The sequence below is a fragment of the Pseudarthrobacter sp. AG30 genome (assembly GCF_003116525.1).
Lineage (GTDB): Bacteria > Actinomycetota > Actinomycetes > Actinomycetales > Micrococcaceae > Arthrobacter.
This window is the reverse complement of the sequence record NZ_QEHL01000006.1, coordinates 74,337-131,322: the sequence shown is the minus strand read 5'-3', so window position 1 is coordinate 131,322 and position 56,986 is coordinate 74,337. Positions and strand designations below refer to the sequence as shown.

The 56,986-nt window shown below is 67.4% G+C and carries 56 protein-coding genes and 1 pseudogene (1 of these 57 running past the window's edge); 41 read left to right on the top strand and 16 right to left on the bottom strand.

From position 1 onward, the window contains the following. Positions 1-343, top strand: partial view of a DUF485 domain-containing protein gene (locus DC347_RS07440; RefSeq protein WP_018763439.1) — the 3' portion only. Its footprint begins 38 nt before the window's first position; the window shows 343 of its 381 coding nt (coding positions 39-381); its start codon lies off the left edge, out of view; the stop codon is at positions 341-343. Then, positions 340-1,956: a cation acetate symporter gene (locus DC347_RS07435; RefSeq protein ID WP_109044943.1), complete on the top strand. Its 1,617-nt coding sequence runs from the start codon at positions 340-342 to the stop codon at positions 1,954-1,956. The genes DC347_RS07440 and DC347_RS07435 overlap by 4 nt, the downstream gene beginning before the upstream one ends. 109 nt (positions 1,957-2,065) lie before the next feature. Here the strand turns inward: DC347_RS07435 and DC347_RS07430 are convergent, their stop codons facing one another. The 4 genes from DC347_RS07430 to DC347_RS07415 form a co-directional block, all read right to left on the bottom strand. Beyond that, entirely contained in the window at positions 2,066-2,710 is a 645-nt protein-coding gene (locus DC347_RS07430) for a hypothetical protein (protein ID WP_109044942.1), read from the bottom strand. A gap of 2 nt (positions 2,711-2,712) precedes the next feature. Next, positions 2,713-3,117 carry a DUF4383 domain-containing protein gene (locus tag DC347_RS07425; protein WP_109044941.1) on the bottom strand — a complete coding sequence of 135 codons (405 nt, stop codon included), beginning with the start codon at positions 3,115-3,117 and terminating at the stop codon, positions 2,713-2,715. Between the two features lie 171 nt (positions 3,118-3,288). Beyond that, positions 3,289-3,834: a hypothetical protein gene (locus DC347_RS07420; protein WP_240617723.1), complete on the bottom strand. Its 546-nt coding sequence runs from the start codon at positions 3,832-3,834 to the stop codon at positions 3,289-3,291. Positions 3,835-3,957: 123 nt separating this feature from the next. Beyond that, positions 3,958-4,431, bottom strand: coding sequence for an Lrp/AsnC family transcriptional regulator (locus DC347_RS07415; protein ID WP_026265061.1), 474 nt, complete (start codon positions 4,429-4,431; stop codon positions 3,958-3,960). A gap of 193 nt (positions 4,432-4,624) precedes the next feature. On the opposite strand from DC347_RS07415, the gene pdhA reads away from it, so the two are divergent. Genes pdhA through DC347_RS07400 form a run of 3 tightly spaced genes read left to right on the top strand, consistent with a single transcriptional unit; the run spans position 4,625 to position 8,240 of the window. Further along, the gene (gene pdhA / locus DC347_RS07410; protein ID WP_109044939.1) at positions 4,625-5,794 is read left to right on the top strand and encodes a pyruvate dehydrogenase (acetyl-transferring) E1 component subunit alpha; all 1,170 of its coding nucleotides are present in this window, start codon (positions 4,625-4,627) and stop codon (positions 5,792-5,794) included. Further along, entirely contained in the window at positions 5,794-6,804 is a 1,011-nt protein-coding gene (locus DC347_RS07405; protein ID WP_109044938.1) for an alpha-ketoacid dehydrogenase subunit beta, read from the top strand. The genes pdhA and DC347_RS07405 overlap by 1 nt, the downstream gene beginning before the upstream one ends. An 8-nt stretch (positions 6,805-6,812) precedes the next feature. Beyond that, positions 6,813-8,240, top strand: coding sequence for a dihydrolipoamide acetyltransferase family protein (locus DC347_RS07400; protein WP_240617722.1), 1,428 nt, complete (start codon positions 6,813-6,815; stop codon positions 8,238-8,240). Here DC347_RS07400 and DC347_RS07395 read toward each other — a convergent pair. Then, positions 8,237-8,917 carry a TetR/AcrR family transcriptional regulator gene (locus DC347_RS07395; RefSeq protein WP_018763448.1) on the bottom strand — a complete coding sequence of 227 codons (681 nt, stop codon included), beginning with the start codon at positions 8,915-8,917 and terminating at the stop codon, positions 8,237-8,239. The genes DC347_RS07400 and DC347_RS07395 overlap by 4 nt on opposite strands. Positions 8,918-9,062: 145 nt before the next feature. On the opposite strand from DC347_RS07395, the gene DC347_RS07390 reads away from it, so the two are divergent. Genes DC347_RS07390 through DC347_RS07360 form a run of 7 tightly spaced genes read left to right on the top strand, consistent with a single transcriptional unit; the run spans position 9,063 to position 17,039 of the window. Beyond that, the gene (locus tag DC347_RS07390) at positions 9,063-10,670 is read left to right on the top strand and encodes a carboxyl transferase domain-containing protein (RefSeq protein ID WP_109044936.1); all 1,608 of its coding nucleotides are present in this window, start codon (positions 9,063-9,065) and stop codon (positions 10,668-10,670) included. A gap of 7 nt (positions 10,671-10,677) precedes the next feature. Continuing rightward, on the top strand, positions 10,678-12,843 hold the full coding sequence (locus DC347_RS07385) for a biotin carboxylase N-terminal domain-containing protein (protein WP_109044935.1): 2,166 nt from the start codon (positions 10,678-10,680) through the stop codon (positions 12,841-12,843). A 2-nt stretch (positions 12,844-12,845) separates the two neighbouring features. Then, positions 12,846-14,009 (top strand): acyl-CoA dehydrogenase family protein, encoded by a 1,164-nt coding sequence (locus DC347_RS07380; protein ID WP_109044934.1) that lies wholly within the window; start codon positions 12,846-12,848, stop codon positions 14,007-14,009. Positions 14,010-14,057: 48 nt separating this feature from the next. Beyond that, positions 14,058-14,864 carry a CoA transferase subunit A gene (locus DC347_RS07375; protein ID WP_109044933.1) on the top strand — a complete coding sequence of 269 codons (807 nt, stop codon included), beginning with the start codon at positions 14,058-14,060 and terminating at the stop codon, positions 14,862-14,864. Positions 14,865-14,866: 2 nt separating this feature from the next. Next, the gene (locus DC347_RS07370) at positions 14,867-15,640 is read left to right on the top strand and encodes a CoA transferase subunit B (protein ID WP_109044932.1); all 774 of its coding nucleotides are present in this window, start codon (positions 14,867-14,869) and stop codon (positions 15,638-15,640) included. Beyond that, on the top strand, positions 15,637-16,203 hold the full coding sequence (locus DC347_RS07365; protein WP_240617721.1) for a MaoC family dehydratase: 567 nt from the start codon (positions 15,637-15,639) through the stop codon (positions 16,201-16,203). The genes DC347_RS07370 and DC347_RS07365 overlap by 4 nt, the downstream gene beginning before the upstream one ends. Next, entirely contained in the window at positions 16,200-17,039 is an 840-nt protein-coding gene (locus DC347_RS07360; RefSeq protein WP_109044931.1) for a CoA ester lyase, read from the top strand. The genes DC347_RS07365 and DC347_RS07360 overlap by 4 nt, the downstream gene beginning before the upstream one ends. Here DC347_RS07360 and DC347_RS07355 read toward each other — a convergent pair. Further along, positions 17,036-18,502 (bottom strand): lipase maturation factor family protein, encoded by a 1,467-nt coding sequence (locus DC347_RS07355; RefSeq protein WP_109044969.1) that lies wholly within the window; start codon positions 18,500-18,502, stop codon positions 17,036-17,038. The genes DC347_RS07360 and DC347_RS07355 overlap by 4 nt on opposite strands. Positions 18,503-18,575: 73 nt before the next feature. On the opposite strand from DC347_RS07355, the gene dxr reads away from it, so the two are divergent. The 8 genes from dxr to DC347_RS07315 all read left to right on the top strand — a co-directional run bounded on the left by dxr (position 18,576) and on the right by DC347_RS07315 (position 25,618). Further along, complete coding sequence (gene dxr, locus DC347_RS07350; RefSeq protein WP_109044930.1) at positions 18,576-19,760, top strand: 1-deoxy-D-xylulose-5-phosphate reductoisomerase; 1,185 nt, start codon at positions 18,576-18,578, stop codon at positions 19,758-19,760. Positions 19,761-19,777: 17 nt separating this feature from the next. Continuing rightward, positions 19,778-21,106 carry an RIP metalloprotease gene (locus tag DC347_RS07345; RefSeq protein ID WP_109044929.1) on the top strand — a complete coding sequence of 443 codons (1,329 nt, stop codon included), beginning with the start codon at positions 19,778-19,780 and terminating at the stop codon, positions 21,104-21,106. A gap of 79 nt (positions 21,107-21,185) precedes the next feature. Continuing rightward, complete coding sequence (locus DC347_RS07340; protein ID WP_109044928.1) at positions 21,186-21,923, top strand: MarR family transcriptional regulator; 738 nt, start codon at positions 21,186-21,188, stop codon at positions 21,921-21,923. Further along, positions 21,920-22,402, top strand: coding sequence for a hypothetical protein (locus DC347_RS07335; RefSeq protein ID WP_018763460.1), 483 nt, complete (start codon positions 21,920-21,922; stop codon positions 22,400-22,402). The genes DC347_RS07340 and DC347_RS07335 overlap by 4 nt, the downstream gene beginning before the upstream one ends. A gap of 71 nt (positions 22,403-22,473) precedes the next feature. Further along, positions 22,474-22,767 (top strand): YciI family protein, encoded by a 294-nt coding sequence (locus tag DC347_RS07330; RefSeq protein WP_018763461.1) that lies wholly within the window; start codon positions 22,474-22,476, stop codon positions 22,765-22,767. A gap of 34 nt (positions 22,768-22,801) precedes the next feature. Further along, positions 22,802-23,968, top strand: coding sequence for a flavodoxin-dependent (E)-4-hydroxy-3-methylbut-2-enyl-diphosphate synthase (ispG, locus tag DC347_RS07325; protein ID WP_018763462.1), 1,167 nt, complete (start codon positions 22,802-22,804; stop codon positions 23,966-23,968). Then, entirely contained in the window at positions 23,931-24,821 is an 891-nt protein-coding gene (locus DC347_RS07320) for a DUF4081 domain-containing GNAT family N-acetyltransferase (protein ID WP_109044927.1), read from the top strand. The genes ispG and DC347_RS07320 overlap by 38 nt, the downstream gene beginning before the upstream one ends. A gap of 38 nt (positions 24,822-24,859) precedes the next feature. Continuing rightward, positions 24,860-25,618 carry a hypothetical protein gene (locus tag DC347_RS07315; RefSeq protein ID WP_018763464.1) on the top strand — a complete coding sequence of 253 codons (759 nt, stop codon included), beginning with the start codon at positions 24,860-24,862 and terminating at the stop codon, positions 25,616-25,618. Here the strand turns inward: DC347_RS07315 and DC347_RS07310 are convergent. The 3 genes from DC347_RS07310 to DC347_RS07300 form a co-directional block, all read right to left on the bottom strand. Beyond that, entirely contained in the window at positions 25,611-26,177 is a 567-nt protein-coding gene (locus DC347_RS07310) for a TetR family transcriptional regulator (RefSeq protein WP_018763465.1), read from the bottom strand. The two genes, DC347_RS07315 and DC347_RS07310, sit on opposite strands and share 8 nt — an antisense overlap. Positions 26,178-26,272: 95 nt before the next feature. Continuing rightward, positions 26,273-27,016: an ABC transporter permease gene (locus tag DC347_RS07305; RefSeq protein ID WP_109044967.1), complete on the bottom strand. Its 744-nt coding sequence runs from the start codon at positions 27,014-27,016 to the stop codon at positions 26,273-26,275. Positions 27,017-27,027: 11 nt separating this feature from the next. Next, positions 27,028-27,843, bottom strand: a complete 816-nt coding sequence (locus tag DC347_RS07300) for an ABC transporter ATP-binding protein (RefSeq protein ID WP_109044925.1) — start codon at positions 27,841-27,843, stop codon at positions 27,028-27,030. A gap of 437 nt (positions 27,844-28,280) precedes the next feature. On the opposite strand from DC347_RS07300, the gene DC347_RS07295 reads away from it, so the two are divergent. The 3 genes from DC347_RS07295 to DC347_RS07285 are packed head-to-tail and all read left to right on the top strand — an operon-like array spanning position 28,281 to position 32,330. Continuing rightward, positions 28,281-30,092, top strand: coding sequence for a proline--tRNA ligase (locus DC347_RS07295; RefSeq protein WP_109044924.1), 1,812 nt, complete (start codon positions 28,281-28,283; stop codon positions 30,090-30,092). Next, on the top strand, positions 30,089-30,883 hold the full coding sequence (locus DC347_RS07290) for a TSUP family transporter (RefSeq protein WP_018763469.1): 795 nt from the start codon (positions 30,089-30,091) through the stop codon (positions 30,881-30,883). Before DC347_RS07295 ends, DC347_RS07290 begins: the two co-directional genes overlap by 4 nt. Before the next feature lie 55 nt (positions 30,884-30,938). Continuing rightward, on the top strand, positions 30,939-32,330 hold the full coding sequence (locus tag DC347_RS07285) for a pyridoxal-dependent decarboxylase (protein WP_109044923.1): 1,392 nt from the start codon (positions 30,939-30,941) through the stop codon (positions 32,328-32,330). 39 nt (positions 32,331-32,369) lie between these two features. Here the strand turns inward: DC347_RS07285 and DC347_RS07280 are convergent, their stop codons facing one another. The 3 genes from DC347_RS07280 to DC347_RS07270 form a co-directional block, all read right to left on the bottom strand. After that, on the bottom strand, positions 32,370-33,401 hold the full coding sequence (locus tag DC347_RS07280; protein ID WP_109044922.1) for an aminoglycoside phosphotransferase family protein: 1,032 nt from the start codon (positions 33,399-33,401) through the stop codon (positions 32,370-32,372). Positions 33,402-33,405: 4 nt separating this feature from the next. Next, positions 33,406-34,173: a VIT family protein gene (locus tag DC347_RS07275; protein ID WP_109044921.1), complete on the bottom strand. Its 768-nt coding sequence runs from the start codon at positions 34,171-34,173 to the stop codon at positions 33,406-33,408. Positions 34,174-34,270: 97 nt separating this feature from the next. Next, entirely contained in the window at positions 34,271-35,371 is a 1,101-nt protein-coding gene (locus DC347_RS07270; protein WP_109044920.1) for a DUF4439 domain-containing protein, read from the bottom strand. Between the two features lie 106 nt (positions 35,372-35,477). Between DC347_RS07270 and rimP the strand changes: the two genes are divergently transcribed. The 5 genes from rimP (at position 35,478) to rbfA (ending at position 41,387) form a co-directional block, all read left to right on the top strand. Next, positions 35,478-36,092 (top strand): ribosome maturation factor RimP, encoded by a 615-nt coding sequence (rimP, locus tag DC347_RS07265; protein ID WP_109044919.1) that lies wholly within the window; start codon positions 35,478-35,480, stop codon positions 36,090-36,092. Further along, the gene (gene nusA, locus DC347_RS07260; RefSeq protein ID WP_018763475.1) at positions 36,092-37,072 is read left to right on the top strand and encodes a transcription termination factor NusA; all 981 of its coding nucleotides are present in this window, start codon (positions 36,092-36,094) and stop codon (positions 37,070-37,072) included. Before rimP ends, nusA begins: the two co-directional genes overlap by 1 nt. 117 nt (positions 37,073-37,189) lie before the next feature. Next, positions 37,190-37,600: a YlxR family protein gene (locus DC347_RS07255; RefSeq protein ID WP_368665742.1), complete on the top strand. Its 411-nt coding sequence runs from the start codon at positions 37,190-37,192 to the stop codon at positions 37,598-37,600. Positions 37,601-37,752: 152 nt separating this feature from the next. Further along, positions 37,753-40,638: a translation initiation factor IF-2 gene (infB, locus tag DC347_RS07250; RefSeq protein WP_018763477.1), complete on the top strand. Its 2,886-nt coding sequence runs from the start codon at positions 37,753-37,755 to the stop codon at positions 40,636-40,638. Positions 40,639-40,886: 248 nt separating this feature from the next. Then, complete coding sequence (gene rbfA / locus DC347_RS07245; protein ID WP_109044918.1) at positions 40,887-41,387, top strand: 30S ribosome-binding factor RbfA; 501 nt, start codon at positions 40,887-40,889, stop codon at positions 41,385-41,387. Positions 41,388-41,503: 116 nt separating this feature from the next. On the opposite strand, the pseudogene DC347_RS21920 reads toward rbfA, so the two are convergent. Together DC347_RS21920 and DC347_RS21915 are read right to left on the bottom strand one after the other, a co-directional pair. Further along, a pseudogene (locus tag DC347_RS21920) lies at positions 41,504-42,112 on the bottom strand (ScyD/ScyE family protein); the annotation flags it as partial. 15 nt (positions 42,113-42,127) lie between these two features. Continuing rightward, positions 42,128-42,631, bottom strand: coding sequence for a hypothetical protein (locus DC347_RS21915; protein ID WP_240617719.1), 504 nt, complete (start codon positions 42,629-42,631; stop codon positions 42,128-42,130). Positions 42,632-42,804: 173 nt separating this feature from the next. Between DC347_RS21915 and DC347_RS07235 the strand changes: the two genes are divergently transcribed. Both DC347_RS07235 and trxA read left to right on the top strand, forming a co-directional pair. Beyond that, positions 42,805-43,287 (top strand): nucleoside deaminase, encoded by a 483-nt coding sequence (locus tag DC347_RS07235; protein WP_109044917.1) that lies wholly within the window; start codon positions 42,805-42,807, stop codon positions 43,285-43,287. A gap of 2 nt (positions 43,288-43,289) precedes the next feature. Continuing rightward, positions 43,290-43,727, top strand: a complete 438-nt coding sequence (gene trxA, locus DC347_RS07230) for a thioredoxin (RefSeq protein WP_109044916.1) — start codon at positions 43,290-43,292, stop codon at positions 43,725-43,727. A gap of 28 nt (positions 43,728-43,755) precedes the next feature. Here trxA and DC347_RS07225 read toward each other — a convergent pair whose 3' ends face one another. After that, positions 43,756-44,913, bottom strand: a complete 1,158-nt coding sequence (locus DC347_RS07225) for a pyridoxal phosphate-dependent aminotransferase (RefSeq protein ID WP_206073896.1) — start codon at positions 44,911-44,913, stop codon at positions 43,756-43,758. A 78-nt stretch (positions 44,914-44,991) separates the two neighbouring features. Between DC347_RS07225 and truB the strand changes: the two genes are divergently transcribed. The 10 genes from truB (at position 44,992) to DC347_RS07170 (ending at position 55,135) form a co-directional block, all read left to right on the top strand. Further along, the gene (gene truB / locus DC347_RS07220) at positions 44,992-45,927 is read left to right on the top strand and encodes a tRNA pseudouridine(55) synthase TruB (RefSeq protein ID WP_109044914.1); all 936 of its coding nucleotides are present in this window, start codon (positions 44,992-44,994) and stop codon (positions 45,925-45,927) included. A gap of 2 nt (positions 45,928-45,929) precedes the next feature. After that, a complete protein-coding gene (locus DC347_RS07215; protein ID WP_018763484.1) occupies positions 45,930-46,283 on the top strand; it encodes a hypothetical protein in 354 nt (117 codons plus the stop codon). 19 nt (positions 46,284-46,302) lie between these two features. Then, positions 46,303-46,752: a hypothetical protein gene (locus tag DC347_RS07210; protein WP_018763485.1), complete on the top strand. Its 450-nt coding sequence runs from the start codon at positions 46,303-46,305 to the stop codon at positions 46,750-46,752. A 78-nt stretch (positions 46,753-46,830) separates the two neighbouring features. After that, positions 46,831-47,814, top strand: a complete 984-nt coding sequence (locus DC347_RS07205) for a bifunctional riboflavin kinase/FAD synthetase (protein ID WP_018763486.1) — start codon at positions 46,831-46,833, stop codon at positions 47,812-47,814. A 36-nt stretch (positions 47,815-47,850) separates the two neighbouring features. Then, positions 47,851-48,705, top strand: coding sequence for a tryptophan 2,3-dioxygenase (gene kynA, locus DC347_RS07200; protein WP_109044913.1), 855 nt, complete (start codon positions 47,851-47,853; stop codon positions 48,703-48,705). Continuing rightward, positions 48,702-49,961, top strand: a complete 1,260-nt coding sequence (locus DC347_RS07195; RefSeq protein ID WP_109044912.1) for a kynureninase — start codon at positions 48,702-48,704, stop codon at positions 49,959-49,961. Before kynA ends, DC347_RS07195 begins: the two co-directional genes overlap by 4 nt. A gap of 212 nt (positions 49,962-50,173) precedes the next feature. Then, the gene (gene rpsO / locus DC347_RS07190; protein ID WP_018763489.1) at positions 50,174-50,443 is read left to right on the top strand and encodes a 30S ribosomal protein S15; all 270 of its coding nucleotides are present in this window, start codon (positions 50,174-50,176) and stop codon (positions 50,441-50,443) included. Between the two features lie 244 nt (positions 50,444-50,687). Further along, on the top strand, positions 50,688-52,946 hold the full coding sequence (locus tag DC347_RS07185) for a polyribonucleotide nucleotidyltransferase (protein WP_109044966.1): 2,259 nt from the start codon (positions 50,688-50,690) through the stop codon (positions 52,944-52,946). Between the two features lie 109 nt (positions 52,947-53,055). Continuing rightward, entirely contained in the window at positions 53,056-54,399 is a 1,344-nt protein-coding gene (locus DC347_RS07180) for a pitrilysin family protein (RefSeq protein ID WP_018763491.1), read from the top strand. A 217-nt stretch (positions 54,400-54,616) separates the two neighbouring features. Further along, positions 54,617-55,135, top strand: a complete 519-nt coding sequence (locus DC347_RS07170) for a DUF1579 family protein (RefSeq protein WP_109044910.1) — start codon at positions 54,617-54,619, stop codon at positions 55,133-55,135. Here DC347_RS07170 and DC347_RS07165 read toward each other — a convergent pair. Continuing rightward, positions 55,132-55,413 carry a hypothetical protein gene (locus tag DC347_RS07165; protein ID WP_109044909.1) on the bottom strand — a complete coding sequence of 94 codons (282 nt, stop codon included), beginning with the start codon at positions 55,411-55,413 and terminating at the stop codon, positions 55,132-55,134. The two genes, DC347_RS07170 and DC347_RS07165, sit on opposite strands and share 4 nt — an antisense overlap. 141 nt (positions 55,414-55,554) lie before the next feature. Here DC347_RS07165 and DC347_RS07160 point away from each other — a divergent pair, with 141 nt between their 5' ends. Continuing rightward, a complete protein-coding gene (locus DC347_RS07160; RefSeq protein ID WP_109044908.1) occupies positions 55,555-56,676 on the top strand; it encodes a LuxR family transcriptional regulator in 1,122 nt (373 codons plus the stop codon). Positions 56,677-56,986 lie beyond the last annotated feature (310 nt).

The window sequence follows — 56,986 nt, the reverse complement described above, 5'->3', positions numbered from 1 at the left end:
CGTGGACTTCGAGCAAGTCCAGTCGACCGGGCAGTTCCAGGAACTGCGCAGGCGTCACCGCAGCTTTGTCTTCCCCATGGCAGTGGCCTTCCTGCTGTGGTATTTCGCCTACGTCCTCCTGGCCGATTACGCGGTGGACTTCATGTCCACCAAGGTTTGGGGCAACATTAACGTCGGCCTGATCCTGGGGCTGCTCCAGTTCGTCTCGACCTTCGCCATCACCGGCTGGTACGTGCACTACTCCAACCGGAAACTGGACCCGATCGCCACCGAAATCAGGAATGAGATCGAGGGGCACGAATTCGACAAGGACGGACACCGAGTGGGCGGAGCCAACAAATGATCGCAATCCCAGCCGCCGTGGATGTTGCCGCGCTCAAAGACACCACCCTCTTGAACATGGGCATCTTCGGCCTGTTCGTGGCCGTGACCATGGTGATCGTGTTCCGTGCCAGCCGGAACAACAAGACCGCCGCCGACTACTACGCCGCCGGCCGGTCCTTCACCGGCTCGCAGAACGGCACCGCCATCGCCGGGGACTACCTGTCGGCGGCATCCTTCCTGGGCATCACCGGCGCCATCGCCATCAACGGCTATGACGGCTTCATGTACTCCATCGGCTTCCTCGTGGCGTGGCTCGTGGCGCTGCTCCTGGTGGCCGAACTGCTGCGGAACACCGGCAAATTCACCATGGCGGACGTCCTGTCCTTCCGGCTGAAGCAGCGCCCGGTCCGGATAGCGGCGGCCATCTCCACCCTTGCCGTCTGCTTCTTCTACCTGCTGGCCCAGATGGCCGGTGCGGGAAGCCTGATCTCCCTCCTGCTGGGCATCAGTGACTGGGGCGGACAGGCGCTGGTAATCATCGTCGTCGGCGCCCTCATGATCATGTACGTCCTGATCGGCGGCATGAAGGGCACCACGTGGGTGCAGATCATCAAAGCCATGCTGCTGATCGCCGGCGCCGCCGTCATGACGCTGTGGGTCCTGGCCATCTACGGCTTCAACCTCTCCGCCCTCCTGGGCGGCGCCGTGGAAACCGCCAACAACCCGGCCGTCCTGAACCCCGGCCTGCAGTACGGCAAGACGGAAACCTCGAAGCTGGACTTCATGTCCCTGGGCCTGGCCCTGGTCCTGGGCACGGCAGCCCTGCCGCACGTGCTGATGCGCTTCTACACCGTGCCCACGGCCAAGGAGGCCCGGAAGTCCGTGGTGTGGTCCATCTGGCTGATCGGCCTGTTCTACCTCTTCACCCTGGTGCTCGGCTACGGCGCCGCAGCCCTGGTGGGCGCGGACACCATCAAGAGCGCCCCCGGCGGCGTCAACGCGGCCGCCCCGCTGCTGGCCTTCCACCTGGGCGGCCCGCTGCTGCTCGGCTTCATCTCCGCGGTAGCGTTCGCCACCATCCTGGCCGTGGTGGCCGGGCTGACCATCACCGCCGCCGCTTCCTTCGCGCACGACATCTACGCCAACGTCATCGCCAAGGGCAAGGCCGACGCCGCCACGGAAGTCCGGGTGGCCCGGCGCACCGTGGTGGTGATCGGCATCCTGGCCATCCTGGGCGGCATCTTCGCCAACGGCCAGAACGTGGCCTTCCTGGTGGCCCTGGCCTTCGCCGTCGCCGCGTCCGCCAACCTGCCCACCATCATCTACTCGCTGTTCTGGCGGAAGTTCACCACCCAGGGCGCGGTGTGGAGCATGTACGGCGGCCTGGCGTCGGCGATCCTGCTCATCCTTTTCTCCCCGGTGGTTTCCGGTGCCAAGACCTCGATGATCCCGGGCGCCAACTTCGCCCTCTTCCCGCTCAGCAACCCCGGCATCGTGTCCATCCCGCTGGCGTTCCTGCTGGGCTGGCTGGGCACCACGCTGGACAAGCGGCGCGAGGACCCGGCCAAGCAGGCCGAAATGGAAGTGCGCTCGCTGACGGGCATCGGGGCTGAAAAGGCGGTTGACCACTAACTGACGCCGGGCAGCCCGGAACACGGAAGAGCCTCCATCCCGCTGGTGCGGTGTGGAGGCTCTTTTGTTGTGCAGCGGTGCAGCCGTGGGCGGCTTTCGCCGTTGCGTTTCATCGTTGATGGTGGCCGGCCGGGGCCAGGTTTCCGTGTTCTCCGTGCGGGACGGCGTACTGGCCCGCCGTCGACGCAGCGAGTCCCGGCGTCGCTATTCCCGCCACCAGCACGGCGCCGGCGAAGGCTGCCGCAAGCAGCCGTCCGGGCCGGACCGATCCCGCCGTACCGCTGCCTGCCCGCGGCCCGCCTTCCCGGCGTGCTTCCGTCCGCCCGAGCCAGCCAAGGGACGCAATGATCATCAGCGTCAGCAGCAGGGCGGAGAGCTGCGTGAGGTTGAGCCCGGACGTCCGCGGAGCGGCGAAGGCGATGGCCGCCACATGGACTGCTGCGGCGCCTCCCAAGGCATACCGCACCCGGCGGCCGCCCGCCGCAGGCTCCTTGGCCAGGAACACGATGGCTCCCGCCAGCAGGGCCGTGCCCCACAGCGCGGCTGCTGCACCGAAAAGCCCAAGAGGTTGCGCGGGCCCGGCTGCCGCGGCGAAGAAGCTGGACGCAATCGCCAGGTTGACCGATCCCGCGCCGAACCCGGCGAATCCGGTAACAAGCCGGACCGCCGCGACAGCGTCAGACGCCGGCCGGGCGGGGGCGGCAGCAGCCCCCGGAACCGCCGGGCCGGAAGCGGCGAAACCGGATGCCGCCATGGCTATGCCCGGGCAGCGGCCGGGGACTTGTCCAGGGACAAGCCAACGCCCAGGAGCAGGACGGCGCTGGCGAGGTGCAGGACGTTGTCGGCACCGTTCAGGGCGATAATGTTCAGCGGCGAGTCCAGCAGGAACAAGCCCACGATGCCCACCAGGAGGTAAACGGCCCCCACGCTGGCGTTGAGGGTGCGCGCGGTGTCCGTCCCGCGGAGCCCGGCGAACAGCAGGGCCGCGCCAATGGCCAGGTGGATGACGTTGTGGAGCGGGTTGACCTCGAAGATGATCAGGTTCGCGCCTTCGGTGGCGACGAATCCGACGCCGGACGTGACGGCAAAGCCGAGGAGGCCCACCAGCAGGTAGACGGCTCCGAAAACGGTGGCGACGAGACGGTTGGGTGAGTTGCGCATGGGTTGAATCCTTCCTGGGGCGGGGACAGTTCCCCGAACGCCGGGCCCGGACGGACCCTCGGAAGCAGTTCGCATCACTGCAGGAGAAGGATGGGTGAAAAGATCAGTACCCTTTGTACTGCGCGGCTGCCGGGGCCGCACCGGCACGCCCGCAATCGCGCGGCGGAGCGGTCAGGCAGCGGGCCGGAGCTTGATGTTGGTCATCTTGAGGTCGTTGGTGCCCTCGAAGCGGTAGGCGAGGTCGACCTTCTTGCCGTTACAGCTGATCTGGCCGGCCACGTCGGCTGATTTCAGGCCGTTTTCGGTGGCCACCTTGAGGTCGGTGTAGGCGGGCTTGCAGGAGTCATCCAGTTCCAGGCTTTTCACCCCGGCGATGAACGCCTCCTTGGAAAGCTGCTGCTGGAGCGCGGGGTCAAGGTAGTTGTCATATGCGGTGGTCACCTCGCCCGCGATCACCTTCTTGGTGAAATCGTCGGCGAGGCCCCTGGCCTGGTTGGTGGCACTGTTCACCACGTTCACCAGGATCACGACGCCGAGGATCACCAACAGCAGCACCCCGCCGATGCCGCCGAGCACGATCCACAGTTTCCGCCGGCTGCGCACCCGCGGACGTTCCCCGGGCAGGCCGAACGGGGCCGGCTGCGCAGGCATCGGGGGCAGTTGCTGCGGCGACGGGTCCGCGTGTCCGTGCCGGTACGAATCCTGGGGACTGCTCAAGGGGGAGCCTTTCGGGGACGGGTGCGGTGGCACCGGCGGATTGCCCGGGCCCATCCCGGCCCGGAGCGTAACTGGAACCAGCCTATAACCCCGGCCTCCGGCGTCGTGCCTCCCGTGGTGCAGCTACCCTCCCTCCGAGCCCCGTTCCAGGAGGGGCTGCACCCGGAAGGGGATCAGCTCGCCCATGGCCAGGGCCGTGTCCGCCCGCTCCACGCCGTCGCAGGCCAGGATCTTGCCGTTGATCCGGAACAGGTCCTCGGCGTCCTTGGCCACCACGCGCAGCAGCAGGTCTGCCGACCCCGTGAGCCCGTACCCCTCCAAAATCTCGGGGATCGCCGCGATCTCCTCCGCCAGCCGCCCAAGTTTCTGCTGCTGGACGTGCACGGAGATGAAGGCCATCAGCGGGTACCCCAGCGCCACTGGATTAATGCGCCGTTCGAAGGACAGGAAGACGTGCTTCTTTTCCAGCTGTGCCATCCGCGCCTGGACGGTGTTCCGGGACAGGCCGAGCTTTTGCGCCAGTGCCACCACGGTCCGGCGCGGGTCCTGCGACAGCGCCGACAGCAGGCGGGTGTCAGTGCCATCCAAAGCTTGCATAATGCGCAACGCTAGCACGGTGGCAGCACGGCGGACAGTGCATTCTGCTCAGAAACAGCCGTGGTGGTTGTACCCCCTGAGCATTGTGAGTAGGGTCACAGTATCTGGGGCAATGGCGCCCGGAAGGCCGGTGGCGGCTGGAGCCAAAAGCCCGAAAACCACAGGTCAACGACGTACGAAGGTTGCGGCAATCGTGTCTACAGACGAAACGGGCCATGGCGGTGCAATCACCCCCGACAACGCAGGGGAATCCACCGCGTCCGGGCAGGAACTCCTCCAGTTGATCACCCCGGAAGGCGAGCGGATCAGCCACCCGGAGTTTGATTTTTGGGTCAAGGACATCACCGACGAGCAGTTGTGTTCGCTGTTCGAGGACATGACGGTCATCCGGCGGATCGATGTTGAAGCCACCGCCCTGCAAAGGCAGGGAGAGCTGGCGCTCTGGCCGCCGCTGCTGGGGCAGGAGGCGTCCCAGATCGGTTCGGGACGGGCCATGCGGGCGGACGACTTCGTCTTCTCCAGCTACCGCGAGAACGGCGTGGCCTACTGCCGGGGAGTGGACCTGACAGACCTGCTCCGGGTCTGGCGCGGCAACGCCTCCGGCGGGTGGGACCCCTACAGCATCAACATGGCAACGCCGCAGATCATCATTGGCGCCCAAACCCTCCATGCCACCGGCTATGCCATGGGCATCCAGAACGACGGCGCCGATGCCGTGGCCGTTACCTACTTCGGCGACGGCGCCACCAGCGAAGGCGACGTCAACGAGGCCATGGTGTTCGCCGCCAGCTTCCAGGCCCCCGTGGTGTTCTTCTGCACCAACAACCACTGGGCCATCTCCGAGCCCGTACGGCTGCAGTCGCACATCCACCTTGCGGAGCGGGCCACAGGCTTCGGCATCCCCAGCCTGCGGGTGGACGGCAATGACGTCCTGGCTGTCATGGCGGGCACCCGGCTTGCACTGGACCGGGCGCGGCGCGGCGGCGGCCCCACCTTCATCGAAGCCGTCACCTACCGGATGGGACCGCACACCACCGCCGATGATCCCACCCGCTACCGGGACGCCAACGAACTGGAGGACTGGGCGGCAAAGGACCCCATCTCCCGGCTGGCATCGCTCCTGGACCGGAAGGGCCTCCTGACCGCGGAGCTGCAGGAGCAGGTCCGGCACAAGGCCGATTCCGTGGCAGCGGAAATGCGCCGCGGTTGCACCACCATGCCGGATCCCCAGCCGATGGACGTGTTCAAGCACGTCTACAGCACCCCCAACTCCTGGCTTGAACGCCAGCAGGACCACTACGCCCGCTACCTGGCTTCATTCGGCGACCCCGCAGGAGCAGTTTCAGAGGAAGGTGCACGCTGATGACCCAGTTGACCTTTGCCCGCGCCATAAACGCAGGCCTGCGGAAGTCGCTGGAAAGCGACTCCAAGGTAGTGCTCCTCGGCGAGGACATCGGTGCCCTCGGCGGCGTGTTCCGGGTAACCGACGGCCTGCAAAAAGACTTCGGCACGCACCGGGTGGTGGACACGCCGCTGGCCGAATCCGCCATCGTGGGGACCGCCGTCGGCCTGGCCTACCGCGGCTACCGCCCTGTGGTGGAGATCCAGTTCGACGGATTCATCTATCCGGCGTTCGACCAGATCGTCAGCCAGGTGGCCAAGCTGCATTACCGCACCCGCGGCGCGGTGAAGATGCCCATCACCATCAGGGTTCCCTTCGGCGGCGGGATCGGCTCGCCGGAGCACCACTCCGAGTCCCCGGAAGCGTACTTCACGCACACCTCCGGGCTGCGCGTGGTGGCCGTTTCCAACCCCCAGGACGCGTACACCGTGATCCAGCAGGCCATTTCCTGCGACGATCCCGTCCTGTATTTCGAACCCAAACGCCGCTACCACGACAAAGGCGAGGTGGATGAGTCGGCCGCTCTTTCCTCCGCCCTGCCCATGGACAGGGCCCGCGTGCTGACCGAGGGTACCGACGCCACCCTGGTGGCCTACGGACCCCTGGTCAAGACCGCACTGGACGCCGCCACGGCCGCAGCCGACGAGGGAATCTCCCTCGAAGTCATCGACCTGCGCTCGCTGGCCCCGGTGGACTACGACGCCGTGGTGGCCTCCGTGCGCAAGACCGGGCGCCTGGTGGTCACGCACGAAGCCGGACAGTCCGGCGGCCTCGGGGCGGAAGTGGCCGCCAGCATCACCGAGCGGTGCTTCTACCACCTCGAAGCTGCTCCGGTCCGGGTCACCGGGTTCGACATTCCGTACCCGTACTCCAAGCTGGAAATGCACCACCTGCCGGGCCTGGACCGTATCCTCGACGGCGTGGACCGCGCCTTGGGCCGCCCGAATTCCCTGAGCGGGCTGGAAGGATGAGCGCCACCATGATCAAGGAATTCCGTCTCCCTGACCTGGGCGAAGGGCTCACAGAGTCAGAAATCCTCAGCTGGAAAGTGGACGTTGGGGACACCGTCAGCCTGAACCAGGTCATTGCCGAGGTGGAGACAGCCAAAGCCGTGGTGGAGCTTCCCTCTCCGTATGCCGGGGTTATCAAGGAGCTCCACGAGCAGCCCGGGTCCGTGGTTGAGGTGGGCAAGCCCATTGTCTCGTTCGAGGTGCCGGACGACGCCGGAACGGCACCTTCGGGCCCGTCCGGCACGTTGACGGCGGAGCCGGGAGAGCGCGGCGGGGAAACGCAGAAACGGGAACTGAACCTGGTGGGCTACGGCGCCGTCGTCGAAGGCTCCGGCCGGCCGGCCCGCCGGCCCCGGAACTTCGCCGCCCCGGTGGTTGGCGCGGTCAAAACCGAGCCGGTCAAAATCGAGCCGCTCAAAACTGAGCCGGTTAAAACCGCGCCGGTCCAAACCGGGCCTGCGGTGGTCGAGCCTGCCGAAACCAGGCCTGCTGACACTGCAACCGCCGAGCGGCCACGGTCCACACCCCCGGTGCGCAAGCTGGCCAGGGACCTGGGGGTGGACCTGGCACGGGTTCCCGGCACCGGGCCTGGCGGGTTGATCACCAGGGAAGACGTCCGGGGATTTGCCGGACACAACGAAGAGGCTGTCCCGCCCCTGGCGGAGCCGGTGGCCCTCTCAGGCAGCCGGTTGGGGGAGCGGGAAACCCGGACTCCCATCAAGGGCGTCCGCAAATACACCGCGGCCGCCATGGTGCAGAGTGCCTTCACCGCCCCGCATGCCACCGAATTCCTCACAGTGGACGTGACGCCAAGCCTTGAACTGCTGGCCAGGCTCAAGAACAGCAGGGAGTTCGCCGGCTTCAAGCTCACCCCGCTGACGCTCGCGGCCAAGGCAGTCCTCGTCGCCCTCCGCAGGAATCCGGCGCTGAATTCGCACTGGGATGAGGAACACCAGGAAATCGTCACCTACAACTACGTCAACCTTGGCATCGCGGCGGCCACGCCCCGGGGACTCACCGTTCCCAACATCAAGGATGCGGACACCATGCAACTTCCGCAGCTCGCCCAGGCGTTGACGGCGCTCGCGGAAACGGCCCGCGCCGGCAAGACCACGCCTGCCGAGCTGTCCGGGGGCACCATTTCCATCACCAACATCGGCGTTTTCGGCATCGACGCCGGTACCCCCATCCTCAATCCCGGTGAAGCGGCCATCCTGGGGCTGGGCGCCGTCCGGGCCCTGCCGTGGGAATACCGGGGCGAGGTGGCCCTGCGCCAGGTGATCACCTTGAGCCTGTCCTTCGACCACCGGCTGGTGGACGGCGAACAAGGCTCCCGGTTCCTGGCCGACGTCGGCACCATCCTGGCCGAGCCGGGAATGGTGCTCACCATGGTCTAGCGGGAGGGCGGGGCGTCCCCTGCACTGTCCGCCAGCAGCGCTGCCAGTGCCATGCGCTCAAGCAGGGGGCGGGCCACGCCTGCCGCCATCCGCCGGCCATGGCTGCGGACGGAGTGCGGAGTGGAGTTGATGAGGCCGAAGGTGGCGTGCGCCCGCATGCGGAGTTCGGCAGCGTCCGTCCCGGGGTGGACCCCCGCGAGGACGTCCACCCATAACTCCACGTAGCTGCGCTGCAGGGAGCGCACCGCGGACTGGTCCTGCTCGGAGAGGTTGCTGAGGTCCCGGTCCTGGACGCGGATCACGTCGGGCTTGCCGAGCGCAAAGTCCACCTGGAACTCCACCAGCCGGCGCAGGGCGGCTGCCGGGTCGGCGCTGTCTTCCACCACCTGGCGTCCGCCGTCCAGCAGTTCCTGGCTCACGGTCACCAGGAGGTCGGCGAGGACTGCCTGCTTGCCCGGGAAATGGCGGTACACCGCGGGGCCGCTCACGCCCGCGGCCGCGCCAAGGTCTTCGAGCGACACCCGGTTGAACCCGTTCAGTGCGAACAGGGAAGCCGCCGCGGTGAGCAGGGCCTGCCGCCGGTTCTCCTTCGCCTTGCCGCGCTGCGTGGTGGGAGCCGGGTGCGGCGTGGTGCCTGGCTGCGCGGCGTTGCTGGACTGTGTTCCCGTGCTTGGCACTTTTCCTCCTCGGACCGACGCAGATTCTACCAATACCACTATGTGTTGGACATCACAGTTAATCGAGACTAACCTGAATTTCAGTTATTAGTCACTAACCGAGTTGGCCTGGAGCCGGCCCGGTCCAGACAGGAACGGATCGTCAATGGAGACCCTGGCCAGCAGGCTCGACCCCGCAAGCGAGTCCTTCCGCGCCAACCGGGAAGCGCAACTGGCTCTCGCCGACGACCTCCGGAAGAGGCTGGCGGACGCGGCCCTCGGCGGACCACAGAAATCGCGGGAGAGGCACGTGGCCCGGGGGAAGCTGCTGCCACGGGACCGGATCGACCAGTTGCTGGATGACGGGAGCCCGTTCCTGGAAATCGCGCCGCTGGCTGCCAACGGGATGTACGGCGACGACGCACCGGGCGCAGGAGTCATCGCCGGGATCGGACTGGTGCACGGGCGGCAGGTGCTGGTGATCTCCAACGATGCCACCGTCAAAGGCGGAACCTACTACCCGATGACGGTGAAGAAGCACCTGCGTGCCCAGGAGATAGCCCTCGAAAACGGGCTGCCCTGCATCTACCTGGTGGATTCGGGCGGGGCGTTCCTTCCCAAGCAGGATGAGGTCTTTCCGGACAAGGACCATTTTGGCCGCATCTTCTACAACCAGGCCAGGCTCTCCGCCGCGAAGATACCGCAGATCGCCGCCGTCATGGGGTCATGCACCGCCGGCGGTGCCTACGTCCCCGCCATGAGCGACGAGACAGTCATTGTCAGGAACCAAGGCACGATCTTCCTGGGTGGCCCGCCCCTGGTGAAGGCCGCCATCGGCGAGATCGTGACTGCGGAGGAACTCGGCGGTGGAGACGTGCACGCACGCATCTCCGGGGTGACCGACCACCTGGCCGAAAACGACGAGCACGCCCTGCAGATCATCCGGGACATCGTTGCCACCCTCCCGCCGCCCGCCGCGCCCGCCTGGCAGGTGGAGCCCGTCGTCGAACCCGCCGTCGACCCGGACGGAATCTACGGCGCCGTGCCCACGGACGTCAACGCCCCCTACGACGTCCACGAAGTCATCGCCCGGCTGGTGGACGGCAGCAGGTTCCACGAGTTCAAACGGGAATACGGCACCACCCTTGTCACGGGATTCGCCCGGATCTGCGGACACCCCGTGGGAATCGTGGCCAACAACGGCGTGCTTTTCAGCGAATCGTCGCTCAAGGGCGCCCATTTCATCGAACTCTGCGACCAGCGCGGCATCCCCCTGCTGTTCCTGCAGAACATCTCCGGCTTCATGGTGGGCAAGGACGCCGAGCAGGGCGGCATCGCCAAGAACGGCGCCAAGATGGTGACCGCCGTGGCCACTGCCCGCGTTCCCAAGCTGACGGTGGTGATCGGCGGCTCCTTTGGCGCCGGCAACTATTCGATGTGCGGCCGGGCCTATTCGCCGCGGTTCCTCTGGATGTGGCCCGCCGCCCGGATCTCCGTCATGGGCGGCAACCAGGCCGCCAGCGTCCTGGCCACCGTGAAACGCGACCAGTACGAGGCGGCCGGCGAAGAATGGCCGGCAAGCGACGAAGAGGCGTTCAAAGCACCCATCCGCCGCCAGTACGAGGACCAGGGCAGCCCCTACTACTCCACGGCCAGGCTCTGGGACGATGCCGTGATCGACCCCGCAGACACCCGCACCGTCCTGGGACTGGCGCTCGACGTCGTCTCCCGCACCCCCTTGCCGGAGACCTCCTTCGGCCTCTTCCGGATGTGAGCCCGCAATGACCATGCAAACCCGAACAGATCCAGCCCCCGGCGGCACGTCCACCCCACGCCTGTTCGGCACGGTCCTGGTGGCAAACCGCGGTGAAATCGCCTGCCGGGTCATCCGGACCCTGCGCCGCCTGGGCATCCGGTCGGTGGCCGTCTACAGCGATGCCGACGCCGGCGCCCGCCACGTCCGCGAAGCTGACGCGGCCGTGCGCATCGGCCCGGCAGCCGCCGTCGACAGCTACCTGAGCGCGGACGCCATCATCGGAGCATGCCGGCAATCCGGTGCCGAAGCCGTCCACCCTGGGTACGGCTTCCTCAGCGAGAACGTGGACTTCGCCCGCGCCTTGGAGAAGGCCGGCATCACCTTCATCGGCCCCGGCGTGGAGGCCCTGAACGTCATGGGAGACAAGATCCGGGCCAAGAACCACGTGGCCGGCTACGGCGTGCCCGTGGTTCCCGGCATCGCCGAGCCCGGCATGACCGACAGCGAACTGGTGGAGGCAGCCGGCGGGGTCGGCTTTCCGCTCCTGATCAAGCCCTCCGCCGGCGGCGGCGGCAAGGGGATGCACGCCGTCGAAAAACCGGAGGACCTGGCCGCCGCCCTGGCAACGGCCCGGCGCGTGGCCGCCGCCGCGTTCGGCGACGACACCCTGTTCCTGGAACGCCTGGTGACCACCCCACGGCACATCGAAGTGCAGGTGCTGGCGGACAGCCACGGCAACGTCATCCACCTGGGCGAGCGGGAATGCTCGCTGCAGCGGCGTCACCAGAAAGTCATCGAGGAAGCGCCGTCGCCGCTGCTGGAGGGCCTTCCGGACGGGGCGGCCATTCGGGCACGGATCGGCGAGGCGGCCTGCAATGCAGCCCGCAGCGTGAACTACCGGGGCGCCGGAACCGTGGAATTCCTGGTTTCCGACGACGCACCGGACGAGTTCTTCTTCATGGAGATGAACACCAGGCTGCAGGTGGAGCACCCGGTGACCGAAATGGTCACCGGCACCGACCTCGTGGAATGGCAGGTAAGGATCGCCGCCGGTGCCGAACTGACGCTCCGGCAGGCCGACGTCGAACTTTCCGGCCATGCCGTGGAAGCGCGCGTGTACGCCGAGGTGCCGGAGAAGAATTTCCTCCCCTCCACCGGGACCGTGCTGGTGCTGGACGAACTGCCATCCCCGGCCGGGGGCCGGGTCCGGGTGGACTCCTCCCTGCTGGAGGGTCTGGAACTCCCGGCCCACTATGACCCCATGATTTCCAAGGTCATCGCGTGGGGCGAAGACCGCGGTGCCGCGCTGGCAACCCTTGACGAGGCCCTGGCCCGCTACACCGCCTTGGGCATCGACACCAATGTGGAGTACCTGCGGCTCCTGCTGAACGACTCCGACGTCAAGGCCGGCCACCTGGACACCGGCCTGATCGAACGCAAGCTGCCCGGCATGGAATTCCGGAAGGCCGGTGACGCCGAACTGGTGGCCGCGGCGCTGTACGCGCTCTCCCTGGAGGACCACAACACTGCCCCGGGGAGCGGACCGTGGCGGGCCCACAACGGCTGGCGGCTCGGAACGCCGGCACCGCGCCGGATCAGCCTGGGAACGGCCGACGACGGCGTGGCCACGGTTGAGGTCACCGGAAGCCCGGCAAGGGCAGCCGCCGTCACGGCAGCCGTTGACGGGCGAAAGCAGGAGCGCGCCGGACTGTCCCTTGAGGACCCGCGGCGGGCCGTCCTCCGGCTCGGCGACGACACCCAAAACTACGCGGTGGGCGCAAGCCCCGGCCGGCCCACACGGCTCTTCCTGGGCAGTGATGGCTGGTCCTGCCGGCTTGAGGTCCTGACCCGGGAGGCACGGCTGGACCGGGTGCTGGCCGCCATTCAACGCGAAGAAGGCTCAGCGGACCCCGAGGTGCGCTCGCCAATGCCGGGAACCGTGGTGGCCGTCCCGGTCACCGACGGCGACGCGGTCCAGGCCGGGGAGGTCCTGGTGTCCGTGGAGGCCATGAAGATGGAGCACCACCTCGTTGCGCCGCTGGCCGGCACCGTGCACCTCAGCGCCCGCACCGGCGACCTCGTGAAGGCCGACCAGGTCCTGGCCACCGTGCACCCCCACCCTGCAGACGCGGAACCAGCGCCCGCAGATATCGACACAGACACAGCCACCAGCCAAGGCGAAGGAGCCTGACCATGACCGGATTCGAACTCAGCGAGGAATACCAGGACCTCAGCGACACCGTCCGCGACTTCGCGGACAACGTGGTGGCCCCTGTCTCCGCCAAACACGATGAGGAACACAGCTTCCCGTACGACGTGGTGAAACAGATGGCCGAAATGGGCCTGTTCGGGCTGCCCTTCCCGGAGGAATTCGGCGGCATGGGCGGCGACTACTTCGCGCTCGCCCTGGCCTTGGAACAACTCGGCCGCGTGGACCAGTCGGTGGCCATCACGCTGGAGGCCGGCGTTTCCCTGGGTGCCATGCCGGTGTACCGCTTCGGTACCGACGCCCAGAAGCAGGAATGGCTGCCCATGCTGGCGTCCGGCCAGGCGCTCGCAGGCTTCGGCCTCACCGAACCCGAGGCCGGCTCTGACGCCGGCGGTACCAAGACCCACGCCCGGCGGGAGGACGGTCACTGGGTGATCAACGGCAACAAGGAGTTCATCACCAACTCGGGAACCGACATCACCCGCCTGGTTACCGTCACCGCCGTCACCGGGCAGCAGGAACGCCCCGACGGCAGCCTGCGGAAGGAGATCTCCACCATCCTCGTGCCCACGGATACGCCGGGCTTCAAAGCCGAGAAGCCGTACAACAAGGTGGGCTGGAACGCCTCCGACACCCACCCGTTGACCCTCAAGGATGTCCGCGTACCGGAGGAAAACCTCCTCGGCGAGGAAGGGCGCGGGTACGCGAATTTCCTGTCCATCCTGGACGAAGGCCGGATCGCCATCGCCGCGCTGGCCACCGGCGCCGCCCAAGGCTGCGTGGACCTGTCGGTCAAATACGCCAGGGAACGCCGGGCATTTGGCCAGGAAATCGGCAAGTACCAGGCCATCTCCTTCAAGATCGCGCGGATGGAAGCGCGGGCCCACACGGCCCGCCTGGCCTACTATGATGCGGCCGCCAGGATGCTGGCCGGCAAGCCGTTCAAGACCCAGGCGGCCATCGCTAAGATGGTCGCAGGCGAGGCGGCCATGGACAACGCGCGGGATGCCACCCAGGTATTCGGCGGCTATGGCTTCATCAACGAGTTCACCGTGGCACGCCACTACCGCGACTCCAAGATCCTTGAAGTGGGGGAGGGCACCACGGAAGTCCAGCTGATGCTGATCGCCCGTGAACTGGGACTGTAAGCACCTGCGCCAGCAGTACGGATCGCAGCCGGCCGGAAAGGATCAATGATGATTGACAAGGTTGTAGCCAGCGCCGACGCCGCCGTGGCGGATATCCCGGACGGGGCTTCCCTGGCGGTCGGCGGCTTCGGGCTGTGCGGCATCCCGGTGGCCCTGATCGACGCCCTGCACCGCGCCGGCACTACTGGCCTGGAAACGGTCAGCAATAACTGCGGCGTGGATGACTGGGGCTTGGGGATCCTGCTCCGTGACGGCCGCATCCGCCGCACCATCAGCTCCTATGTGGGGGAGAACAAGGAGTTCGCCCGCCAGTACCTTGCCGGTGAGCTCGAGGTGGTGTTGACACCGCAGGGCACCCTGGCCGAGAAGCTGCGCGCCGGCGGCGCCGGCATCCCCGCGTTCTACACCAAGGCGGGGGTGGGGACCCAGGTGTCCGACGGCGGCCTGCCGCAGAAGTACGACGCCGACGGCGGCATCGCGATCGCCTCCGCGGCCAAGGAAGTGCGCTCCTTCGGGGGAGTGGACTACGTCCTGGAAGAATCCCTCACCCCCGACTACGGGCTGGTGCACGCCTGGAAGGGTGACCGGCACGGCAACCTGGTCTTCCATGCCACGGCCATGAACTTCAACCCGCTCTGCGCCATGGCCGGACGCATCACCATCGCCGAGGTGGAGGAACTCGTCGAACCCGGCGAACTGGACCCCGAACACATCCACACCCCCGGGATCTTCGTCCAGCGGGTGGTCCTGGCGGCCGGCGGGGAAAAGCGCATCGAAAAGCGGACGGTGGCCCTGGCGGGCCCGGCCGCGGCGGGCGGAAGCCCCGCCGGCAGTGACCAGCAGGCAGGAGCATGACCATGGATCCCAACAGCCCCGAGGCGCCCCGCCCGGAAGCGGTCCGTCCGGAATACCGGCGCGGCGGCGGGCACCAGCCCGGGCCCGGCGGAGCCGCCGCCGCAGCAGGCGGCAAAGGCTGGACGCGGAACGAACTGGCCGCCAGGGTTGCCCGGGAACTCCGCAACGGCCAGTACGTCAACCTGGGCATCGGCATGCCCACCCTGATTCCCAACTACATTCCGGCCGGGGTGGAAGTGGTGCTGCACTCGGAGAACGGGATCCTGGGCGTCGGCCCCTACCCGGCAGAGGATGCGGTGGATCCGGACCTGATCAATGCCGGCAAGGAGACCGTGACGGTCAACCGGGGTGCGGCGTTCTTCGACTCGGCGACGTCGTTTGGCATGATCCGCGGCGGCCACGTGGACCTCGCCGTCCTCGGCGCGATGGAAGTGGCCGCCAACGGAGACCTCGCCAACTGGATGGTCCCGGGAAAGATGGTCAAGGGAATGGGCGGCGCCATGGACCTGGTGTTTGGCGCCAAGCGCGTGATCGTGATGATGGAGCACGTGGACCGGAACGGCAATCCCAAGATTGTCAGGGAGTGCTCGCTCCCGCTGACCGGCAAAGGCTGCGTGGACCGGATCATCACCGACCTCGCCGTAATCGACGTCGTCCGGGACGGCGGCCCCTCCCGGCTGGTCCTGCGCGAGCTGGCCCCCAACGTTTCCGTCGAAGACGTGGTGGCCGCCACCGGCGCGGAACTGTACGAAGAAGACCAGGAACTCACCGTATGACCGGCACCGACCCCACTGATAGGTTCCCGGCCGGACCAGCGGCCCCAGGGGGCGGCCGGCGCGTCATCGAGCAGCGCGGGCTCTACTTCGACGAGCTGGAGGAGGGCGTGCTGTATGCCCACCGGCCTGGACGCACCGTGACGGAAACGGACAACGTCCTTTTCACCACCCTCACCATGAACACGCAGGCGCTGCACCTGGATGCTGCCTGGAGCGCGGGGCAGCCTTTTGGCCAGCGGCTGATGAACTCGATGTTCACCCTCGCCACCATGGTGGGGCAGTCCGTCACCCAGTTGACCCAGGGGACCATCATCGCCCAGCTCGGGCTGACCGATGTCTCCTTTCCGCACCCGCTCTACCACGGGGACACGCTCTACACAGAGACCGTGATCACCGGCAAACGGCTTTCGGCCTCCCGGCCGGGCCAGGGCATTGCCACCATGGAGCACACCGGGCGCAACCAGGACGGAGCCGTGGTGGCACGGGCCACGAGAAGCTGCCTGATGTGGACCCGGGCCGCCCACCAGGACCAGCCCGACGCACAGGGGAGAATGCCCGTATGACATTTGTGATGGGCCCGGCCCTGCTCTTTTGCCCCGCCGACCGCCCCGAGCGCTACCTGAAAGCCGCAGCGCGGGCGGACGCCGTGATCCTGGACCTCGAGGACGCCGTGGCGCCACCGGACAAGCAGCGGGCGCGCGGGGCAATCCTGGCCCAGGCGGGCGCTGCAGGAGACGATCCCGAACTTGACCCCAGCCGGACCATCGTCCGGGTCAACCCGGTCGGCACGGACGACTTCGCGAAGGACCTGCACTGCCTGGCGCACACGCCGTACCGCACGGTGATGCTCGCCAAGGCGGAATCGGCTGAACAGCTCAAGGCGCTGGAAGGCTACCAGGTCATTGCGCTGTGCGAAACGGCCCTGGGCGTGCTGAACGCCCCCGCCATTGCGGCTGCCCCCAACGTTGTGGCCCTGATGTGGGGAGCGGAGGACCTCGTGGCCACGTTGGGCGGCACCTCCAGCAGGAAGGACGACGGCGGCTACCGGGCGGTGGCCCTGCACGCCCGCTCCTCGGTGCTGCTGGCCGCCAGGGCCTTGGGCAAGGAAGCCATCGACGCCGTGTACACCAACATCCCCGACCTCGACGGGCTGGCGGACGAAACCGCCGACGCCGTGGCCTCCGGGTTCGGCTCCAAAGCGTGCATCCATCCCGGCCAGGCCGCCGTGGTCCGCAAAGCCTACGCTCCCTCCGAAGAGGAGGTGGCCGCGGCGCGTGAACTGCTGGACGCTGCCGCGGCGGCCGGGAGCGGGGTCTTCCAACACCACGGAAAGATGATCGACGGGCCAATCCTGAAGCACGCCGAAGGCATCCTGCGCCGTGCAGGCAGGGACGCCTAGCTGCCCTTCCGTCCCGTCGGCCGGCGCAGGGACGTGGGCGGAATGGGCTCGTACAGCAGCGTCCGCACCCAGCGGTTCCCGGTCTCCCGGAGCTCCTTCCGGGTGGCGAAGCGGTAATGGAAACTTCGCACGCGCACCAGGCGCGGCGCGGCGCCGTCGAACGGGTCATGCCGGAGCAGCCGCAACACCTGCCGGTCCGCCACGAGCAGTTTGCCCAGGAAGGCATAGAACCATTCCTCGTGCACGCTCCGCAGCGGCAGGAACCACATCAGCCAGTCCAGCCGCAGGTGGTACGGAGCCCACTGCCGGGGAATGCGGCTGACATCGCCGGGTTTGCCCTTGAAGCCGTACTCGCGCCAGTCCGACGCGTCCCCGGGGTTCCCGTCCAAGGTTCCTTCCACCACGATTTCGATGCGCTGCCTGGTCACCGTGCCGAAGGCGCCGTAGGCATTGACCAGCTGCCACCGGTTGAAGCTGGCATTCATGAGCTGCCGGCGGGAGAAGAGGTTCCGCAAAGGCCAGTAGCTAAGGACCAGCAGCAGGAGGGACGCCGCCAGCGTTATGGCCAGCCACCACAGGGGAGTGGCCGGTGCTGCGCCGGCGTGCCAGTCCGCCGGGACGGCCGGGATCACGGCGTGGGCCACGGGATCGCTGACCGCGGCAAACGCCAGGATGATCGCCATCCAGTTCAGCCATGCAAAGTTGCCGCTCGCCACCAGCCACAGCTGGGTGGCCACGACGACGGCCGCCGCCACGCCCGCCACCGGCTGCGGGGCGAACAGCAGGAACGGCACCACCAGCTGGGCGATGTGGTTGCCCACCACTTCGATCCGGTGCAGCGGCTTCGGCAGCAGGTGTGCCTGCCTGCTGAGGGGGCCCGGCATGGGCTGGGTTTCATGGTGGTAGTACAAGGCCGTCAGGTCCCGCCACTCGCGGCCGCCGCGGATCTTGATCATGCCTGCCCCGAATTCCAGCCGGAACACCAGCCACACCACCAGGATCAGGATGGTCCGCGGCGGTTCCGTCTGGTCCGATCCCAGGAAGGCCACGGTGAAACCGGCCTCCAGCAGCAGCATCTCCCAGCCGAACCCGTAGAAGGTCTGCCCCACGTTCACGATGGACATGTACAAAAGCCACAGGGCAAGGAACGCCAGCAATGGAACCCAGGGCGGTCCGGCCTGGGGGAGCCCGGCGACGAGCAGCGCCGAGACCGCCAGGCCTGCGGCGCAGACACCGCGCAGCAGCCGGTCGGAATAACGCCAACGGAACAGCGTGGGCCGGGACAACCAGGAAAACGCGGCCAGGAAGTCCGGCACCGGAAGGAGGCCGCGCTCTCCGAGCAAGGCCGGGAACTGGTTCAGCGTGGACAGGAACGCAACGAAATACAACGCTGCGACGCCCCGTTGCAGCACCTGCCGGGCAAATTCATACTCCGGCGCATCGAACCAGGTGAGCCAGTCCACGGTTTCCACGTTACGCCCGGCCGCCCGGCGGTCAAGGCGCAGCAGGCCCGGCCGCGTGCGGGATACTTAACGGATGCAGCCACGCAGAATCGTCCTCCTCGGATCCACCGGTTCCATCGGCACCCAGGCGATCGACGTCGTCGACGGCGCCCCGCACCTGTTCGAGGTGGTGGCACTCAGTGCCGGTGGCGGCAACCTTGAACTGCTGGCCCGCCAGGCGGTCCACACCGGCGCCGCCGTGGTGGGCATCGCCGCCGGTTACCCCCGCCGGCTGGAATCCCTTATCCGGGAAGCAGCAGCCGCCGCCGGCCGTCCCGGATACCGCCCGGAAATCGTGGCCGGACCTGACGCCTCGGCCCGGATCGCCGCGGTGGAAGCGGACGTGGTCCTCAACGGCATCACCGGTTCCATTGGCCTGGCGCCCACCCTTGCGGCACTCCGCTCCGGGGCCACCCTGGCCCTGGCCAACAAGGAATCGCTGATCGTTGGCGGCAGCCTGGTCAAGGCTGCGGCCAAGGAAGGCCAGATTGTGCCCGTCGACTCGGAACACTCGGCGATCGCCCAGTGCCTGCGCGCAGGGACGGCAGCCGAGGTGGACCGGCTCATCCTGACCGCCTCGGGGGGGCCTTTCCGCGGCAGGAGCCGGGAGCAGCTGCATTCCGTCACGCCGCGCGAGGCGCTGGCGCACCCCACCTGGGACATGGGGGTCATGGTCACCACCAATTCGGCCACCCTGGTCAACAAGGGACTGGAAGTCATCGAAGCCCACCTGCTGTTCGATATCCCGCTCGACCGGATCGATGTGGTGGTGCACCCGCAGTCCGTCGTCCATTCCATGGTCCAGTTCGTTGACGGCTCCACCATTGCCCAGGCCTCCCCGCCGGACATGCGGCTTCCGATTGCCCTTGGCCTGGGCTGGCCGGCCCGGGTACCCATGGCCGCGCCCGCCTGCGACTGGACCCAGGCCGCCACCTGGACCTTTGAACCCCTGGATGCTGCAGCCTTCCCGGCCGTTGACCTTGCCAAGGACGCCGCCAAGCAAGGCAGCACCTTCCCTGCTGTTTTCAATGCGGCCAACGAAGAGGCCGTTACGGCGTTCCATGCGGGCCGGATCCGGTTCACCGACATCGTCGATACCGTGGACGGGGTGCTCAGCGAACACTCAGGTTCCTCCGGGCTGACAGTGGAGTCGGTGCTGGATGCTGAAAGCTGGGCACGCGCCCGCGCCCACGAACGTTTAGCAGTCAGCAGTCTCTAGGAAGCAGCAGCACCTCCATGACCCCTGTCCTACTTTTCATCCTCGGCGTCGTCTTCGTGGCCGTCGGCATTGCCGTGTCCATCGCCCTCCACGAGGTGGGGCACCTGGTGCCGGCCAAGCTCTTCAAGGTGCGCGTCACCAAGTACATGATCGGCTTCGGGCCCACCCTCTGGTCACGCCGCAAGGGTGAAACCGAGTACGGCGTGAAAGCCGTTCCGCTGGGCGGCTACGTCTCGATGATCGGCATGTACCCGCCCAACAAGGAGGACGGCTCGGTCCGGCCCTCCAGTACCGGGATGTTCCAGACGCTGGCTACGGAAGCCCGGTCACTAGCCCACGAAGAGGTAGGACCCGGCGACCACGACCGCGTCTTCTACCGGCTGCCGGTCTGGAAAAAAGTGATCGTGATGCTGGGCGGGCCGGCCATGAACATGGTCCTCGGGGTGGTGCTGACGGCCGTCCTCCTGATGGGATTTGGCATTGCCACCGCCACCACCACCATCTCCGACGTCTCCAAATGCCAAGTGGCCGCAGGGCAAACCGTCGATCCCGACTCTGCCGACTGCCAGCTGACCCCCGCGGCAGCGGCGGGACTCAAACCCAATGACACCATCACCTCCTTCGACGGCAAGGCCGTCACCAGCTGGGACCAGCTGACGGAGTGGATCCGCGCCTCTGCCGGCAAGGAAGTGGCCATCACCGTTCAGCGGGACGGCGCTGCCGTGTCAACCACGGTGACGCCGGTCCTGTCTTCCCGGCCCGTGATGGGCGCCGACGGGCGGCAGGCCACCGATGCTGCCGGCAACCTCCAGTACCAGGACGTCGGTTTCCTTGGCATCGGCGCGCAAACGGCGCTCGTGTCCCAGCCGGCGTCGTCCGTCCTGCCCATGGCCGGAGAGAACATCCGGCAGGTGGCCGGCGTGGTGTTCAACCTGCCCGCCCGTGTGGTGGGCGTAGCCAAGGCCGCTTTCAGCGAGGAACCCCGGGACCCCAACGGCCCCATCAGCGTGGTGGGCGTGGGCCGGGTGGCCGGCGAGGTTGCCGCCATGGAAGCTGTCCCGCTCCAGTCCCGGCTCGCCACCCTCGTGGGCCTGCTGGCTGGCCTGAACTTCGCACTGGCCGTATTCAACCTCATCCCGCTGCTGCCCCTTGACGGCGGCCATGTGGCCGGAGCCCTGTACGAAGGAGCGCGCCGCGCCGTAGCCAGGCTGCGCGGCCGGCCGGACCCGGGAGCGTTCGACATCGCGAAACTGCTGCCCGTGACCTACGTCGTGGCGGCCTTGTTGATGGGCATGAGCGCCCTGTTGATCTACGCGGACATCGTCAAGCCCGTCAATCTGTTCTGACATCAGCCGATTTAGGCTGACTTTGCTAAATCAGTCAGATTTGATTGATTGTTATGAATCACCCGCCTATGGTTGATCTATGTTCGTAATGACGATCGACCAGCGTGGCAGCACGGGTGACCTGGACCGGGTCCCGGGTTTCATTGAGCAGGTCGCGCGCCTCGAACCTGCCGGGGCCGGCAGGCCGGCTTTCGAGCGGTCGGTCGGCGACGAAGTCCAAGGGGTGGTGCGGGACGCTGATGCCGTCGTGGACATCGCCCTGTACGCGCTCCGCGAAGGGCACTGGTACGTCGGCATCGGCGTCGGAACCGTGACGCTGCCGGCGGGTGCCAGCCCGCGGGAAGGCACCGGAACCGCGTTCGTGGCTGCCCGGAAGGCCGTTGAGCGCGCCAAGGCCGCCGCTTCCCAAGTGCCGGTGTCAGTGGTGGCCGGCATCATGGCGGGGGAGGCGGGCGGGAATACCCCGGCCGGGGAAGGGGAGCGGACATGCGCCAAAGCCGAAGCGGTGCTCCGGCTGCTGGGCCGCCTGGTCCAAGAGCGGACGGAAGCCCAGTGGCGGGTGGTTGACGCGCTGCGGCACCTGGACGCCGGCGCGCCCGGAGCCGGCCGGCCTGGTCCGGCCCGGCACGGCAGCCAAAAGCAGGTGGCCAGGGAACTTGGAATATCGGAGCAGTCCGTGAGCCGTACCGTGCTTCGCTCCGGATGGCAGGAAGAATGGGCAGCACGGCCGGCCGCATCGCTGCTGCTTGATCTCGCCCAAGCACAGGTGGTCCCCGCCGTACAGGAAACCGGAGCCGGCGATGGAGGAGTCAAGTGACCGCAGTGTGGGTGGCCGTGGCCTTGGCGGTGGCAGGTTTCGTGGGATGGCCGGTGACGGCCTTGGTGTTCAAGCTCGCCAGGACCATTGACGACAAAGCCGATGCCGCCACGACGGCAACGGACGCCGGCTCCGCTGCCCAGGACCCGTCTGCCGACGTCACGGTGGACGGCGAGCTGACGGCGCAACCCGGGCCGGCGGCGTCGAACGGAACGGACGCAGCAGCGTCGGCTCCGGGCCAGCGCATCCTGCGCGGCGGCGCCATCATCGGCGTGCTGGAACGGCTCGGCGTATGCCTTGCCATCCTGGCCGGCCAGCCGGTCGCCATCGCCTACATCGTCGCGATCAAGGGCCTCGGCAGGTTCGCTGAACTCAAGGAGACCCCTGTGGCCGCGGAGCGCTTCATCATCGGAACCCTCACCTCCATGCTCTGGGCGGCAGGAACCGCAGCCGCCGCCAAAGTCCTTTTCCTGCAGTAAACGTCCACCGCGTCCTCGAACCGGGACAGCCCGGATGGGTACGAAGGCAGGCATGGCGATAGGGTAGCCGTATGACAGTTTTTGCCGTTGAGTACGTTTACGCCGCCAACTCCACCGAAACCCGCAACGAGGTCCGGCCCGCGCACCGCGAATGGACAGGCGGCCTGGCGCAGGACGGTGTCATCGTGGCCAGCGGACCCTACGGCGACGGGGCCGGTGCCCTCCTGATCTTCACGGCAACAGACGAAGCTGCCCTGAACTCGATCCTTAAGCAGGACCCGTTTGCCGCGGCCGGCGTCATCGCCGGGACCCGCATCACTGAATGGTCACCGGTCACCGGCATGCTTGCCGGGCTCGCCGCGTAACCGCATCCCTACCCTTTCAACCCAAGGAGTCCACGTGACCTCGGTCAGCCTGGGAATGCCGTCAGCACCGCCGCCCGTCCTGGCACCCCGCCGCAAGACGCGCCAGATCAAAGTCGGCTCGGTAGGCGTGGGATCTGATTTCCCCATCAGCGTGCAGTCCATGACCACCACGCCCACCACGGACATCAACGCCACCCTCCAGCAGATTGCTGAGCTGACGGCGTCCGGCTGCGACATCGTGCGCGTCGCGTGCCCGTCCGCAGACGATGCCGAGGCGCTGCCCATCATCGCCCGCAAGTCCCAGATCCCGGTGATCGCAGACATCCACTTCCAGCCCAAGTATGTCTTCGCCGCCATCGAGGCCGGTTGCGCGGCAGTGCGCGTGAACCCCGGGAACATCCGGAAGTTCGATGACCAGGTCAAGGAAATCGCGGCCGCCGCGAAGGACCACGGCACCTCGATCCGGATCGGCGTCAATGCAGGCTCCCTGGAACCGGGCATCCTCAAGAAGTACGGCAAGGCCACCCCCGAAGCGCTCGTCGAGTCCGCTGTCTGGGAAGCGTCCCTTTTCGAGGAACACGGCTTCCACGACTTCAAGATCTCGGTCAAGCACAACGACCCCGTGATCATGGTGGCCGCCTACGAAATGCTCGCCGAAAAGGGCGACTGGCCGCTGCACCTCGGCGTCACCGAGGCCGGCCCCGCGTTCCAGGGGACCATCAAGTCCGCCACCGCGTTCGGGGCCCTGCTGTCCCGGGGGATCGGTGACACCATCCGGGTGTCCCTGTCCGCCCCGCCGGTGGAGGAAATCAAGGTGGGCAACCAGATCCTCCAGTCCCTCAACCTTCGTCCCCGCAAGCTGGAAATCGTCTCCTGCCCCTCCTGCGGACGGGCCCAGGTGGACGTCTACACTTTGGCCGAGCAGGTCACCGCCGGGCTGGAAGGGATGGAGATCCCGCTGCGCGTCGCTGTCATGGGCTGCGTCGTGAACGGTCCGGGCGAGGCCCGCGAAGCGGACCTCGGCGTTGCGTCCGGAAACGGCAAGGGCCAGATCTTTGTGAAGGGCGAGGTCATCAAGACTGTCCCTGAGAGCCAGATTGTTGAGACACTGATCGAAGAGGCCATGCGTATCGCGGAAGAGATGGGGGAGGCCGATGGCGAAGATGCTGTCAAGGGTAGCCCCGTGGTTAGCGTCTCGTAGGGACGATCCCGACCCTGCGGGTATTTCCGTCCGAACGCTTGACGGCCAGGACACCGCGGCGCTGGCCAGTCTGGCGCAGCAGGATCCCGTTACCAACGTGTTCATCCTGGCGCATTTGCGCGCCACGGGCACCGCAGCACCCACCGCCGGAGGCGCCGGCGTTCTGGGCGTCTTCGACAACGGCGTCCTTTCCGGTGCCTGCTGGGCCGGGGCAAACCTGGTGCCGGTCCAGCTTGACCCCGCCCTTGCGCCGCTGGTAGCCGGGGCCGCGAACAGCTCCGGGCGCCGGTATGCGTCCGCCTTTGGCCCCGCAGAGGCAGTGCTGGCCCTTCATGCGGAACTCGCCCAACTGGGCCACCGTGCCCACGAAGTGCGGGCGGACCAGCCGCTGATGGTCATCGCGGAGCGGCCACGGGTCCAGCCCCACCCGGGTTTGGCCCAGGGCAACCTGGCCGACTTTGACCGTATCCTTCCGGCCTGCGCCGCCATGTTTGAGGAAGAAGTAGGGTACTCGCCATACTTGGGCGGCCGGGAGTTCTACAGCCGCCGGGTGGAAGGCCTCATCCGGCAGGGCCACTCATTGGTCCACCTGAACGAGGCACATGAAGTGGTTTTCAAGGCCGAACTGGGGGCCGTCACCGCGGACGTCACCCAGGTCCAGGGCGTGTGGATGAATCCCCGGTACCGCGGCCAGGGGCTGAGCTCCGGCTACATGTCCGCCGTGGTGGAAAGAGCGCAGAAGATCGCGCCCGTGACCAGCCTGTACGTCAACGGCTTCAACACCAAGGCCCGGTCCACGTACGAACGTGTCGGCTTCCGGCAGGTGGGTACGTTCGCTACAGTTCTTTTCTAGCGGCGTCCGCCGGAGGAGAACTGAAAATTGGGGGAAAAATGAAGAAGACCGTGCTGGGAACATTCGGGGCTTCTGCCCTCCTGGCCATGGCGGTATCCGGGTGCGGGGGACCGGCCACCCCGCAGGCCGCGGATTCCCCGACCGCAGCGCCAGCGGCGTCACAGACCACAGCCGCCCCAACTCCCACGGCAACGCCCACGCCTACCGCCAAGGCCTATACGTCCGAACAGCTTGCTGCCATCGTGGGGCAGGTCAGGGACTCGGCGGACCGCAGGCTGACAGTCCTGCCCGCCGTTGATATCACCAAGACGCTGGACCAGACCAAGACTATGCTCGCGTCGATCGACGTCAAGCCCGCGGAGTGCAAGGAACTCGCAGCTGCCAGCGCCGTGCCGAACGTCGATGGCGCCACCATGGCCATCGGCATGAGCACCGACGCCGGCACCGGCGCGGCGACCGCGCTATCGCTGATCGCCGGCCTGGACCAGAGCCTGCTGGGCAAGGTGGCCAGCTCCGCGGACCAGCTGGCCAAGTGCTCCTCCATGACCATGACGGCCTCGGGCATGGAGGTCTCGGTCACCGTGAAGGCCCTGCAGGGCGTGGGCTCTGTTCCCGGCGTCTTCGCATACCGTACGGACGCCACCTTGCCGGACGGCCGTACGCAGTCCACGGTCACGGCGCAGGCGGTGCAGCAGGGCGTGGTGCTCACTTCCGTCGCCTCCGGGGGCGCGAGCGAGGACGACGCCGTCCAACGGGCCGGTGCGCTCCTCGACTCGGCTGCTGCCCTGGTCAAATAGGGCCGGTGAGGTAGCGCTGCACCGTGGGTGCCACCAGCCGCACCACATCATCCGCGGGTGCTGACGCGAGCGGTTCCAGCCGCACCACGTAACGGACCATCATCAAACCCACGATCTGGCTTGCCACGAGGCTTCCGCGCAGCGCCACTTCCTGCGGCGGCCCGGGAACCGAAGCCGTGATCCTGGTGATCACCCGGCGTGCCACCGCCTCCCGAAGCTGCGACGTCCTGGCCGTGGACCCGATGGTTCCGCGCAGGAAGGCCAGGAGGCCGGCCTGGGCGGGGCTTTCCCAGAGCCGGAGGACCGTGCGGACCATCAACTCGGCCCGCTGGTCAGGGTCCGATTCCGCCATGCCCGCAAGGACCTGCTCCGGGTCGGCAGGCAGTTCCACGCTGAGGGCAAAGAGTTCGTCCTTGCCGTTGAAGAAATGGTGGATCATGGCCGGATCCACTCCCGCGGCGCGGGCCACCTGGCGCAGGCTGGTCCCGTCAAAGCCGTGTTCGGCGAAAAGCCTCCGGGCGGCGTCGAGGATGTGGTCGCGGGACGCGGTGGCGCCCACGCGGCGTCCGCGGCGCCCGCGGCGCCCGGAACCCGCCGGACGGCCAGCCGGATCCGCTGCCGGATTCCCTGCCTGATCCGCTGGTCCGGGAAAGGTCACGCTGTCCGCCGGCGGAGCGTCAACGCGGCAAGCACCAGCACGCCGAGCGAGATGCCGGCCATGGCCGCCGCGTCCTGCCACAACCGGCTGGTTGCCTCAGTATGGGCGGCGACCTCTTGGAGGGCGTCCACCGAGTACGTCAGGGGGAGCACGTTGGAGATGGCTTCCAGTACGTCATTCATCCGGTCCCGGGCAACGAACAGTCCACACAACAGGATCTGCGGCACCACCACCACCGGCATGAACTGGACGGCCTGGAATTCGGTCCTGGCAAAGGCCGAACAGAACAGGCCGAGCGCGACGCCCAGGACGGCGTTGATCACCGCGATCAGCACCACGTAGCCGGGGGCGCCGGCGATGTCCAGGCCAAAAATCCAGTAGGCCACCGCTGTGGCCACGAGTGACTGGAGTGCGGCCATCAGGGAGAAAGCCACGCCGTACCCGAACAACAGGTCCGCCTTGTGCACCGGCGTGGTGAGCAGCCGCTCCAAGGTCCCGGACGTGCGTTCCCGCAGCATGGTGATGGACGTGACCAGGAACATCACCACGAACGGAAAGATGGCCAGCATCATCAGGCCAACCCGGTCGAACGTCCGGGGAACACCCGGCGGCAGCACCTCATTCTCATAGAGGAAGTACACCGCCGTGAGCAGCAGCGCCGGCACCACCAGGATCAGGGCGATGCTGCGGTGGTCGTGGCGGAGCTGGCTGAGCACCCGGCGGGTGGTGGCGAGCATCATCAGGATGTCCATCAGTGCACCGTCCCCTCCGGGCGGGACGATGCCACGGCTTCCGGTTCATCGCCTGTCCCGGCGTGGTCCGCGTTCCGGATGATGGCCAGGAAGGCCTGTTCCAGGTTGCTGCTGTGCCCGCGCCTGCTGAGCTCGTCCGGAGTGAGCTGCGCGAGGAGCCGGCCCTCCCGCAACAGCAGCAGCGTGTCGCAGCGGCTGGCCTCCTCCATGACGTGGCTGGAGACCAGGAGGGTGGTCCCGGCCCGCGCCATGGCCCGAAACCGTTCCCACAGGTCGGCCCGGAGGACAGGGTCCAGGCCGACGGTGGGCTCGTCCAGCACCAAAAGGCGGGGGTGGGCCACCAGTGCGCAGGCCAGGGAGACGCGGTTGACCTGGCCGCCGGAGAGGTCGGCGGTCTTGCGGCGTGCCAGGGCTTGGAGGCCGACGGCGGCAACCGCCTCGGCCACGTCGGCTTTCCCTTTCCGGTGCATGGCACCGAAATAGCGGACGTTCGCTTCGACGGTCAGGTCCGGATAGACACTGGGGGACTGGGTGACGTACCCAACCTGCCGCCGCAAGGCGGCACTGCCCGCCGGCAGGCCCAGCACCTCGACGGTGCCGCCGGCTATGCGCTGCGCTCCCACGATGGTGCGCATGAGCGTGGTCTTGCCGCTTCCGGAGGGTCCCAGCAGACCGGTGATGCGTCCTGCTGGAATGCTGAAGTTCAGCCCGGCCAGCACGGTACGCCGTCCCAGTTTCACGGTCAGTGAGGACGCCGCGACGGCCGTGGTGTCCTGCCGGCGGACCTCCGCCAGGGGTGCATCCGGGTGGGCCATAACGCCTCCGTCGCTGCGCAGGGCTTCCCTTGACGGATCCGCCGGGGAATTCATCACCTGGTGAATTAAATGTAGGCCGGGGTGGTCGAGGGGGCAAGGGAATCCTCCGGCGCAGAAACACTTGTCAAACGTGTTCACCATCACATAGGTTCAATCTAGCTGCGCTGGAAGTGGGGTGGGCGGTCTCACCAGTCCTCACCAGTACTTAGGCGATAACGGCGTTGGGCCACGCCCGGATGCGATGACCAGCCTCACTGGGGGGCCAGGGGCTTTGTATTTTCCGGGCGTGGCCCTACTGTTTCCCGGCGCAGCGGGCTTCCCGGCCCGGGCGGGCTGCCCCTCCAGTCAGTGCCGCAGGGCGTGTGCCGGTAGATTAGTACCCAGACGAATTGTCCGGCCCTGCTGACCCAGCACTTCCCCAGAAACGGATACCACCCGTGGTCCTACGACTGTCCCAGCTTTTCCTGCGCACGCTGCGCGAAGACCCCGTCGATGCCGAGGTTGCCAGCCACAAACTGTTGGTCCGCGCCGGCTACATCCGCCGCGCGGCTCCCGGAATCTACACGTGGCTTCCGCTGGGGCTGAGCGTCCTGCGCAAGGTCGAGGAGATCATCCGCCAGGAAATGGCCGCCATCGGCGCCCAGGAAGTGCACTTCCCGGCACTCCTCCCGCGCGAACCGTACGAGGCCACCAACCGGTGGACCGAATACGGTGAGGGCCTGTTCCGGCTCCAGGACCGCAAAGGCGCCGACTACCTGCTGGCTCCCACGCACGAGGAAATGTTCACGCTCCTGGTCAAGGACCTGTATTCCTCCTACAAGGACCTCCCGCTGAGCCTGTACCAGATCCAGAACAAGTATCGCGATGAAGCACGCCCGCGTGCGGGCCTCCTGCGCGGCCGTGAGTTCATCATGAAGGACTCCTACTCCTTCGACGTCGACGACGCCGGCCTGGATGCCAGCTACGCAGCCCATCGGGGCGCCTACCTGAAGATCTTCGAACGCCTGGGCCTTGAGGTGGTTCCGGTGGCAGCCACCGCCGGTGCCATGGGCGGGTCCAAGAGCGAGGAATTCCTGTTCCCCACCGAAATCGGGGAGGACACTTTCGTCCGTTCCGCCGGCGGGTACGCAGCCAACGTTGAGGCCGTCACCACCGTGGTTCCCGACGAGATCGACTTCAGCAACGCCCCTGCCGCCGAAGTCCTGGACACCCCGGATACACCCACCATCGAGACGCTGGTGGCGGCTTCGAACCAGATTGCCCCGCGGGCAGAGGCCGACGGCGGCGCCTGGAGCGCCTCTGACACGCTGAAGAATGTGGTCCTCGCCGTGACGCTGCCCACCGGCGAGCGGCAGCTGGTGGTCATCGGCGTTCCCGGTGACCGCGCCGTGGACCTCAAGCGCGTGGAAGCCAACATTGGTGCGTTCCTGCCGATCGCGGGCGAGATCGGCCTCGAGCAGGCCGGCGAGGAAGACCTCAAGAAGCAGCCCCTGATCGTCAAGGGCTACCTGGGCCCCGGCCTGTCGCTCGACCAGCCGCTCCTGGGCACCGAGAGTGCCACCAAGCTGCTGTACCTGGTGGACCCGCGCGTGGTCAGCGGAACAACGTGGATTACCGGCGCCAACCAGGCAGGCAAGCACGTCTTCGGCCTGGTGGCCGGACGCGACTTCACCTGGGACGGCGTCATCGAGTGTACCGAAGTCCGCGCAGGGGACCCCTCACCTGACGGTTCCGGCCCCCTGGAGACGGCCCGCGGCATCGAGATGGGCCACATCTTCCAGCTCGGCCGCAAGTATGCCGAAGCCCTTGACCTCAAGGTCCTGGACCAGAATGGCAAGCAGGTGGTGGTCACCATGGGCTCCTATGGCGTCGGCGTCACCCGTGCCGTTGCCGCGCTTGCCGAAGCCAACCATGACGAGCGCGGCCTGGTCTGGCCCCGCACGGTGGCTCCGGCCGACGTCCACGTCGTGGCCGTGGGCCGCGGGGACGAAATCTTCCAGGCAGCGGAAAAGTTGTCCGCAGAACTCGAAGAGGCCGGCCTCTCCGTGATCTACGACGACCGCCCCAAAGTCTCGCCCGGCGTGAAGTTTGGCGATGCCGAGCTTGTGGGCGTGCCCACCATCCTGGCCGTAGGCCGCGGACTGGTGGACGGCGTGGTGGAGATCAAGGACCGCTGCAGCGGCGAGGCCGAGAACGTTGCAGTGGACAAGGCCGTCGACTACGTGGTCAACGCCGTCCGCAACCGGTGATCTCCGGCTTCGAGTCGATCCAGCTCACCACCATCATCCTGATCGTGGTAGCTGGGTTCGCGGCCGGCTGGGTTGATGCGGTAGTGGGCGGGGGAGGCCTCATCCAGCTTCCGGCGCTGCTGCTGGTTCCCGGCATCGCGCCGGTGCAGGCATTGGCCACCAACAAGATGGGCTCCATCTTCGGAACCGCCACGAGTGCAGCGACGTACTACCGGCGGGTGGGACCAGACCTTCGGACCGCCGTTCCCATGGCAGCCATTGCCTTGGCGGGCAGTTTTGGCGGCGCCAGCCTGGCCGCTTCCCTGCCCGCCGGGGTGTTCAAGCCGATCATCGTGGTGGCGCTGGTCGCCGTCGCGCTTTTCACCGCGCTGAAGCCCACTGTGGGCGACCTGACGGCGCTGCGGCACGACGGCCACAAGCACTACGTCGTCGCCTGCCTCATCGGTGCCGTGATCGGCTTCTACGACGGACTCATCGGTCCCGGGACGGGGTCCTTCCTGGTCATCGCCCTGGTGTCCGCCATGGGCTACGCGTTCCTGGAGGCCAGCGCCAAAGCCAAGATCGTGAACATGGCCACCAACGCCGGTGCGCTGCTGTTCTTCCTGCCGCACGGGTCCATCCTGTGGGGCCTCGGCCTGCTGCTCGGGGCAGCCAACATGGCCGGCGGCTACCTTGGCGCCCGCACCGCTGTGAACCAGGGCAGCAAGTTTGTCCGGGTGGTCTTCCTGGTGGTTGTCGCCGCGCTGATCGTCAAGCTCGGCTACGACGTCTGGGAGGACAACTTCGCCTGACCGGTGCGCAAAACTGCTCCTCGTGGCGGAACCCGCCCGGGCGTAGCATGCAGGTATGGCACCCGGGGATGACGAGTACGCACCGGCACTCGCGGCCGCGGCGAGGCACACCCAAGCCTGGCTGGCCAGCCTTCCAATCCGGCCTGTGGGGCCCAGCCTGCACGCGTCCGAGCTTGCCGCAGCCTTTGGCGGGCCGCTCCCGGACGCCGGCATGCCGGCAGCAGAGGTCATCGACCTGCTTGCCGCCGCGGCCGAACCCGGACTCATGGCCATGCCCTCGGGCCGGTTTTTCGGCTGGGTGATCGGCGGCACCCTTCCCGCTGCCCTTGCCTCGGACTGGCTGGTCAGCGCCTGGGACCAGAATGCCGGCCTGCGCTATGCCACTCCGGCCACGGCTGCCATAGAGGAAGCCGCCGGCACCTGGCTGCTGGACTTGTTGGGGTTGCCCGGCGCCGCGGACGTTGGGTTCGTCACCGGCGCCACCATGGCGAATTTCACTGGCATGGCTGCCGCCCGGTGGCGGCTGCTGACCGGCGCAGGCTGGGACTTGGACCGCGACGGGCTGTCCGGCGCACCCCGGATCCGCTGCTTCGTGGGCAAGGAGCGCCACGACACCGTGGACCTCGGCCTGCGGTACCTTGGGCTGGGACAGCCGACGGCGGTGGACGCCGACGGTCAAGGGCGCCTGGTCCCTGCCGCGCTGGATGCCGCCCTCGCGTCCGGCACGGGACCCGCCCTGGTGTGCCTCCAGGCCGGGAACCTGCACTCCGGCGCCTTCGACCCGTTTGCGGACGCCATCGCCGTCGCGCGCAAGCACGGGGCGTGGGTGCACATCGATGGTGCGTTCGGATTGTGGGCGGCTGCCGCGCCGGAACTGCGGCACCTCACCGCAGGCTTCGAGGAAGCAGACTCGTGGGGCACCGATGCCCACAAGACCCTGAACGTGCCCTATGACTGCGGCATTGCGATTGTCCGGGACGCCGCGGCGCTCCGGGCCGCCATGGGCCTGCACGCCAGTTACCTCGTGCACGACGCCGAAGGCCCGGGGGACCCGTTCGAGAAGGTCCCGGAGTTGTCGCGGCGCGCCCGCGGAGTGCCGGTCTGGGCAGCCCTGAAAAGCCTGGGCCGCGATGGGGTCGCAGCCCAGGTGGCCGGGCTGGCGGCTGCTGCCGCCGCGATCGCCGACGGCCTGGCAGCGCTGGACGGCGTGGAGGTCCTCAATGACGTCGGCTACACCCAGGTGTGCATCGCGTTCGGAGACGACGAGACCACCCGTGCGGTGACGGCCCGCATCATCGAGGACGGGAAAGTATGGATGTCCGGTTCGCGTTGGCAGGACCGCGACATCCTCCGCGTCTCCGTGAGCAACTGGCATACCGGCGGTGGGGACGTCGCCACCGCCGTGGAAGCTGTCCGCTCAGCCCTGGCCGCCGTGCGGACTTCGTGACCATTTCCGGTGCGGGACGTTCCGGCCGGCTGCCGGCTCCTATCCGCCCTGGCCCGGCTCCGGCAGGGCATGGGGGTGCGGCAAGCCCTCCAGGGTGCCCCCGGCCAGCGTGCTGGCAACCCAGAGCGACCGGGCCAGGTCGCCGTCGTGCCCGTGCGCGGCGTACCACAGCGCGTTGTCCACCTCCCTGGCGATGCCCCATTGCCGGGCCGCGTCCGGGTCGAGGCCGGCGGCCGTGCTGAAGTCGTGGCACCGCCGGAGCAGGCCGCGGCCGGCATCTTTTGCCGGCAGGTCCGCCAGGCGGTTCCACAGCAGGGGCGCGACGGCGAATTCCGGCTCGCCGATCATTGGCTGCGGGTCGATGGCCGCGTAACCGTCCCGCCCGTGTGGCCCATCCGGTGCCGCAGTCCCGGGACGGGCCAGGACATTCAGGAAATGCAGGTCTGTGTGGACCAGCAGGTCCCGGGCAGACCTCCGCCCGACCACGCCGCGGGTCTGGCACACTTCCAGGGCGGCTTCCAGCAGCCAGCGGGGAAAAGGCCGTCCAAGCTGCTCCCAATCCGCGGGAAAGTCGTCGCTCCACTGCTCCGCCCGCGCTGCAATGTGGCCGAACTCCAGCCACTGCGGGCGCTCATCCGGGACCAGCCCCAACTGCCGGACCAAGGCACCCCACAACGGGACGGCGTCGTCCACCGGCAGGGCAGCCAGCGACCGCCCGGCGTCAAGGCGTTCCAGGAGCATGGCGCATGACCCGGTGTCCGAGGCCAGCAGGGCCACGGCACCCAGCCCGTTCCAAAGCGCCAGCGCATGGCGCTCCACCATGGCCTCGTCGTGGGGAAAAGCGATCTTGAGCGCCGCAGGGCAGCCGTCCTCCTGCCGGACCGGGACCACCATGCCGCCGTGCCCGCTCCAGGGGAGGCTGGCGGGGGCCAGGTCGACCTCAAGGTGCCACTGCGCCAAGCGGTCCTCCAGCAGCCCGGTCAAGGCGCCGATCCAGGCCCGGCCGGCGCTGGTGCGTGCGTACCGGGACTCGAGGTCCGGAGGGATGGAGACTGCCTGCGCCCTGGTCACCGGATCAGACAACGCCCGAGGCGCCGAGCAGGTTGCCGATGAGGAACGTCGCAGCCAGCGCCAGGGCCCCGCCCACCACCACCCGGACGGCCGCCTTGGTTCTTGACCCCCCGCCAATCCATGCCCCCAGGGCTCCCGTCAACGCCAGGGCCACCAAAACCGACACGAACGTCAACGGGATCCGGAGCTCCGGCGGCGGAAGGAGAATAGCCAGCATGGGCAGGATGGCGCCGATGGTAAAGGCGAGCGCCGAGGCGAACGCCGCGTGCCAGGGACTGACGATATCCGTTTCGTCAATGTTCAGTTCCGCGGACAAGTGTGCTGCCAGGACATCATGGGCCGTAAGTTCCCGGGCCACCTTGGCTGCAGTCTCGGGGGTCAAGCCCTTGGCCTGGTAGATGGCGGCCAACTCGGCCAGTTCCGCGTCCGGTTCTTCCGCCAGTTCCCGGCGTTCCTTCTCGATGAGGGCCCGCTGGCTGTCACTTTGGCTGCTCACGGAAACGTACTCGCCCAACGCCATGGACACCGCACCGCCCACCACGCCGGCGACACCCGCCGTGAGGATGGGGCCGGACGCGGCGGTGGCACCTGCCACGCCCACCACGATCGCCGCCACGGAGACGATGCCGTCGTTGGCGCCCAGGACACCGGCACGCAGCCAGTTCAGCCGGTGGGCTGTATCGTCGCCGTGGGGTTCGGTCCCACGGTGGCGGTTCAGCTCCGGGGTTTCCGGGGTGGTGCCCCGGGCGTCGGCCGGTTCGTCCGCGTTCATGCCTTCAGCAAACCACCCCGGACGCTCCGGTGCCACCCCTCCGGCGTGGTCCCCTGCGAGCCGGCGCCTTCGGGAGTCAACGGGGCACAGTTTGCGGTCAGGATGGTGTGGGGGATGCCGTGGCGGATTCGCCGCCACGAAGCGCAGGCAGTTGCCCCACGTCCAGGATGAGGCCTGGAACCGGTCCCGGGTCTGCGCCCCACCGCGCGGCCCGGACCGCCGTGGACTCCAGCGCCCCCAGCGCCCAGGCCCGGTCCTGGCCCTGGGTCAGTGCCACGGCATCGCCGTAGGCCGCCAAGGTTGACGCTTCGATCCGGCCCAGCCCCGCCACAGGTGCGGCCAGGAAGCCGCCATCGAGGATATAGCCCGGCTGCTGCGGCACAGGTACTCCGCAGGCACGCCGGAAGCGTGCTTCCGCGGACGCGGCAAGGCCTTTGTGCTGGCCCAGGAATTCAGACGCAGGGCCCGCCTCCGCCGGTGCGAGGCGGGGGAGGGCCGCCTGGTAGGCATAGATGGCCTGCTGCTCGGCGACAGTTACGGCTGCCAAGGCCTGGCGCGCGCCGGCAGGAGCGCCGGACCCGGTGGACTCCGGCGCGGCCGCAGTGGCAGGTGGCGCCACGCACGGTGACGCGCTGGCGGCAGCCCCGGAAGCATCCGCATCGGGTAATGGTGCCGTGCCCTGCGGCGCCGGCAGCCCGGCCGCCGCAGCGAGCCTCCCGGCCGCGAGCAGCTGGGCTGTGCCGGTCCCGGCCAGGAGGCGGGCCAAGCCGCCGTCGGCCTCGCTCGCGTCCCTGATGCGGGCGCGGCCGCTCGCGGCGAGTGCCTGGACCACCTCTGCCGCCCCCTTGGCAGGGGTGGCAGAGGCTGGCGACGGGGACCCCGACCCCTGCGCGCCAGCTTCGGGGGAAGGGGACTGGAGGGCCCTGGCCTGGATGGTCAGCAACGTCACAACGGCGTCCACCGTGGTCGAATCCACGGCACCGTCGGCCGTCAGGCCCTGTCCCGCAGCCCGCAGTTCCAGGGCGTCCGTGAGCGCCGCCGCACGGGCCTGCTCCGAAAAGGAAGGAACCGCCGGCGCGGGCTTTTCCGCGGGAACCATGGCGAAACCGAGGCTCAGGACAACCAGCGCCGCCAAAGCGAGGGCGGCAACACGGAACGGACGCAGGCTCGGGTGGCTGTCATGGCGGCGGTCATTCACAACAGACCATGGTGTCACGCTGCGCGGGAACCCCGGTGCACCACTGGGCCGGTAAAATAGCTACGCTAGTAAACACACATCATCTATAGGGAGGGCGGCCGGCATCGTGAGCAATGCAGAAGCCACGGCTTCACCAGACCACACCGGTACGGGAAGCGGATCCGCACCGGCCCACAACCCGGAAGCCGCCCGGCTCCGGGCTCTTTTGGAGCCCGCCGTCCTGGCCAACCGGCTCTACCTTGAGGACGTGGCCATCAACATCGCCGGCTCGCACCGGGTGGTCAACGTCGTGGTGGACCTCCCGCAGGAGGAAACGGGCGGTGTCAGCCTGGACGTCATTGCCGACATCTCGAAGGTGCTCTCCGACGTCCTGGACAACGACCCCAGCGCCGACACGCGCCCGTACGACCTCGAGGTGTCCTCGCCCGGCGTCGGGCGTCCCCTGACCGAACCACGCCATTGGCACCGTGCCCGTGGCCGGATGGTCAAGGTCAACGTGGTCCAGGGTGAGAACGTCACCGGGCGCATCCAGTCGGTGGACGACGACGGCGTGACCCTGGTCCCCGAGGTCGCCGTCAAGAAGGGCATGAAGCCCCGGCAGGGCGAACCCGTAAAGCTTCCTTTCGACAGGATCCGCAACGGAAAAGTCGAGATCGAATTCAGCCACCTCTCCGGGGATGGTCTGGAACCTGAACACAATGGACCTTCCGAGGAGGCCTGATGGATATTGACATGAGCGCACTGAGGCTTTTGGAGCGTGAGCGTGAAATCCCGCTGGACCTCCTGATCCCCACCATCGAGCAGGCGCTCCTGGTGGCCTACCACAAGTCGCCCGGCGCCTTCGAAAAAGCGCGTGCCGAGCTGGACCGCAAGAGCGGCCACGTGACCATCTGGGCTGTCGAAATTGACGACGACGGCGCTCCGATCGGCGAATTTGAGCACACCCCCGAAGGGTTCGGCCGGATCGCTGCCAGCACTGCGCGCCAAATCATCCTGCAGCGGCTCCGCGACGTCGAGGATGACAACGTCCTGGGCGAGTTCAAGGGCCGCGAGGGCGAGCTGGTGTCCGGCACCATCCAGCAGGGCAACAACCCGCACATGATCCAGGTCAACCTCGGATCGCTGGAGGCGCTGCTGCCGCCGCCGGAGCAGGTCCCCGGGGAAAAGTACATCCACGGCAACCGCCTGCGCGCCCTGGTGATCGACGTCCACCGCGGCACCAAGGGTCCGTCGGTCACGCTGTCCCGCTCGCACCCGGGCCTGGTCCGGAAGCTTTTCGAACTCGAAGTGCCCGAGATTGCCGACCACTCGGTGGAAATCGTGGCACTGGCACGCGAGGCCGGACACCGGACCAAGATTGCCGTGAAGGCGAACACTCCCGGGATCAACGCCAAGGGCGCGTGCATCGGGGAAATGGGATCGCGGGTCCGGGCTGTCATGACCGAACTCAACGACGAAAAGATCGACATCGTCGACTTCAGCGAGAACCCGGCGACCTTCATCGCCAGCGCCCTCTCGCCGTCGCGCGTGAATTCCGTCACCATTACCGACGAAGCCACCCGGTCCGCCCGGGTGGTGGTCCCCGACTACCAGTTGTCCCTGGCCATCGGCAAGGAAGGCCAGAACGCCCGACTGGCGGCAAAGCTGACGGGCTGGCGGATCGACATCGTCTCCGACGCCGCGGCCCCCCGCGACAAATAACGTTCAAGGCAGGGTGGCTGCCGGACTCCGGCAGCCACCCTGTTTCGGGCAGAAGGGCCCAAAGGGGCTAGAATAAATAAGACCGCGCCTAACGGCCGGCAGCCGTGTGCCCTGTGCATGCCAGTTTTCCGGGACTCCGGAGGCGGGTATTCGAGGGCCAGCAGAATGAACGTCAGGACGATGACCGTGGCAGAAGTGCTTTCCACCGGGAGTCAGCCCGAACGTACCTGCATCGGATGCCGGAAGAAAGGCCTGCGGTCGCAGTTGCTCCGGCTCGTCGCCGAAGGCAGCGGGTCAACCGCTGTCCTGGTGGATGAACGACGCCGGATGTCTGGCCGGGGTGCATGGCTGCACCCCAGCCAATCGTGCCTGGCTCTGGCGATCAAGCGGCGAGCATTCGGACGTGCCCTTCCGGGCGCGACCGGAACAGCCGCCGTCGAACACTGGATCATGTCAGGTCCGAACGTTGACGCCGCCCCGGTGGCTGCAACACCAACCGTCCAACCTGAAAGCGGGTCAGAAATCTGATGGAAACCCGATGAGTTCCCAGCGATGAGTGCGTAACGATGACAACTTTGTTGCGCTCTGCAATGGGCCCCTTCGCATCAACAGCGGCTGGGGTCCGCAGTAAGAAGTAGACGGTTCGTGCCTGGCTCGGTGCGGACCGAGACAGGAGAAATGTGGCCAAGGTCCGCGTACATGAGCTCGCCAAAGAGCTCGGTATAACTTCCAAAGATGCAGTGACAAAACTGCAGGAACTGGGCGAATTCGTTCGCTCCGCCTCATCCACCATTGAGGCCCCCGTTGTGCGGAAACTGCGCAACGCCTTCCCCGACGCCGCTGCCAAGTCGGCAGCCCCTGCCGCGACGCCCGCAGCCGCCCCCAAGGCGCCCGCACCCGCAGCAGGATCACGTCCTTCAGCACCCGCACCCGGCCCGGCCGCGCCCAAGGCTCCGGCCCCCGCGGCACAAGCACCCGCAACGCCTGCCCAGGCTGCCCCGGCAGCTCCCGCAGCTGAAACCCCCGCGCCGGCCGCCCCCGCGGCTCCGTCCACGGGAGCCAAGCCCGGCGCCCGCCCTGCCCCGAAGGCAGAGACCCCGGCTCCCTCCACCCGTCCGGGTGGTTCCACTCCGGGTGCCTCCAGCCCCCGGCCCGGCGGTCCCCGCCCGGGCAACAACCCCTTCGCCACCTCACAGGGCATGCCCCGTGGCCGCGGCGGAGACGGTGAACGCGCTCCGCGTCCGGGCAACAACCCGTTCGCCACCTCACAGGGCATGCCCCGACCGGGCGGCGGCCGCGACGGCGACCGTCCCGGCGGTCCCCGTCCCGCAGCCGGTGCAGGCGGACCCCGTCCCGGTGGTCCGCGCCCCGCAGCCGGTGCCGGTGGACCCCGTCCCGCGGCAGGTGCCGGTGGACCCCGTCCCGGCGCCCCGCGCCCCGGCGGTCCCCGTCCCACTCCCGGCATGATGCCTAACCGCACCGAGCGTCCCGCACCCGCAGGTGCCGGCCGTCCCGGCGGCGGCCGCGGGCCCGGACGCCCCGGCGGCGCTCCCGGTACCGGTGGCCCCGGTGGCGGCGGCGGTGCTCCCGCCGGTGGCGGGTTCGGCAAGGGCGGCCGCGGCCGCGGTGGCACCCAGGGTGCCTTCGGCAAGGGCGGCGCAGGCCGTGGCAAGCAGCGCAAGTCCAAGCGCGCCAAGCGCCAGGAACTTGAGCAGATGAGTGCCCCGTCGCTGGGTGGCGTGAGCGTACCCCGCGGCGACGGCAACACTGTGATCCGGCTCCGCCGCGGCTCGTCCATCACGGACTTCGCCGACAAGATCGAGGCGAACCCCGCTGCACTGGTGACCGTACTGTTCCACCTTGGTGAAATGGCTACCGCCACCCAGTCCCTGGACGAAGACACCTTCGCCCTCCTCGGCGAGGAACTGGGCTACAAGCTCCAGGTCGTCTCCCCGGAAGACGAAGAACGCGAGCTGCTCTCCAGCTTCGACATCGACTTTGACGCCGAACTCGAAGCCGAAGGCGACGAGGAACTTGAGGCACGTCCTCCGGTAGTCACCGTCATGGGTCACGTCGACCACGGTAAGACCCGACTGCTCGATGCCATCCGCAAGTCCGACGTCATGGCGGGCGAACACGGTGGCATCACCCAGCACATCGGTGCCTACCAGGTCACGCACAACCACGAAGGCGACGACCGGAAGATCACCTTCATCGATACCCCGGGCCACGAGGCGTTCACCGCCATGCGTGCCCGAGGTGCCAAGGTCACCGACATCGCCATCCTGGTGGTCGCAGCGGACGACGGCGTCATGCCCCAGACCGTTGAGGCGCTCAACCACGCCCAGGCGGCCAACGTACCGATCGTCGTGGCAGTGAACAAGATCGACAAGGAAGGCGCCAACCCGGAAAAGGTCCGCGGCCAGCTGACCGAGTACGGACTGGTTCCCGAGGAATACGGTGGCGACACCATGTTCGTGGAAGTTTCTGCCCGCCAGAACCTCCACATCGACGAGCTGCTCGAGGCCGTCCTGCTCACCGCGGACGCTGCCCTGGACATGCGCGCCAACCCGAACAAGGACGCCCGCGGTATCGCGATCGAAGCCAACCTGGACAAGGGCCGCGGTGCGGTTGCCACCGTCCTGGTGCAGTCCGGCACCCTGCGCGTCGGCGACACCATCGTGGCAGGCACGGCCCACGGCCGCGTCCGTGCGATGTTCGACGACGACGGCAGCGCCCTGACCGAGGCAGGCCCGTCCCGCCCCGTGCAGGTGCTGGGTCTGTCCAACGTCCCGCGCGCCGGTGACACCTTCTTCGTGACCGCTGACGAGCGCACCGCCCGCCAGATCGCCGAGAAGCGTGAAGCCGCCGACCGCAACGCCGCCCTGGCCAAGCGCCGCAAGCGGATCAGCCTGGAAGACTTCGACCAGGCCGTCGCCGAAGGCAAGATCGACACCCTCAACCTCATCCTCAAGGGTGACGTGTCCGGTGCCGTGGAAGCCCTCGAAGACGCGCTGCTCAAGATCGACGTCGGCGAAGGCGTGCAGCTGCGCGTCATCCACCGCGGTGTGGGTGCCATCACCCAGAACGACGTCAACCTGGCAACGGTCGACTCCGCCGTCATCATCGGCTTCAACGTCAAGCCCGCCGAGCGGGTTGCCGAACTGGCAGACCGCGAAGGCGTGGACATGCGCTTCTACTCCGTCATCTACGCAGCAATCGATGACATCGAAGCAGCCCTCAAGGGCATGCTCAAGCCGGAGTACGAAGAAGTCCAGCTTGGCACCGCCGAGGTCCGCGAAGTGTTCCGCTCCTCCAAGTTCGGAAACATCGCCGGCTCGATCGTCCGCTCGGGCATCATCCGCCGCAACGCCAAGGCACGCGTCACCCGCGACGGCAAGATCATTGGTGACAACCTCACGGTCGAGTCGCTCAAGCGGTTCAAGGACGACGCCACCGAGGTCCGCACGGACTTCGAATGTGGTATCGGTCTTGGCTCGTACAACGACATCACCGAGGGCGACATCATCGAGACCTTCGAGATGCGCGAGAAGCCGCGCGTCTAACTCTTGTTAGTCCGTGGCCGGGGCCGTTGGATTTTTCCGGCGGCCCCGCCCCTTCGCTGGGCGGCTTGGGATCTTCGATCCCGCGCCGCCCAGCTTCGGCAGGCCCGATGCCACTCCCGGGCCGCCGGAAAAATCCAACGGGTGCGTCATCGGCTCGCTTGGGTGCGTGGCATCCAGACCCTGGGCGCGTTGGCTGTCGTTTGCGCCGCCGTCGTACGTCCCAAATTTTTCTTCTTTAGGAGTTGTTCATGGCTGATCCGGCACGTGCTGCAAAATTGGCGCAGCGGATTAAGGTTGTTGTTGCTGAGGCTCTGGGCCGGAAGGCCAAGGATCCCCGGCTTGAGGGCATTACTGTTACCGACGCCCGGGTGACCAATGATCTGCAGCACGCCACTGTTTACTACACGGTCTTCGGTGACGAGGCTGTCCAGGCCGACGCCGCCAAGGGGCTTGAAAAGGCCAAGGGTGTGCTGCGGCAGGAAGTCGGCCGGAACATCACCGTCCGGTTGACCCCCACCCTGGAGTTCGTGGCAGACCAGATCCCGGTCAACGCTTCGAACCTCGAGGAACTCCTGCGGGAAGCCCGCAAGCGTGACGCCGAAGTGGCCGCGCTGGCCGCCAATGCGCAGCACGCCGGTGACACCGACCCCTACAAGTCCGACGACGTCGACATCGACGAAGACGACTTCGACGAAGAGGACACCGACCTCAGCAGCGACGGCGACATCGACGAGGACAGCAACAAGTAGGACACCGGCCTCAGCAGCGACGGCGACGTCGACGAGGACAGCAACATGCAGGACGCCAGCAGGGCCCGGGAGCTGATCCCGGGCCCTGCTGCTTTTAACCCATCAGTGCTGCATCCCTAGTGCAGGTCAGCTTTGATGACCTTCCCGGACGGCGGCTGCGAGGGATCCCCGAGCGCGTCAGCCGTGGCGTAGAGCGTGTTGCCGCTGATGTCGACGTCCGCGGGCATGTTTACAGCCAGGAACTGGGAACGGCTGCCCTCACACGTGAACTTCAGGATCTCGCCGCCGAACAGGGACGCCACATACACATCACCATTGCCGGCGACCGCCAGGCCCGTGGGGCTGAGGATGTGGTCCGCCCAGAGGTCGGTGTCACCGTTCCACGGGTTGATCTTGAAAATCGCACCGCGGGCACCAAGCTCCGGTCCTTCCGGTCCGCCCGGCAGGGACGTCACATACAGCATCCCGTCCGGGCCGATCACCACATCCGTAGGCACGGGCTCGAAGGCGTACTTGTGCCCCACCACGCAGTCCGGAACCGTCATGGTGTTCCCCTCCATGTCCACAGGGATCTTCAAACCCGCCGGAATGGTGGCCGGCCGTGGCGGCAGGACGGCGATTGTATCGATGTCGCCGTTCTTCAGGTTCACCTTGAGCACGGCGTTCATCCCTGCGTCGGCCACATAGGCGGTGTCATCCTTGACCGCCAGGGCATAAGGGTGGGAGTCAACCGTGCCTTTTTACTTTGCCGGCGGGAACGCGGGCCAACCGGCCAGGCACTGATCGCTGACGTCACGGCCAAACCCGTAGCGCTGGTCTCCGTCCGGGTTGTGGCGCCGTTCGTAGTCGGCAAAATTGGCGATGGTGTCCACATCGCCCTTGGCGTCGATCGACTTGAGGTATCCGTGCAGCGCGGCGGGGTCTCCCTGGCCGGCGCCCACACTTTCAAGGTAATACGTGGTGCTGCCGTGGGTGTCCGAGCCGGCCACCTCCCAGCCCTGGGGCGTCTCGGTCGCCAGGTCCTTCGTGGCGCCGTCCCTGCTGATGCGGGTGAGTTTTCCGGCAAAGTCCTGGGACACCAGGACCGATTTTCCGGTCCCTGCAGCGACATGCAGGGGAGAGACGAGTCCATCTGCAAGGACATCGTAGTCATGTGTGCGGGTGGATGCAGAGGCGGGGCCAGCGGACGCCATGGCGGCGGCGGTGGCCGCGATACAGGCTAAGAGTGCGAGTCTTTTTTTCATTGGGATCTCCGGGTGCGGGGCCCTTGACGGGCTGGATAGGAAGCCTCCGAGGAGGCGAAATGTTCCCCCGCGCGCAAGCGTAGGCTCCTACCAGCGGGTAGTCGTTGGGGGAATCCCCCCTGCGTTGCCCCCTTTCTATCCCCCAACAGCGCCCACGTGGCTAGGATCGTGCTATGACCTCGGACGAGCACGGCATCCCCTCCACGTACCTCGAGCAGGCAGTGGACCTGGCAACGCGGAACGTCGGCCTGGGCGGGGGACCGTTCGCTGCCGTGGTGGTGACCCCCGACGGGAAAGCCCACGCCGGTGTCAACCGCGTCACCCGGGACAACGATCCCACCGCCCACGCGGAGGTCGTGGCCATCAGGGCAGCGGCGGCGGCAACGGCAAACTTCGACCTCACCGGATCCGTGCTCTACGCAAGCTGCGAGCCGTGCCCCATGTGCCTGGCCTCGGCCCTGTGGGCCAGGATCGGCCATGTCTACTTTGCCGCAGACCGGCACGGGGCGGCGGCTGCGGGCTTCGATGACGCCCTCTTCTACGACTACTTCAACGGCGCCCGGCCGGACCTGATGCCGGTCACCCGGGGTGACATCCCGACGTCGGACCTCCCCTTCCAGGCGTGGGGCGCCTTCGCCGGCAGGAAGGACTACTAGCCATGGAAACCGCACTCATCGCCTGCCCTGCCTGCGGAAAGACCAACCGGGTGCCGGTCCGGGCAGCCGGTCATCCGCGCTGCGGCAACTGCAAGGCTGACCTTCCGTGGATTGTGTCTGCCGGCGACGCGGACTTTGCCGAGGTCGCCGAGCAATCGGCAGTGCCGGTCCTGGTGGACTTCTGGGCCGCATGGTGCGGGCCCTGCCGGATGGTCAGCCCCGTCCTGGACAAGCTGGCGCGGGAGCGGCCGGGAAAGATCAAGCTGGTCAAGGTGGACGTGGACACGTCTCCCGGTTTGTCGCGGCGGTTCGATGTCCAAGCCATTCCGACACTGATGGTGATCGTGGACGGCAAGGTGGTGGCCCGCCAAGCCGGCGCCGCACCGGCGGACGTCCTGCGTTCCTGGCTGGACCGGGCACTCGCCGGCGCGCAAACCTGACGCCGGCCGCCAGGTCGTGCGGGCGCCGCTACCGGGACGCGGCAGGAAGCCGCGACACGCCCTCGAGGAGTTCCTGCTTCCGGCCGCACAACGCGATCCGCACCCAACCCTCGCCAATGGAGCCGAATGCGGTCCCCGGCGCCAACGCCACACCGGCGTCCGCCAGGAAGCGCCGCACCCAGGCCCGCACATCGCCGCCGGTCGCGTGGGACAGATCGGCCCACAGGTAGAACGCACCCTGCGCCGGGAGGAAACGGATCCCCTTGGCAGCCAGTACCGCTGAGGCGGCATCCCGGTTCTCCCGGTAATGCCGATGTGCGTGCCGGACGTAGTCCTGCGGCCCGGTCAGGGCGGCGAGCGCCGCATACTGCGGGGCGGACGCTACACAGGACACGATCGACTCCATGACGTTGTCCATTTTCTGCTTGAGGCCCGGCGGGCAGATGAGCGCGCCAATCCGCAGTCCGGTGAGGCCGTACGTCTTCGACAGCGTCAGGGAGGTGAACACGCGGGCCCCTTCCGGGGTGCCGGCGTCGAACCGTGCCGGGCTCACGTGCGGCACATCGTAGGTGAACGCCTCGTAGCACTCGTCGGAGATGACCCAGAGATCGTGCCGGCGGGCCAGGTCCATCAGGTCCCGGACCAGGTCCTCGCCCAGCACGGCCCCCAGCGGGTTTGACGGTGAGTTGAGCACCAGCACGCGGGTGCGGCCGGTGATGAGGGCCTCGACGTCGGCCACCCGGGGTTGGAAGTTGTGGTCCGGGTGCAGCGGGTACTGCACGGGCACGGCATTGAGCAGCCGGCTGGTCATGGCAAAGGTGGGATAGCCCGGGTTGGGGATCAGGATCTCGTCACCCGGGGAGAGCAGCAGGCTCATGGCCAAGTGCAGGCCCTGCTGCGCGCCGGACACCACGTAGACCTGGTCGGCCCCGACATCGACGCCCTGGTCCTGGCGGAACCTGGCCGCGAACGCCTCGCGGAGGGCCGGGATCCCCGCGTTGGGCGTGTAGTTGGTTTCATCGCGGTCCAGGCAGGCGATGCCGGCGTCCAGGACGTGGCGGGGGAGCGGGAAGCCGGGCTCGCCGATGCTCAGCACCAGCGCGTCCGGCGTGCGCCAGGCGGCCTCGGTGATCTCGCGGATCTGGTTGACGGGCACGTCGCGGACGTGGGCGGCAAGCTCGGGCATGCCAGCCATCCTAGCCGTCCATGTCCGCCCTCCGCCTGGCGTGCGGGCGCCCCAACCTGCGCCGATATACTGGGAGGCGTGCTTTCTGGACTGGTGATAGTGGACAAGCCGCAGGGATGGACCAGCCATGACGTGGTTGGCCGGATGCGGCGCCTCGCAGGTACCCGGAAAGTGGGGCATGCAGGCACCCTCGACCCCATGGCCACCGGCGTGCTGGTCCTCGGCATCAACAAGGCCACCCGCCTGCTGACCTACATTGTGGGCACCTCCAAGACCTACACGGCCACCATCCGGCTGGGCCAGTCCACCGTGACGGACGACGCCGAAGGGGAGGTCACCGCCACGGCCGGCACGTCCGGGGTGGGCGAGCAGGCAATTTACGACGGCGTCGCAGCCCTCACCGGCAGGATCGAGCAGGTGCCCAGCAGCGTCAGCGCCATCAAGGTCAACGGCGAACGCGCCTATGCACGGGTGCGCTCCGGCGAGGACGTCAAGCTGGCCGCCCGCCCCGTCACCATCCACCGGTTCGAGGTCCATGCCGTCAGGCGGGATCCGGACGCGGACGTTATCGACCTCGATGTCACGGTTGAATGCTCCTCCGGCACCTACATCCGTGCCCTCGCCCGGGACCTCGGCAACGCCCTCGGCACCGGCGGGCACCTCACCGCCCTCCGGAGGACCCAAGTGGGCCCCTACTCGCTGGACCAGGCGCGGACCCTTGAAGAGCTCGCCGAGGAACTCACCATCCTGGAAATGTCACAGGCCGCCCGGGCCCTGATGCCCAACCGTGAGCTGACCGCCGAGGAGACTACGGAAATCTCCTTCGGCCGGCGGATCGCTTCCGGAGCCTCCACAGGTACCGCGGGCGCTGCCACGGCGGAACACCCGGCCGCAGCCTTCGCCCCCGACGGCACCTTGGTGGCCCTCCTCGCCGACGCGGGCAGCTACGCCAAACCGGTGCTGGTCTTCGCCCCCGGCACCGGCCCGGCAGCGACCGCCGCCGCGGAGGCATAGGCGTGGATGCATATTTTTGGATCATCCTGGTGGTCGGCCTGGTGTCCACGGTGCTTTGCGTCGGTGCCGGAATCCTGAAGAAAGCGCCCAACGACGTCACCATCCTGTCCGTCGCCGCGGTCGAACTGGCCCTCGTGGTCTACCTGGTGGGTTCCATCGTGCGGGTCATTGCCGGCGAACGCATTGCAGGCGAAGCCTGGGAATTCTGGGGCTACATGGCCACCGCCATGCTCCTGCCCCCGGCAGCGGCGTACTGGTCCATCCTGGAACGGACCCGGTGGAGCAACTTTGTCCTGGCCGCCGTCGGCGTCACCGCACTGGTGATGGCCGCGCGGATGAACCAGATCTGGTACTGAAGTGGAAGAAGCAAAACAAATGAAAGACCAGCAGGCCCGCCCGGCCGAGGACGCACCCGCCCGCAACACCCGCAATACCGGGCCCGGCAGGCTGCTGATCGCGGTCTATGGGGTGTTCGCGATCTCCGCCACGGCCCGCGCCGGGTACCAGATCCTCACCAAATTCTCCGAGGCCCCGCTGGCCTACCTGCTCTCGGCCTTCGCCGCCCTGGTCTACGTAGTGGCCACCGTCTCCTTGGCCAAAGCAGGCAGCACCTGGTTCAAGGTCTCCGTAGCGGCCGTCCTGGTGGAACTGGCGGGTGTCCTGGTGGTGGGGACCCTGAGCGTCCTGGACTCCGTGCAGTTCCCGCACGAGACGGTCTGGTCGCTGTTCGGCCGCGGCTACGGCTTCATCCCGCTGCTGCTGCCCATCCTCGGGCTGGCGTGGCTGTACCGCCGCCGCCCGTCCCAGGCCAAGGCCGCGCAGTGAATCCGGGTAACCTTGAAGAGTTCCGCGGCCGGCCTGGCCCCGGGACACAGATTTTGCAGGCAGCTTAAGGCGAGGGTGATGGTCTACATCTGGAACGATCCGTCCGATGTCCCGGCGGACTTCGGCCCATCCGTTGTCACGTTCGGCAATTTCGATGGCGTTCACCGCGGCCACCAGCAGGTGCTCTCCCAGTTGATCCGCTCGGCCCGCCTCGCGCACGCCAAGGCCGTGGCCGTCACCTTCGACCCCCACCCTGCGCTGATCCACCGCCCCGAGGCCGCGCCGGAACTGATCATGGGCCTGGAGGACAAGCTTGAGGCCCTGGGCGAGCTCGGCCTGGACGCCGTCCTCGTGGTCAAGTACTCCCTGGACCTCGCCAGCCTGACGGCCGAGGAATTCGTGGAGCAGTACCTGGTGGACTGCCTGCACGCGAGCCACGTTGTCATCGGCCACGACGCCCGATTCGGCCGCGGCAACTCCGGTGACCTGGACACCATGAAGGCGCTGGGCAAAAAGTTCGGCTTCGATGTCCAGGTGATCAGCGAATTCGGCTCAGAGGGCTACCCGCTGCACGGCGACGAAGCCACCGACCGGCGCTGCTCGTCCACCTGGGTGCGCGAGGCGCTGCAGGAGGGCGACGTCGCCACCGCTGCCGCGGTGCTGGGCAGGGCCCACCGGATGCGCGGCGAAGTGGTCCACGGTGCCGCCCGCGGCAGGGCGCTCGGTTTCCCCACCGCAAACCTCGCCTCCAATGCCTCGGGACTGATCCCGGCCGACGGCATCTACGCAGGCTGGCTGGTGGACCAGGCCGGAACGCGCTGGCCGGCGGCGATTTCGGTGGGCTCCAATCCCACGTTCGACGGCGTCAGCCGGCAAGTCGAGGCACACGTCATCGACCGGCCCAAGGAAGCCGTGGAGGACTTCGATCTGTACGGCCAGACAGTGATCGTGGAATTCGTCGAACGGTTGCGGGGCATGGTGGCCTATCGTGGCCCTGAGGCCCTGGTGGAACAGATGCGGCTGGATGTGGCGCAGGCCCATCAACTCCTCGCCGCCCGCTGACAGCACTGCCGGGGCCCTGACAACGAAAGGCAGTGCGTGTCCGTCGAAAAGAACACCCGCAAGCTCGATGAAGGGATTGTCCGCGACTTCAGCTCGCGGATGAGCTACGCCTCCTACCTGCAGTTGCCCACGCTGCTTAGTGCCCAAAAGCCGGTCAGCGAGCCGGAACACCACGACGAGATGCTGTTCATCATCCAGCACCAGACCACCGAGTTGTGGCTGAAGCTGGTCCTGCACGAGCTGCGCAGCGCCGCCGCCTGGCTGCGGGCCGACGACCTCGGCTCGGCGCTGAAGGGCATTGCCCGGGTCAAGCACATCCAGAAGACCCTCACCGAACAATGGTCCGTACTGGCCACCCTGACCCCCACCGAGTATTCGCAGTTCCGCGGCTTCCTGGGGAATTCCTCGGGCTTCCAGTCCGCCCAATACCGGGCGGTCGAATTCGTGCTGGGAAACAAAAACCGCAAGATGCTGCCGGTCTTCGAATCCGATCCCGAGGCCCACGCCATGCTGGCGGAACTGCTTGCGGCCCCCAGCATCTACGACGAGTTCCTCGCCTACCTGTCCCGGCGCGGATTCGACGTGCCCGCTTCCGTCCTGGACCGGGACGTGACGCGCGCCCATGAGTTCACCCCGGACCTGGTCCCGCTCTTCAAGCACATCTACGAAAACGCGGCAGAGAACTGGGCCGCTTACGAGGCGTGCGAGGAACTGGTGGACCTGGAGGACAACTTCCAGCTCTGGCGGTTCAGGCACCTGCGCACCGTTCAGCGGACCATCGGCATGAAGACAGGCACGGGTGGTTCCAGCGGGGTCACCTTCCTGCAGAAGGCGCTGGAGCTGACATTTTTTCCGGAACTATTTGCCGTCAGGACGGAGATCGGACAATGAGCATCCACCAGGACGGCCCCACCGGCGTGACCACTGAGGCGCTGCACCGCCGGGCGGCGGAGCTGGACCGCCAAGACCCGCTGGCAACGTACCGGGACCATTTCATCGGAACGGACACCCCGCTGTCCTACCTTGACGGCAATTCCCTGGGCCGGCCCCTGAAACGGACCGCCGACGACGTCGCCGCCTTCGTCCGGAACGAATGGGGCGGCCGGCTCATCCGCGGCTGGGACGAACAGTGGCTCGCCATGCCGCAGGCCACCGGAGACCAGCTGGGCCGCGCCGTCCTGGGCGCGGCCCCGGGACAAACGATCATTGCCGATTCCACCACCGTGGTGCTCTACAAGCTGCTCCGCGCCGCGCTGGCCGCCGTGCCGGACCCGGACCGCAACGAGCTTGTGCTCGATACCGGGAACTTTCCCACGGACCGCTACCTGGTGGAGGGCATTGCCCTGGAAGAGGGGCTGACCCTCCGGTGGATCGACCCCGATCCGGCAGCCGGGGTGACCCTTGACCAGGTGCGCCAGGCCACCGGGCCGCGGACCGCCGTCGTGCTCCTCAGCCAGATCGCCTACCGTTCAGGGCACCTGGCTGACCTGCCCGGAATCACCGCGGCAGTGCACGACGCCGGCGCCTTGGTGGTGTGGGATCTTTGCCACTCCGCGGGGTCGGTAGAGATCGGCCTGGACGGCGCGGACGTGGACTTCGCCGCCGGCTGCACCTACAAGTACCTCAACGGCGGCCCGGGCTCACCTGCCTTCGCGTACGTCAACGCCCGCCACCTGCCGGCGCTCAACCAGCCCATCTGGGGTTGGATGGGCCGCAAGGACGCTTTTGAGATGGCCGCCGGCTATGAACCGGCGGCAGGTATCCGCGGCTTCCTCAGCGGCACTCCCGCCATCTTCGGCATGATCGCCATGCAAGGCACCCTGGACCTCATCGAGGAAGCCTCGATGGCTGCTATCCGGACGAAGTCAGTGGCACTGACCGCCTTCGCCATCGATGTCTTCGACGCCTGGCTCGCCCCGCTGGGTGCCGAACTGGCTTCGCCCAGGGACGCGGGGGAGCGGGGCGGCCACATCACCGTGGACCACCCGGACTTCAGCAAAGCCACCGTGGAAGCGCTCTGGGACGGCGACGTCATCCCGGACTTCCGCTCACCGCACGGGATCCGGGTTGGGTTGTCGCCGCTGAGCACCAGCTTCGCCGAGGTCCTCGACGGCATGGCCGCCATCCGGGACCGGCTGCAGGGCTGACGCCCGGCGCCGGAGCGGGCCGCGGGTCCGCCCGGACTGTTTCGACAAGGTTAGGCCCGGCCCGGTAAACTGGACGATGGATCCGGCTGCAGTCCGTGGCGGCTGGGTCCTGTCGTTGCGGCTTTCCCGGGTTTCCGGGACAGGACGTGCATGGCAGACCCGGCAGTGAACTTCTGACCTGGGCCCTCACGGCACATTCCCAAGGAGTTATTGTGGCACTTGACGCCGCTGTAAAGCAGTCCATCATCAAGGAATACGCAACCGCCGAAGGCGACACCGGTTCACCCGAGGTCCAGGTTGCCGTCCTGACCCAGCGGATCAAGGATCTGACTGAGCACATGAAGGAGCACAAGCACGACTACCACACCCAGCGCGGTCTGCTGGCCATGGTTGGTCGTCGCAAGCGTATGCTGAGCTACCTCAAGAAGACTGACATCGCCCGCTACCGTACGCTCATCGAGCGTCTCGGCCTGCGCCGCTAGTCTGGCTTTGGGGCGGCCCTTTCCCTCCGGAACGGGCCGCCTTCTTCAAATGAAAAACTAAACAGGAGGATCAACCGCATCACGCATTCGCGGTCCTCGGTAGTGATCCCCGGGAACGGCTTCGTTGACTGAAGCCAGCGGCCCGTGGGTCTCGATCGATGACCGGGTGCAAGGGCCAGTAGACAGATGCTGGGCTGGGTTGATGCGGCTGGACTTCCGTGAAACAGAAACGGAGGTGACTCTCTTGGAGGGTCCCGAAATCCAGTTCTCAGAGGCTGTCATTGACAATGGCCGCTTCGGCAAGCGTGTAATCCGCTTTGAAACCGGCCGCCTCGCCAAGCAGGCCGCCGGCGCAGCCATGGTGTACATCGACGACGACACCGCGCTGCTGTCCGCCACCACCGCAGGCAAGCACCCGCGTGAAGGCTTCGACTTCTTCCCGCTGACGGTCGACGTCGAAGAGCGCATGTACGCTGCCGGCCGCATCCCGGGCTCGTTCTTCCGCCGCGAAGGCCGCCCCTCCACCGAAGCCATCCTGGCCTGCCGCCTGATGGACCGCCCGCTGCGCCCCGCTTTCATCAAGGGCCTGCGCAACGAGGTCCAGATCGTCGTCACCGTCCTGGCCATCAACCCGGACGAGCTCTACGACGTTGTGGCCATCAATGCCTCCTCGATGTCCACGCAGCTGTCCGGCCTGCCGTTCTCCGGCCCGATCGGCGGCGTCCGCGTTGCCCTCGTTGCTGACGAGCACGGTTCGCAGTGGGTTGCGTTCCCCAAGCACTCCCAGCTGGAGAACTCGGTCTTCAACATGGTGGTTGCCGGCCGCGTTGCCGGCGACGACGTCGCCATCATGATGGTTGAAGCCGAAGCCACCGACAACTCCTGGAACCTCATCAAGGAACAGGGCGCCACCGCCCCCACCGAAGAGGTCGTGGCCGAAGGCCTCGAGGCCGCCAAGCCGTTCATCAAGGCTCTCTGCGACGCCCAGGCCGATCTCGCCGCGCGTGCCGCAAAGCCCACGGTCGAGTTCCCGGTCTTCCTGGACTACGAGGACGACGCTTACGCCGCCGTCGAATCCGCTGCCGCCGACAAGCTGGCAGCTGTCTTCCAGATCGCCGACAAGCAGGAACGCGACAACGCCTCCGACGCGCTCAAGGACGAAGTCCTGGCGGGCCTGGCCGGTCAGTTCGAAGGCCGCGAAAAGGAGCTGTCCGCTGCTTTCCGCTCGGTCACCAAGCACGTTGTGCGCCAGCGCATCCTCAAGGACCAGGTCCGCATTGACGGCCGCGGCCTGACGGACATCCGCCAGCTCACCGCCGAGGTCGAGGTCCTGCCCCGCGTTCACGGTTCGGCCATCTTCGAGCGCGGCGAGACCCAGATCATGGGTGTCACCACGCTGAACATGCTCAAGATGGAACAGCAGATCGACTCGCTGTCGCCGGTAACGCGCAAGCGCTACATGCACAACTACAACTTCCCGCCGTACTCCACCGGTGAAACCGGCCGTGTGGGCTCGCCCAAGCGTCGCGAAATCGGCCACGGCGCCCTGGCCGAACGCGCCCTGGTGCCCGTCCTGCCGTCGCGCGAGGAGTTCCCCTACGCCATCCGCCAGGTGTCCGAGGCCCTCGGTTCCAACGGCTCGACGTCGATGGGTTCCGTCTGCGCCTCCACCCTGTCCCTGCTGAACGCCGGTGTGCCCCTGAAGGCCGCCGTCGCCGGTATCGCCATGGGCCTGGTGTCCGACCAGGTTGACGGCCAGACCCGCTACGCGGCACTGACCGACATCCTCGGCGCCGAAGACGCCTTCGGCGACATGGACTTCAAGGTTGCCGGTACGGCCGAGTTCGTCACCGCCATCCAGCTGGACACCAAGCTCGACGGTATCCCCGCCTCGGTGCTGGCTGCAGCGCTGAAGCAGGCCCGCGAAGCCCGCCTGCACATCCTCGAGGTCATCAACTCGGCCATCGACACCCCGGACGAGCTCTCCGAGTTCGCACCGCGCGTCATCGCCGTCAAGATCCCCGTGGACAAGATCGGCGAGGTCATCGGCCCCAAGGGCAAGATGATCAACCAGATCCAGGAAGACACCGGCGCCGACATCTCCATCGAGGACGACGGCACGGTCTACATTGGCGCCACCAACGGTCCGTCTGCAGATGCAGCACGCTCCGCCATCAACGCCATCGCCAACCCGCAGGTCCCGGAAATCGGCGAGCGCTACCTGGGTACGGTCGTCAAGACCACCACCTTCGGTGCCTTCGTGTCGCTGACCCCGGGCAAGGACGGCCTCCTGCACATCTCCGAACTCCGCAAGCTGGCCAACGGCAAGCGCGTGGACAACGTCGAAGACGTCGTCTCCGTGGGCCAGAAGGTCCAGGTTGAGATCACCAAGATCGATGACCGCGGCAAGCTCTCGCTCGCCCCGGTCGTCGCCGAGGAAGAGGCTCCGGCCGACACCGAGCGCGTCCACGCCACGGAGCCGGCTGAAGGCGCTGACGTCTAACAGCCCTCGCTTGGCACCAGCATGAATCGGCGGGACCGGTGGATGATCCACCGGTCCCGCCGCTGTTACGATGGCAGCCAGATCCGGCTGCCCGTCCTGAAAGGCTTCAATGACTGTTGTACCCCTGCCGCTTGAGCAGAACCACGCCGGCGACACCCTGGTCCATGGCTCCGACGGCGGGTCCGAAGTCCGCCGTTCCGTGCTGCCCGGGGGAGTGCGGGTACTGACGGAAGCGATGCCGGGCCAACGGTCGGCCACGATCGGCTTTTGGGTGGGCGTCGGATCCCGTGACGAGGCGCCCGGCCAGCACGGTTCCACGCACTTCCTTGAGCACCTCCTGTTCAAAGGCACCCGCCGGCGCACCGCCCTGGAGATCGCCTCGGCGTTTGATGAGGTGGGCGGAGAATCGAATGCCGCCACCGCAAAGGAAAGCACGTGCTACTTCGCCCGTGTCCTGGATTCGGACCTGCCCATGGCGATCGATGTCATTGCGGACATGATCACCGGCGCTGTCCTGGACCCGGATGAGATGGAGCAGGAACGTGACGTCATCCTTGAGGAAATCGCCATGGACAGCGATGACCCCACCGACGTTGCGCACGAACACTTTGTGGCCGCCGTCCTGGGCAGCCACCCCCTGGGACGGCCGATCGGCGGGACCCCCGCAGCGATCAAAGCCGTGGCCCGCGACTCCGTGTGGGACCACTACCGCAAGTACTACAAGCCGCAGGAACTGGTCATCACCGCCGCGGGCGGCCTGGACCACGACGTTGTCTGCGGACTCGTGGTGGACGCCCTCGAATCCGCCGGATGGTCGCTTGAGCCGGATGCGGCCCCGGTCAGCCGGCGCCCCACCGAACGCGCCCAAATCACCGGAACGGCGGGACTGCACGTGGTCAAGCGCGCAGTGGAACAGGCCAACATCATCATGGGGTGCCCCACCATCGTTGCCACGGATGAGCGCCGCTACGTCATGAGCGTCCTGAACGCCGTCCTGGGCGGCGGCATGTCCTCCCGGCTTTTCCAGGAAATCCGCGAGAAGCGCGGTTTGGTGTACTCCACCTACTCCTTCGCCTCGTCCTACGCCGACGCCGGCTACTTCGGGATGTACGCCGGCTGCACTCCGTCAAAGGTCCGCCAGGTGCTGGACCTGCTGGGCGTGGAGTTGGACAAACTCGCGGAGCACGGTATTTCAGGCGATGAATTGCGCAAGGCCGTGGGACAACTCGGCGGCGGGATCGTCCTGGCGCTGGAAGACACCGGGTCCCGGATGTCCCGGCTGGGCCGGGCCGAACTGGTCTCCGGCGAATACCAGGACATCGACGAAACCCTGCGCCAGATCAAAGCCGTCACTGCGGAGCAGGTCCAGGAACTGGCCGCCGAACTCGCCGCCGCGCCGCGCACTGTCACCGTGGTGGGCCCGTTCGACGAAGACGAGACGTTCGGGTTGTAGCCGCCGCGCCGCGCACCGTCACCTTGGTGGGCCCGTTCGACGAGCGCACCGTCACCTTAGTGGGCCCGTTCGACGAGCGCACCGTCATTTTGGTGGGTCCGTTCGACGAGACCGAAACCTTCGGCCTGTGGCACCCTGCGCCGCGGAGACGCTGGCGGCCCGGCTCTGCAGAGTACATCCTGAGTAGGAATGATCTTCGGCAGGGGAAGGCGGAACGGTGAACGGGCCAGGAGCGAAGCACGGACATCCGGAGTTAACGAACCTGCTGGGTCACTGGGAGGGCTACACACACGTTGCTGCCGGCCCTTGGGGGCCGGAACACCGCGTGAGCGCCCAAGTGTCCTACACGCAGGTTGCCGGGGGTCTCGGCGTGGTGCAGAGCTACCGGCACGTCGAACCGGACGGCAGCCACTTCGAGGGCCACGGCATATTCACGATCGATCCGGTCCACAACGACGTGCTGTGGTATTACGTTGACAGCACCGGCGTGCCGCCCGGCAACGCCGCCCGCTGCACCTCGCGCGACGGTGTCATCCGTGTTGAACGCCGCAATGCCGGAGGCTGGACGCGCCACTCGATTGAGGTGGCGAACGGTGTCCTGACACACGTCACCGAATTGCGTTCGCACGGGCGTAACGACGGCGACGATGCCCCGGAGGCGGGTGTGGACGGCAAGGCTTCGCCCTACTCACCATTCATGCGCTCGGAATTTCACCGCGCCGGAGGCGGGGGCTAGGACGCCGCCTCGAGGATGCGCGATTTTGGCGCACCGGCGAGCGCAGGGGCGTCGGCCGGCGAACGCCATACCTGTGTTTGGAGGTTCGAGAGCAACTGCTCTGCCTGGGCCAGGTCCGCGAAGTCGAGTTCCACAACAACATATTGCGGTTCGCCCACGGGCCGGCCTATCCGGTGCGCGAGAACCCCTGACGCGGACCGGCCCACCGGATCCCGGTCGAATGCCGCCTTCCATGTGCTGAAATCTGTGATTCTGTGTTCGATCTGCAGGGTGAACATCCCCGTCTCCTTACTCGTCCCGCCAGGTTGGAGGACGCTCCACGCTGCTAAAGCTAGATGGTCCGGGCTGCGGCGGGTATCCCAGAATTCTGGGTGGCAGCGCCGCCGGGTCGCGCGGGATTGCCGGAGCATACTTGGAACATGACCAAGGGCTGGGCTGCAAACCGGAGCCAGGAGCGCATCCGACTCCTGGCAGGCTCGGACCTGGATCACCAAGCCCTCCGGACAGCGATTCTGGCAGAAGTGGCCACCATGGTGCCTTTCGATGCATTCGTTTGGCCGTTGTGTGATCCCGTCACGACGGTGGGGATGGCGCCGAGGGCCAGGACTCCCTGCCCCCAGGAATTGCCCACACTTATCCGCCTCAAGTACCTCTCCCGGGCGGGCCGCTGGACCGAGCTGATGCGTTGGCCGGAGCCGGCGGAATCCCTCCTGAAGGCAACGCAGGGAGAGCCCTCCCGCAGCCCGGTGTGGAGTGGCGTGTTGCAACGCTATGGCGTCCGCGATGTCCTGTCCGCCGTGTTTGCCGACAAGTATGGGTGTTGGGCCTGGCTCGATTTGTGGCGGACCGGCGATTCGGTCCCCTTCACGGACGAAGAAACTGCCTACCTGGGCGAGCTGGCAGCGGCAGTGACCGCCGGCCTGCGGAGGTCCGTAGCCAGGCAATTTTGGATTCGACCGGACCCGGAACCTGGCCCGGACCAGGCATCCGGGACAGGATCCGGGCAGCCCGGATTGCCGGAGCAGGCTGTCCTCACCCTGGACGACGATCTGGCGATAGCTGGCCGAACGGCGTCCGTGGACGACTGGCTCCAGCTGCTTCAGCCTGGTCCGGTCCCTCACCACCAGGTGCCGGCTGAGGTGTTGAACGTTGCGGCCCAGCTGGCGGCACGGGAAGCGCTGGTGGACACCCACCCCGCGGAATGCAGGGTCTACGTCGGGGCGGGCCGCTGGGCCTCCCTGCGGGCCAACCGCATGGAGTCGGAGGTGTCCGGACCCACTCCACCGGTGGCCGTGACGATTCAGGCCAGCACGCCTGCCGCGAGGCTTGACATGTTTGCCCGGGCGTTTGGCCTGTCACCCCGGCAGGGGGAACTGCTCTGGCTCACTGCGGCAGGGGCCGATACGGCAGCCATGGCGGACGCCCAGGGCGTGACGCCGTACACGATCCAGGACCAATTCAAGCAACTCTTCCAGACATGCGGAGTCCACAGCCGGGTGTCCCTGCTGGCCATGGCCCTGGGCACGGGAGCCAGGGCCTAGCGGTGGGCTGTTGGCTTCCGGAGCCACCGCCTGAGACACATTCGTTCATCGGAAGTTCCTACCACAAGACGACGTCCCATCGCCTCGCCGGGTCTGGCGGCAGGAGGAACGGCATAGCGTAGAAGTCGTCCCACACAGGATCTGTTGGAGGGAGTTGATCCGGCTCAATCAAGTTCCCGTCAGGCTCCTCTCTTTCCGGCTCCTCCGCTTCCGGATCCGGGCACGCTGGGAGTTCGGCAAGCGGGAGGGTTCCTGGTGGCCAGTGGGTTGGTTGGGGGTCTGGGTGTTTGGGTTTGTAGTGTCGGCCGGT

Bases quoted from the DNA above. Each gene is read 5' to 3' on its own strand.
- DC347_RS07315 (WP_018763464.1), top strand. From the start codon at position 24,860: ATGAAGAAGACCGTGCTGGGAACATTCGGGGCTTCTGCCCTCCTGGCC.
- DC347_RS07400 (WP_240617722.1), top strand. From the start codon at position 6,813: ATGATCAAGGAATTCCGTCTCCCTGACCTGGGCGAAGGGCTCACAGAG.
- DC347_RS07425 (WP_109044941.1), bottom strand. From the start codon at position 3,117: ATGCGCAACTCACCCAACCGTCTCGTCGCCACCGTTTTCGGAGCCGTC.
- DC347_RS07370 (WP_109044932.1), top strand. From the start codon at position 14,867: ATGGATCCCAACAGCCCCGAGGCGCCCCGCCCGGAAGCGGTCCGTCCG.
- DC347_RS07320 (WP_109044927.1), top strand. From the start codon at position 23,931: ATGCTGTCAAGGGTAGCCCCGTGGTTAGCGTCTCGTAGGGACGATCCC.
- DC347_RS07390 (WP_109044936.1), top strand. From the start codon at position 9,063: ATGGAGACCCTGGCCAGCAGGCTCGACCCCGCAAGCGAGTCCTTCCGC.
- DC347_RS07375 (WP_109044933.1), top strand. From the start codon at position 14,058: ATGATTGACAAGGTTGTAGCCAGCGCCGACGCCGCCGTGGCGGATATC.
- DC347_RS07160 (WP_109044908.1), top strand. From the start codon at position 55,555: ATGACCAAGGGCTGGGCTGCAAACCGGAGCCAGGAGCGCATCCGACTC.
- DC347_RS07385 (WP_109044935.1), top strand. From the start codon at position 10,678: ATGACCATGCAAACCCGAACAGATCCAGCCCCCGGCGGCACGTCCACC.
- DC347_RS07340 (WP_109044928.1), top strand. From the start codon at position 21,186: ATGTTCGTAATGACGATCGACCAGCGTGGCAGCACGGGTGACCTGGAC.
- DC347_RS07380 (WP_109044934.1), top strand. From the start codon at position 12,846: ATGACCGGATTCGAACTCAGCGAGGAATACCAGGACCTCAGCGACACC.
- DC347_RS07300 (WP_109044925.1), bottom strand. From the start codon at position 27,843: ATGGCCCACCCGGATGCACCCCTGGCGGAGGTCCGCCGGCAGGACACC.
- DC347_RS07165 (WP_109044909.1), bottom strand. From the start codon at position 55,413: ATGTTCACCCTGCAGATCGAACACAGAATCACAGATTTCAGCACATGG.
- DC347_RS07255 (WP_368665742.1), top strand. From the start codon at position 37,190: ATGCCAGTTTTCCGGGACTCCGGAGGCGGGTATTCGAGGGCCAGCAGA.
- DC347_RS07210 (WP_018763485.1), top strand. From the start codon at position 46,303: ATGAAAGACCAGCAGGCCCGCCCGGCCGAGGACGCACCCGCCCGCAAC.
- DC347_RS07195 (WP_109044912.1), top strand. From the start codon at position 48,702: ATGAGCATCCACCAGGACGGCCCCACCGGCGTGACCACTGAGGCGCTG.
- trxA (WP_109044916.1), top strand. From the start codon at position 43,290: ATGGAAACCGCACTCATCGCCTGCCCTGCCTGCGGAAAGACCAACCGG.
- DC347_RS07365 (WP_240617721.1), top strand. From the start codon at position 15,637: ATGACCGGCACCGACCCCACTGATAGGTTCCCGGCCGGACCAGCGGCC.
- dxr (WP_109044930.1), top strand. From the start codon at position 18,576: ATGCAGCCACGCAGAATCGTCCTCCTCGGATCCACCGGTTCCATCGGC.
- DC347_RS07435 (WP_109044943.1), top strand. From the start codon at position 340: ATGATCGCAATCCCAGCCGCCGTGGATGTTGCCGCGCTCAAAGACACC.
- DC347_RS07405 (WP_109044938.1), top strand. From the start codon at position 5,794: ATGACCCAGTTGACCTTTGCCCGCGCCATAAACGCAGGCCTGCGGAAG.
- DC347_RS07275 (WP_109044921.1), bottom strand. From the start codon at position 34,173: ATGAACGCGGACGAACCGGCCGACGCCCGGGGCACCACCCCGGAAACC.
- DC347_RS07430 (WP_109044942.1), bottom strand. From the start codon at position 2,710: ATGGCGGCATCCGGTTTCGCCGCTTCCGGCCCGGCGGTTCCGGGGGCT.
- DC347_RS07345 (WP_109044929.1), top strand. From the start codon at position 19,778: ATGACCCCTGTCCTACTTTTCATCCTCGGCGTCGTCTTCGTGGCCGTC.
- nusA (WP_018763475.1), top strand. From the start codon at position 36,092: ATGGATATTGACATGAGCGCACTGAGGCTTTTGGAGCGTGAGCGTGAA.
- DC347_RS07415 (WP_026265061.1), bottom strand. From the start codon at position 4,431: ATGCAAGCTTTGGATGGCACTGACACCCGCCTGCTGTCGGCGCTGTCG.
- DC347_RS07180 (WP_018763491.1), top strand. From the start codon at position 53,056: ATGACTGTTGTACCCCTGCCGCTTGAGCAGAACCACGCCGGCGACACC.
- rbfA (WP_109044918.1), top strand. From the start codon at position 40,887: ATGGCTGATCCGGCACGTGCTGCAAAATTGGCGCAGCGGATTAAGGTT.
- DC347_RS07205 (WP_018763486.1), top strand. From the start codon at position 46,831: ATGGTCTACATCTGGAACGATCCGTCCGATGTCCCGGCGGACTTCGGC.
- DC347_RS07305 (WP_109044967.1), bottom strand. From the start codon at position 27,016: ATGATGCTCGCCACCACCCGCCGGGTGCTCAGCCAGCTCCGCCACGAC.
- DC347_RS07235 (WP_109044917.1), top strand. From the start codon at position 42,805: ATGACCTCGGACGAGCACGGCATCCCCTCCACGTACCTCGAGCAGGCA.
- DC347_RS21915 (WP_240617719.1), bottom strand. From the start codon at position 42,631: ATGAAAAAAAGACTCGCACTCTTAGCCTGTATCGCGGCCACCGCCGCC.
- DC347_RS07330 (WP_018763461.1), top strand. From the start codon at position 22,474: ATGACAGTTTTTGCCGTTGAGTACGTTTACGCCGCCAACTCCACCGAA.
- DC347_RS07285 (WP_109044923.1), top strand. From the start codon at position 30,939: ATGGCACCCGGGGATGACGAGTACGCACCGGCACTCGCGGCCGCGGCG.
- DC347_RS07360 (WP_109044931.1), top strand. From the start codon at position 16,200: ATGACATTTGTGATGGGCCCGGCCCTGCTCTTTTGCCCCGCCGACCGC.
- DC347_RS07225 (WP_206073896.1), bottom strand. From the start codon at position 44,913: ATGCCCGAGCTTGCCGCCCACGTCCGCGACGTGCCCGTCAACCAGATC.